The sequence below is a fragment of the Streptomyces sp. NPDC102467 genome, from assembly GCF_044765445.1.
Taxonomy (GTDB): Bacteria; Actinomycetota; Actinomycetes; order Streptomycetales; family Streptomycetaceae; genus Streptomyces.
In genome coordinates, this window is the sequence record NZ_JBIWKA010000031.1 from 1 (window position 1) to 54,385 (window position 54,385).

General features: G+C 72.1%; 28 protein-coding genes and 3 pseudogenes. 19 read left to right on the forward strand and 12 right to left on the reverse strand.

The annotated features are described in order from the left end of the window. From ACIREE_RS39850 to ACIREE_RS39880, 7 genes are all read left to right on the forward strand, one after another. The coding region (locus tag ACIREE_RS39850) for an SDR family NAD(P)-dependent oxidoreductase (RefSeq protein WP_404164039.1) at positions 1-3,651 on the forward strand (3,651 nt) is incomplete at its 5' end. Then, positions 3,648-4,730, forward strand: a complete 1,083-nt coding sequence (locus ACIREE_RS39855; RefSeq protein WP_404164041.1) for a 3-oxoacyl-ACP synthase III family protein — start codon at positions 3,648-3,650, stop codon at positions 4,728-4,730. The genes ACIREE_RS39850 and ACIREE_RS39855, both read left to right, overlap by 4 nt. Positions 4,731-4,732: 2 nt before the next feature. Further along, entirely contained in the window at positions 4,733-4,969 is a 237-nt protein-coding gene (locus tag ACIREE_RS39860; RefSeq protein WP_404164043.1) for a phosphopantetheine-binding protein, read from the forward strand. Further along, complete coding sequence (locus ACIREE_RS39865) at positions 4,966-5,892, forward strand: thiamine pyrophosphate-dependent dehydrogenase E1 component subunit alpha (protein ID WP_404164045.1); 927 nt, start codon at positions 4,966-4,968, stop codon at positions 5,890-5,892. The genes ACIREE_RS39860 and ACIREE_RS39865 overlap by 4 nt, the downstream gene beginning before the upstream one ends. Next, a complete protein-coding gene (locus tag ACIREE_RS39870; RefSeq protein ID WP_404164048.1) occupies positions 5,892-6,902 on the forward strand; it encodes an alpha-ketoacid dehydrogenase subunit beta in 1,011 nt (336 codons plus the stop codon). Before ACIREE_RS39865 ends, ACIREE_RS39870 begins: the two co-directional genes overlap by 1 nt. Beyond that, on the forward strand, positions 6,895-8,016 hold the full coding sequence (locus tag ACIREE_RS39875; protein WP_404164051.1) for a 2-oxo acid dehydrogenase subunit E2: 1,122 nt from the start codon (positions 6,895-6,897) through the stop codon (positions 8,014-8,016). The genes ACIREE_RS39870 and ACIREE_RS39875 overlap by 8 nt, the downstream gene beginning before the upstream one ends. Continuing rightward, on the forward strand, positions 8,013-9,431 hold the full coding sequence (locus ACIREE_RS39880) for an FAD-dependent monooxygenase (RefSeq protein WP_404164054.1): 1,419 nt from the start codon (positions 8,013-8,015) through the stop codon (positions 9,429-9,431). Before ACIREE_RS39875 ends, ACIREE_RS39880 begins: the two co-directional genes overlap by 4 nt. A 159-nt stretch (positions 9,432-9,590) precedes the next feature. Here ACIREE_RS39880 and ACIREE_RS39885 read toward each other — a convergent pair whose 3' ends face one another. The 3 genes from ACIREE_RS39885 to ACIREE_RS39895 form a co-directional block, all read right to left on the reverse strand. Next, complete coding sequence (locus ACIREE_RS39885) at positions 9,591-10,997, reverse strand: MFS transporter (protein ID WP_404164057.1); 1,407 nt, start codon at positions 10,995-10,997, stop codon at positions 9,591-9,593. A gap of 66 nt (positions 10,998-11,063) precedes the next feature. After that, entirely contained in the window at positions 11,064-11,915 is an 852-nt protein-coding gene (gene mpaM / locus ACIREE_RS39890) for a daptide-type RiPP biosynthesis methyltransferase (RefSeq protein WP_404164061.1), read from the reverse strand. Between the two features lie 211 nt (positions 11,916-12,126). Beyond that, positions 12,127-13,632 (reverse strand): MDR family MFS transporter, encoded by a 1,506-nt coding sequence (locus ACIREE_RS39895; RefSeq protein WP_404164064.1) that lies wholly within the window; start codon positions 13,630-13,632, stop codon positions 12,127-12,129. Between the two features lie 108 nt (positions 13,633-13,740). Between ACIREE_RS39895 and ACIREE_RS39900 the strand changes: the two genes are divergently transcribed. Beyond that, on the forward strand, positions 13,741-14,316 hold the full coding sequence (locus ACIREE_RS39900) for a TetR/AcrR family transcriptional regulator (protein WP_404164067.1): 576 nt from the start codon (positions 13,741-13,743) through the stop codon (positions 14,314-14,316). 10 nt (positions 14,317-14,326) lie between these two features. On the opposite strand, the gene ACIREE_RS39905 is transcribed toward ACIREE_RS39900, so the two are convergent. Both ACIREE_RS39905 and ACIREE_RS39910 read right to left on the reverse strand, forming a co-directional pair. Beyond that, positions 14,327-14,545, reverse strand: coding sequence for a ferredoxin (locus tag ACIREE_RS39905; RefSeq protein ID WP_404164070.1), 219 nt, complete (start codon positions 14,543-14,545; stop codon positions 14,327-14,329). Next, positions 14,542-15,765, reverse strand: a complete 1,224-nt coding sequence (locus tag ACIREE_RS39910) for a cytochrome P450 (RefSeq protein ID WP_404164073.1) — start codon at positions 15,763-15,765, stop codon at positions 14,542-14,544. Before ACIREE_RS39910 ends, ACIREE_RS39905 begins: the two co-directional genes overlap by 4 nt. Positions 15,766-15,935: 170 nt before the next feature. Here ACIREE_RS39910 and ACIREE_RS39915 point away from each other — a divergent pair. The 3 genes and pseudogenes from ACIREE_RS39915 to ACIREE_RS39925 form a co-directional block, all read left to right on the forward strand. Further along, positions 15,936-21,989: pseudogene (locus tag ACIREE_RS39915) on the forward strand (SDR family NAD(P)-dependent oxidoreductase); the annotation flags it as partial. Continuing rightward, positions 21,986-32,758 (forward strand): annotated as a pseudogene (locus ACIREE_RS39920) (SDR family NAD(P)-dependent oxidoreductase); the annotation flags it as partial. The pseudogenes ACIREE_RS39915 and ACIREE_RS39920, both read left to right, overlap by 4 nt. A 26-nt stretch (positions 32,759-32,784) precedes the next feature. Further along, entirely contained in the window at positions 32,785-35,967 is a 3,183-nt protein-coding gene (locus ACIREE_RS39925) for a type I polyketide synthase (protein ID WP_404164114.1), read from the forward strand. Between the two features lie 28 nt (positions 35,968-35,995). Here the strand turns inward: ACIREE_RS39925 and ACIREE_RS39930 are convergent, their stop codons facing one another. The 3 genes from ACIREE_RS39930 to ACIREE_RS39940 are packed head-to-tail and all read right to left on the reverse strand — an operon-like array spanning position 35,996 to position 37,993. After that, on the reverse strand, positions 35,996-37,126 hold the full coding sequence (locus ACIREE_RS39930) for an MAB_1171c family putative transporter (RefSeq protein WP_404164076.1): 1,131 nt from the start codon (positions 37,124-37,126) through the stop codon (positions 35,996-35,998). Further along, positions 37,123-37,557 carry a toxin gene (locus tag ACIREE_RS39935; protein ID WP_404164078.1) on the reverse strand — a complete coding sequence of 145 codons (435 nt, stop codon included), beginning with the start codon at positions 37,555-37,557 and terminating at the stop codon, positions 37,123-37,125. The genes ACIREE_RS39930 and ACIREE_RS39935 overlap by 4 nt, the downstream gene beginning before the upstream one ends. Continuing rightward, positions 37,517-37,993, reverse strand: coding sequence for an XRE family transcriptional regulator (locus ACIREE_RS39940; RefSeq protein WP_404164081.1), 477 nt, complete (start codon positions 37,991-37,993; stop codon positions 37,517-37,519). Before ACIREE_RS39940 ends, ACIREE_RS39935 begins: the two co-directional genes overlap by 41 nt. A gap of 410 nt (positions 37,994-38,403) precedes the next feature. On the opposite strand from ACIREE_RS39940, the gene ACIREE_RS39945 reads away from it, so the two are divergent. From ACIREE_RS39945 to ACIREE_RS39970, 6 genes and pseudogenes are all read left to right on the forward strand, one after another. Next, positions 38,404-39,246, forward strand: a complete 843-nt coding sequence (locus ACIREE_RS39945; RefSeq protein WP_404164084.1) for a BTAD domain-containing putative transcriptional regulator — start codon at positions 38,404-38,406, stop codon at positions 39,244-39,246. A 34-nt stretch (positions 39,247-39,280) separates the two neighbouring features. Continuing rightward, positions 39,281-40,105, forward strand: coding sequence for a thioesterase II family protein (locus tag ACIREE_RS39950; protein WP_404164086.1), 825 nt, complete (start codon positions 39,281-39,283; stop codon positions 40,103-40,105). A 3-nt stretch (positions 40,106-40,108) separates the two neighbouring features. Then, on the forward strand, positions 40,109-40,951 hold the full coding sequence (locus tag ACIREE_RS39955) for a metallophosphoesterase family protein (protein ID WP_404164089.1): 843 nt from the start codon (positions 40,109-40,111) through the stop codon (positions 40,949-40,951). Next, on the forward strand, positions 40,948-41,676 hold the full coding sequence (locus ACIREE_RS39960) for a 4'-phosphopantetheinyl transferase (RefSeq protein ID WP_404164092.1): 729 nt from the start codon (positions 40,948-40,950) through the stop codon (positions 41,674-41,676). The genes ACIREE_RS39955 and ACIREE_RS39960 overlap by 4 nt, the downstream gene beginning before the upstream one ends. Before the next feature lie 291 nt (positions 41,677-41,967). Next, positions 41,968-42,273 (forward strand): annotated as a pseudogene (locus ACIREE_RS39965) (IS110 family transposase); the annotation flags it as partial. A gap of 952 nt (positions 42,274-43,225) precedes the next feature. Further along, positions 43,226-44,320, forward strand: coding sequence for an integrase core domain-containing protein (locus ACIREE_RS39970; RefSeq protein ID WP_404164094.1), 1,095 nt, complete (start codon positions 43,226-43,228; stop codon positions 44,318-44,320). Positions 44,321-44,470: 150 nt separating this feature from the next. Here ACIREE_RS39970 and ACIREE_RS39975 read toward each other — a convergent pair whose 3' ends face one another. Next, complete coding sequence (locus tag ACIREE_RS39975) at positions 44,471-48,595, reverse strand: NB-ARC domain-containing protein (protein ID WP_404164097.1); 4,125 nt, start codon at positions 48,593-48,595, stop codon at positions 44,471-44,473. 138 nt (positions 48,596-48,733) lie between these two features. Continuing rightward, a complete protein-coding gene (locus ACIREE_RS39980; protein WP_404164100.1) occupies positions 48,734-49,153 on the reverse strand; it encodes a hypothetical protein in 420 nt (139 codons plus the stop codon). Between the two features lie 249 nt (positions 49,154-49,402). Here ACIREE_RS39980 and ACIREE_RS39985 point away from each other — a divergent pair, with 249 nt between their 5' ends. Together ACIREE_RS39985 and ACIREE_RS39990 are read left to right on the forward strand one after the other, a co-directional pair. Beyond that, positions 49,403-50,467 carry an integrase core domain-containing protein gene (locus ACIREE_RS39985; RefSeq protein ID WP_404164102.1) on the forward strand — a complete coding sequence of 355 codons (1,065 nt, stop codon included), beginning with the start codon at positions 49,403-49,405 and terminating at the stop codon, positions 50,465-50,467. A gap of 860 nt (positions 50,468-51,327) precedes the next feature. Continuing rightward, positions 51,328-52,188: a helix-turn-helix domain-containing protein gene (locus tag ACIREE_RS39990; protein ID WP_404164105.1), complete on the forward strand. Its 861-nt coding sequence runs from the start codon at positions 51,328-51,330 to the stop codon at positions 52,186-52,188. A gap of 28 nt (positions 52,189-52,216) precedes the next feature. Here the strand turns inward: ACIREE_RS39990 and ACIREE_RS39995 are convergent, their stop codons facing one another. After that, positions 52,217-53,044, reverse strand: coding sequence for an SAM-dependent methyltransferase (locus ACIREE_RS39995; RefSeq protein WP_404164108.1), 828 nt, complete (start codon positions 53,042-53,044; stop codon positions 52,217-52,219). Positions 53,045-53,296: 252 nt separating this feature from the next. Continuing rightward, the gene (locus ACIREE_RS40000; protein ID WP_404164111.1) at positions 53,297-53,530 is read right to left on the reverse strand and encodes a DUF397 domain-containing protein; all 234 of its coding nucleotides are present in this window, start codon (positions 53,528-53,530) and stop codon (positions 53,297-53,299) included. Positions 53,531-54,385 lie beyond the last annotated feature (855 nt).

Consider the following 54,385-nt stretch of genomic DNA (forward strand, 5'->3'; position numbering starts at 1 on the left):
CTCACCCAAGCCCAACCCTGGACCAGCCCCACCCGCCGAGCCGGCATCTCCTCCTTCGGCATCAGCGGCACCAACGCCCACGTCATCCTCGAACACGTCCCGGCGGACGAGGACACGGAGCGGGCCGCCGAGCCGACGCGGGCGACCCCCGCCCCGTGGCTCTTCTCGGCCCGCGACGAGGAGTCCGTCGAGACCTACGCCACGCGGCTGCGGGAGGTGCGCGACGACCCGGCCGACGTCGCCGCCGCCCTGTTGTCAAGGCCCGTGTTCGCTCAGCGCGCGGCGCTGGTGCGCGGCGAGCTCGTCCGGGCGACGGGCCCCACGCGCGGGCTGGCGTTCGTCTTCACCGGCCAGGGCTCGCAGTACGCCGGCATGGGCCGCGCCCTCTACGAGGCCGAGCCGGTCTTCGCCGCCGCCGTGGACGCCGTCCATGCCCGCATGGGCGAGGCCCTGTTCACCGACGCCGTCGACGACACCGGGAACGCCCAGCCGGCCCTGTTCACCCTCCAGGTCGCGCTGACCCGGCTCCTCGCCCACTGGGGGCTCGCGCCCGACACCGTCGCCGGGCATTCCGTCGGCGAGATCGCCGCCGCCCACACCGCGGGCATCCTCTCCCTCGACGACGCCTGCACCCTGGTGACCACCCGGGCCCGGCTCATGGCCGCGCTTCCCCGAACGGGGGCCATGGCGGCGCTGCACACCACCCCGGACCACGTCCGGCCCCTGCTCACCCCCGGCGTCGGCATCGCCGCCGTCAACTCACCGCACGATCTCGTCGTCTCCGGTGACCAGAACGCGGTCCGCGCCCTCGCCGCCCGCTTCCCCAACAGCAAGGAACTCCACACCAGTCACGCCTTCCACTCCCCCCACATGGACCCCGTCCTCGGCCCGTTCCGCGACACGGCCCGCACGCTCCGGTACCGCAGGCCGGCCCTCTCCGTCATCAGCACCGCACCCGGCGACCCGGCCACACCCGACTACTGGACGGACCACATCCGGGCCACCGTCGACTTCGCCACCGCGGCCGCCCGCCTGGCCGACCACACCGTCATCGAGATCGGGCCGCACCCGACGCTGTCCAGGATCACCGGCGGACGGGCGGCACTGCACCGCGAGAAGCCGTTCGAGGAGACTCTCGCGCAGATGCTGGCACACGCCCACGTCCACGGCCACTCGCCGGACCCGGCAGCCCTCTGGCCGGGGGCTCGCCCCGTGTCCGTGCCGACCCATCCGTTCCGGCGGGAGCGCCTGTGGCTCGACCCCGTACGGGTGGAGCGACGCGACGCGCACCCCGTCGTGGGTCCGGCGGTGCGACTGTCCGACGGCCGGACCGTGCACAGCGGACGCTCCGACGCGGCGGCCCGGCCGTGGCAGCGCGAACACGTCGTCAACGGAACGCCGTTGCTGCCCGCGACCGCCCTGGTCGACCTGGCGCTGCTGGCCGGGCGGACCGTGGAGGAGCTGACGCACGAGGCACCGCTGGTGCTGGACGAGGAGGTCGACCTCGAGGTCGCCTTCGACGGTGACGACGTGACGGTGTACGGCGCGGTGGACGGCGAGTGGGTCCGGTACGCGTCCGGCGTCCTTTCGGACCGCGAGATTCCCGCTCCGGCCCTGGCGTGGCCGCCGGACGCCGACGAGCTCGACCTGACCGACGCCTACACCGAACTGGCGCTGCGCGGCTACGCGTACGGGCCCGCCTTCCAGGGTCTGCACCGGGCCTGGCGGCGGGACGGGCACCTGTTCGCCGAAGTGCGGCTGCCCGTCGCCGAGGACGGTCACGCCGTGCACCCGGCGCTGCTCGACGCGGCGCTGCACGTACGGGCGATGGCCGCGGACGACGTGGTCGTGCCCTTCGCGTGGAGCGGCGTCCGGCTCTTCGCCCGAGGTGCGACGCAGCTGCATGTGCACCTGTCACCGGACGGCGGGTTGACGGCGACCGACCCTGACGGCGCCCCGGTGCTGGTCGCCGAGCGGCTCGCGACCCGGCCCGCGCCCGCCGCCGCACACGGCAGGTGGCTGCGGCGCGTCGCGTGGTCGCCCGTCGAGGTGCCCGCCGCGGCCACCGCCTCCGACGAGGTGCTGGAGGTCACCGACGAGGGACGCGGCACCGCCGTGGAGGTGCTGCGCCGCGTCCGGGAGTGGCTCGCGGACGACAAGCCCGGCAAGCTCACCGTGCTGACCCGGCGCGCGGTCCCCGTCACCGAGGGCGAGGACGTGGCGCACCTGTGGCAGTCGCCGGTGTGGGGCCTGGTCCGGGCCGCCGCCACCGAGCATCCCGGTCGCTTCCGCCTCGTCGACACGGACGCGGGCCCCGCCTCCGTGGCGGCGCTCGACACCGCCCTCGCGGGCGAGGAACCCGAACTCGCCGTCCGTGGCGGGGTCGTGTACGCGCCGGGACTCGCGGCGGCGGCCACGCGCGCCGAGCCGGCCGGCTTCGGCACCGGGCCCGTGCTGGTCACCGGCGCCGGCGGGGCGCTGGGCCGGCAGCTCGCCCACCACCTGGTCGCCGAGCACGGCGTGCGGGACCTGCTGCTGGTGGGCCGCGGCGCCATGCCCGCCGAACTGCTCGCCGGCCTCACCGGGGCCGGGGCGCGGGTCCGTACCGCCGCCTGCGACATCGCCGACCGCGCCACGGTGGCCGGTCTGCTCGCCGAGCACGCCCCGACGGCGGTCGTCCACGCCGCGGGGGTGATCGCCGACGCGACCGTCGCGGAGCTGACGCCGGAGGCAGTGGACACCGTCTGGCGAGCCAAGGTGGACGGCGCGCGGCACCTGCACGAGCTGGCCGGCGAGGTGACGGCGTTCGTGCTGTTCTCCTCTGTCGCGGGCGTCGTCGGAAACGCGGGCCAGGCCAACTACGCGGCGGCCAACGCCTACCTCGACGCGCTCGCCGCACACCGCAGGGCAGCCGGGCAGCCCGCCGTCTCCATCGCCTGGGGCCTGTGGGACGGCGACGGGCTCGGCGACACGCTCGGTGAGGCCGACCGGAAGCGGATGGCGAGGCGGGGCATCACACCGATGCCCGCCGCGACCGGACTCGCGCTGTTCGACCTGGCCATGACCGCCGATGCCCCGGCCGTCGTCGCCGCCACGTTCGCCCCGTCCGCGGCCGAGCCGCCGTGGCTGCTGCGCGACACCGTACGCAGGGCGGCCCGGCCCGCCCCGTCGGTGTCGTGGCGGCAGTCGCTGGCGGGCCGCGACGAGCAGGAACGGTACGCGCTGGCACTGGCCTTGGTGCGCGACACCGTCGGCGAGGTGCTCGACCTGCGCGGCCCGGTCGACCCCGAGCGCGGCCTGATGGACCAGGGCTTCGACTCGCTGACCGCGCTCGAGCTGCGCGAGCGGCTCGCCGCCACGACCGGCGAACGGCTCGCCCCCACGCTCGTGTTCGACCACCCCACGCCCGCGGCACTCGCCCGCCACCTCGGCGGCGAGGCCCCGGCGCCCGATCCGACGGCGGGCCACGACGAGGTGTTCGGCGCCCTGGCGCGACTGGTGGCGGACGCGTCCGCGGAGAGCCGCGAACTCGTCCGCCGCCGGCTGCGCGGTCTGCTCGACGGCTTGCGCCCCGCCACCACGGACGACGCCCTCGACGGCGCCGACGACGAGGAGATCTTCGACCTGCTCGACCAGGAACTGGGCCGATGAACACCGACAGGACGCACCACAGCGGGAGGACCGAAATGGACATCCACATGGTCGGGGTGGGGACGGCGCTGCCCGGCCCCCCGGTCGACAACGACACATTGGTGGCACGCTTCCGCATGCCGTCGGTATGGACACAGTGGATCGACGTGTTCGTCGGCACCGACACCCGGCACTTCGCCCGGGACCTGGCCACCGGCGGGGTGCGGCAGTCGCTGAGCGACCTGTGCGAGACCGCGGGCCGCCGGGCGCTCGCCGGGGCGGACATGACGGGCGCGGAGATCGACATGATCGTTCTCGGCACCGCCACCCCCGATCTGCTCATGCCCTCGACCGCCTGCCTCGTCGCCGACCGGCTCGGCATCGACGGCGTCCCGGCCTATCAGTTGCAGTCCGGCTGTACGGGCGCGTTGCAGGCGCTCGACGTCGCGGCGCTGGCGCTGCGCGGGGGCCGGGCCACGACCGCCCTGGTGCTCGGGGCCGATACCAGCGCCCACCATCTCGACCTGGACACCGACCTCGCGGGGGCACCGCCGGAGGTGCAGGTCAACGCGATGCTCTTCGGCGACGGGGCCGGCGCCGCGGTGCTCGACACCCGGCCGCGGCCGGGGGCCGCGGTGCTGCGCGAGGTGTCCTGCGAACTCGTCGGCGCCGGGCGCGCCCCGGGGCAGGTCGTGCCCTGGTACGGGCCCGCGGACGAGATTCCGGACGCGCCGCCGGTCAGCGAGGACTTCAAGGGCGTGGAGCACGCCGCGCTGCCGATGGCCGAGAGCGCGCTGGCCTCGCTGTTGGACGGGCTGGGCTGGAAACGGACCGAGCTGGACTACCTGCTGCCGCCCCAGCTGTCGGGGCGGATGACCTCGAAGGTCGTCGCGGGCCTGGACATCCCGGGGGCGCGGGTGATCAGCCGGGTGACCGACATCGGCAACACGGCGAACGCGCTGCCGTTCTTCCAGCTGGAGCAGTTGCTCCCGCTGCTGGAGCCGGGGGACCGGGCGGTCGGGCTCAGCGTCGAGGCCAGTAAGTGGATCACAGCCTCCTACGCCGTCGAGGCGCCGGGAGCGGACTGGGAGGAGTTCTAGACATGGGGCAGTCCACCGTGGCCGAGCTGGCCGTGATCTGGCAGGAGGTGTTCGGCGAAGAGCCCGATCTCGACCGGGAGTTGACCGAGCTCGGCATCCAGTCGGTCAAGCTGATCGAGATCATCCTGCGCGTGCAGGAGCGGCTGTCCGTCACCCTGTCATTGGACGCGGTGCTGCTCGCCACGTCCCTGCGCACCCTCGCCGACGAGGTCGACCAGGTCAGGGACGAGGCCGCGTGAGCGCCCCCGTCGCCGTACCGGCGCACCCTCCGCTGAGCCTGCTCGACGATGCGGACCTGTTGCTGATGCTCACCATCCGGCACTTCGAGCTGACGCTCCTCGACCTGTTCGCCCGCGGCGAGCTGAACGGCACCACCCACACCTGCCTCGGCCAGGAGTACATCCCGGTCGCCATGGAGGGCCTGCTCACCGACGCCGACCACGTCTTCAGCAACCACCGCGGGCACGGCCACTACCTGGCCAGGCACCGCGACCCGCGCGGCCTGCTCGCCGAGATCATGGGCCGCGAGGGTGCGGTCTGCTCGGGGGTGGGCGGCAGCCAGCACATCCTGCGCGACCGCTATCTGTCGACCGGGGTGCAGGGCCAGAGCCTGCCGGTCGCCGCCGGCGTCGCCCTTCAGCTCAAGCGCGCCCAGCCCGGCGCCCTGGCCTGCGCCTACATCGGCGACGGCACCTGGGGCGAGGGCGCAGTCTACGAGGCGCTGAACATGGCCCGGCTGTGGCGGCTGCCCCTGCTGGTGGTGGTCGAGCACAACGGCATCGCCCAGACCACGCCGACGGCCGTACAGCTGTCGGGGACGATCGCGGGCCGGGCAGCGGCGTTCGACGTCGCGCACCTGCGCAGTGACTCCGCCGACGTCGCCGAACTGCGCGCGCTGCTCGGACCCGCCGTGCGCCGGGTCCGTCGCGACTGCCTGCCGCTGGTGGTCGAACTCGCCACACACCGCATCGGCCCGCACAGCAAGGGGGACGACACCCGCCCGGAACCGGAGCGGTCCGCGGCGGCGGCGCGGGACTGGTACCGGCGCTACGCCCTGGACCACGAGGAGCAGTTCACCCGCCTCGACGCGCAGGCGCGGGCCGAAGTGGCCGACGTCGCGAACGCGGTTCGCCGGCTCGGCCCGAGCAGGTGGGACAGCTGATGCGGGTCGTGGAGAACCTCAACGCGGCGCTGCACGGTGCCTTCGCCGACTATCCCGGCCTGACCCTGCTCGGCGAGGACGTGAGCGACCCCTACGGCGGCGCGTTCAAGGCCACCAAAGGCCTGTCGAGCCGCTGGCCCGACCGCGTCCTGTCGACACCGCTGAGCGAGGGCGGCATCGTCGGTGTCGGGGCCGGGCTCGCGCTGGCCGGCGCGCCCGCGATCGTCGAAATCATGTTCGCCGACTTCATCGCACTGGCCTTCGACCAGATCGTCAACTTCGCGGCGAAATCGGTGTCGATGTACGGCAGGCACCTGCCGATGCCGTTGACCGTGCGGTGCCCGACGGGCGGCGGCCGCGGCTACGGGCCCACCCACAGCCAGAGCCCGCAGAAGCACTTCATCGGGGTGCCGGGCCTTTCGCTGTACGAGCTGTCGCCGCTGCACGACAGCGCCGCGCTGCTGCGGCGCGTGCTCGGCTCGGCGGAGCCCGCGATCGTGTTCGAGGACAAGGTCCTCTACACCCAGCGGATGCTGGACGACGGCACGGGCTCGGGCGAGGTCGACGACCTGTTCTCCTTCGACCGGCTCTCCCCCGATGTCGCCCGGGTCTACGCCGAGGACCCCTCGACCGCGGACTGCGTGCTGATCGCCCCGGGCGGCGTCGCTCAGCGGGCGATCGCCGCGGCGAGGTCGCTGCTGCTGGAGGAGGAGGTGACCTGCCAGGTGCTGGTGCCGGCCACGCTGTACCCCTTCGACGTCGCTCCCCTGCTGCCCACGCTGCGCCGCGCGCCCGCCGTGGTGATCGCCGAGGAGAGCACGGCGGGCGGCACCTGGGGGGCCGAGGTCGCACACCGGCTGCACCGCGAGCTGTGGCCGACCCTGCACGGGCCGGTGGCCCTCGCGCACTCCGCGGACAGCATCATCCCGACCGCCCCGCACCTGGAGGCCGACATGCTGCTCAGCGCGGCGGACATCCACCGCACCGCCCTGGAGGCCGTCCGTGGCTGACATCCGGATGCCGAAGCTCAACAACAACGACGACAGCTACGTCCTGCTCGACTGGCTCGTCGCGGACGGGCAGCCGGTGTGCGCGCACGACGACGTCGCGACGGTCGAGACGTCCAAGGCGACCGAGGACCTCGTCAGTGAGGACGAAGGCGTGCTGCGGCACCTGCTGCCCGCGGGGGCGCAGTGCAAGCCGGGTGACGTGATCGCCCGTGTCGTCCTGCCCGGCGCGGAGCCGGCCGGGGCCGCTCCCGCCGCAGCTGCCGACGCCCCGGCCCGGCCGGGCCCGGTGCTCACCGCCCCGGCCCGTGCCCTGCTCGACGAGCTCGGCATCGACCCCGCGGCGACGGCCTCGCTCGACGTGCGCGTGGTCCGCCGCGACGACGTCGAGCGGCTGGCGGCCACCCTCGCCGCGAAGCCCGCGCCGGGAGCCGCGGACCCGCGGCTCCAAACGCTCCCCGCGGGCCAGCAGGCGGTGGCGCGTACGGTGGCCCGCGCACACTCCACGATCCCGGCGGCCTATACGGTGATCCGGCTCGATGTCGGCGAAGTCGTCGCCCGCGCGCGGGAGTTGACCGCACAGTGGCGACGGCTGGTCGGCGTGCCCGAGTTCCTCGTCGCCGCGACCGCACAGCTGTGGGAGCGGTTCGCGCCGTGCTTCGCCTCTCCGGTCGACGACCGCACCATACGGCTGGCCGACGGTGCGCACATCGGCGTGACCATCGACATCGGCAACGGCCTTTTCGTGCCCGTCGTCCACGCCGCGCACGAACTCGGCCTCGAAGAAGTCGCGGCGGCGATGGGCGGGCTGCGGGACAAGGCGGTACGCGGCGGCTTCCGGGAACAGGACCTGTCCGGCGGGGCCCTCACCCTCACCCTGCACACCGACCCCGACGTGACCGTCGCCGTCCCGGTCGTCTTCCCCGGCCAGGTGTGCTCGCTCGCCCTGGGCGGCACCCGGGCCGAGCTGGTCCCGGACGGCGACGGCTTCCGGGTGGCCGAGGTCGCGCACCTCGGGCTGGCCTACGACCACCGGGTCATCAACGGCCGCGACGCGGTGCAGTTCCTGCGCGCGGTGAAGGAGAACGTCGAGCGGATGGGGACAGAATCACAGTGAATTCGACACACAAGGACCCGGCTGTCGCCATCGCGGGCGGCGGGCCGACAGGACTCATGCTCGCCTGCGAGCTGGCGCTTGCGGGCGTCGCCGTCACGGTGCTGGAGCGCCGGACCGAACCCCAGTCGTTCGCCCGTTGCATGGTGCTGCATCCCCGGTCGGTGGAGGCGCTGCGCGCTCGCGGCGTCGCCGACCGGTTCGTCGCCGAGGGCGGCCCGAAGTGGCCGCGCACCCACTTCGGCCTGTTCTACCTGGACCTCGCCGACCTGCCGGAGGACCACTACCACGTCGTTCCGCAGTCGGTCACCGAGCAGAAGCTCGCCGAGTGGGCCGTCGAGCTGGGCGTGGACGTCCGCGGCGGGGCCGAAGTGGTCGGCGTGGACCAGGACGCCGACGGTGTGACCGTCACGGTCGCCGGCGGGCCGGACGTGCGATGCGGGTACCTGGTGGCCTGCGACGGGCCGACGAGCCGTGTCGCGGAGCTGGCCGGGTTCGAGTTCGAGGTGCTCGCCCCGCCGTATTACGGGGCGATCGCCGACGTGCCGGTCTTCGCGGGCAACACCGACCGCTTCGACGTCGGCTTGTATCAGAACGGGCAGTTCGCCGTGTTGCCGCTCCAGGACGACCTCGTACGCGTCATGACGGTGGAGTTCACCGGTGAGCCCGCGGACGAGGAGACGCCGGTGACCTCCCAGGAGGTGCGCGACAGCGTCCGGCGCATCACCGGCCGCGCCCCGGAGATCGAGGACCCCGTGTGGATGACCCGGTACGGCTACTCGACCCGGGTGGCCACCACGTACCGCAGGGACCGGGTCCTGGTGGCGGGTGACGCCGCGCACGCGCATCCGCCGTCCTCCGGTGACGGGCTCAACACCGGCATCCAGGACGCCGTGAACCTCGGCTGGAAACTGGCGGCCGTCGTCGCCGGCCGCGGCGATGCGGGGCTGCTCGACAGCTACGAGGCAGAGCGGCTCCCGGTGGGCCGGAAAGCGTGCAGGCGGGCCCAGGCCCAAGTGGCGCTGATGCACCCGCTGGACCAGGTCGAGCCGCTGCGGGAGATCATGGACGAGATCGTGCGTATCCCCGCGGTGACCACCTATTTGGTCCGGATGCTCACCGACGTCCGGTACCCCCTCCCCGGTGATCACCGGCTCATCGGGACCCGTGTCCCGGACGTGACGGTCGAGACCCCGGACGGCGCGCGGACCGTTTCGAAGCTGATGGCGTCCGGCCGGGGCGTGCTGCTGGACCTGTCCGGCGTCGTCGACGTCGCCACGGACCGGGTCGACGTGGTCCGCGCCGAGCCGCACGCGGAGTTGGACGCGGAGACCGTGCTGATCCGGCCCGACGGATGCGTGGCCTGGGCGGGTCCTGCCGAGGGACTGTACGTCGCGCTCAAGACCTGGTTCGGCTGACCCCGGCTCGCCGGGTGGCCGGTTCGTCCGGGCGCAGCACTGCGGCCCACCGTCCTCGGGCGGTGGGCCGCAGTGCTGCGAAGGGAGGTCCGGGGGTCTGCTCGCGCGGTGCCGGCGATCCAGCGGCCGATGGCCGGTCCCCACGCACCCCCGGCCCGGTCAGGGCTTGTTGTCGCGCAGCAGGAACACCGAGACGAGCAGGCCGACCCCGATGATGCCGCTGGAGAACGCGAACGCGTCGCCGAAGCCCTCCGCTCCGCCGTCGGAGGCGCCGTACACGGTGACGGCCGCGGCGAGGCCGAGCGCGGCGCCCAGCCGCATCGTGCTCTGCTGGAGCCCGGAGGCCGCGCCCGCGTCGCCCGGCTGAACCCTCGCCAGGATCAGCGAGTTCAGCGCGGTGATGCTCGATCCCTGGCCCGCGCCGATCAGCAGCAGCGGACCGGCTATGCCGGGGAAGTAGGCGGTGTCCTGCGACAACGCCGAGAGCCAGCCGGTGCCCAGGGTGAGGAGGAGCGCGCCGAGCACCACGACGGCCTTGGCGCCGCGTCTGGCGATGAGCGCGGGGGTCGCGGCCGCCGCGCCGAACAGTGTGCAGGCCATGGGCAGGAACCCGAGGCCGGTGCGGACCGGGCTGAACCCGGCGACGTCCTCCAGGAACTGGGCCAGACAGAACAGCAGCGCCGCCCCGACCGTTCCGACGAAGATGGTCTGCAGATAGGCGAGGGCCCGGCGGCGGTCGCGCAGCAGCCGCGGCGGCACCAGCGGATGTGCTGCCCGGGTCTCGGCCGCGATGGCAGCGGCGAGCAGTACGGCGGCCGCGGCGAACGACCATAGGACCAGGCCGTCGCCCCAGCCGTCCGTCCCGGCCCGGCTGATGGCGTAGACGAGAGCGATCACGCCGCCGGTCGCGGTCAGCGCGCCCGCGAGATCGAAGCGGCCGCGGTGGCGGGTGGACTCGTGCAGCACGAACGGTGTACCGATCAGGATGATCAGGCCGATCGGGACGTTGACGAACAGTGCGGCGCGCCAGGAGATCTCGCTGAGCAGACCGCCCACGAGCATGCCCGCGGCGAGGCCGAGCCCGGCCGCGGTGGCGAAGACGGCGAGCGCGCGGTTGCGGCGCGGGCCCTCCGCGAAGTTTACGGCGATCAGCGACAGCGACGCGGGTTCGGCGAACGCGGCGCCGATGCCCTGTCCGACGAGCGCCGTCAGGAGCACGGGCGCGGAGTGGGCGACCGCGCCGAGCAGCGAGGACGCGGTGAAGAGCCCGATGCCGCCAAGGAAGGCGCGGCGTCTGCCGAGCAGGTCGCCCACCCGGCCGCCCAGCAGCAGCAATCCCGCGAACGAGAGCATGTAGAGGTTGGTGACCCAGGACAGTTCGGTGACCGTGAGCCCCAGCCCGGCCCGGATGCCGGGCAGGGAGACGTTGACCGAGGAGAAGCCGATCGCGACCATCAGCTGGCAGCCGACGATCAGGATGAGGGAGACGGTCTGGGAGCGGTCGGATCCCTCCGGCGCGGCGGCCGCAAGGGGTGGAGCAGAGACAGGACGAGTGGTGTCTGACACGGGCTGATCCTCCGCGGACGGGCCGCGGCCGCCGGAAGGGCCCCGGCGGCCGCCGTGAACGGGTCGTCAGCGGGAGACCTCGATGAGGATGCGCCGCCTGCCGATGTTGGTGTTGCGCTTCATGAGCTGGTTGCGCTGTGAGACCTCGTGGGTGGCGCGTACGCGCAGCCCGGCGCCCTCGATCTCCGCCACCAGTTCGGCTGGGGTGATCAGGTGTGTCCAGGCGGTATAGATGGTGCTGTCCGCGACCGCGTCGTCGACGACCCGGTGGCTGATGAAGCTGGTGAGCCGGCGCTTCTCGGCCGGGTCGACGTGCTCGATGAAGGTGACCGCCACGGGGGAGACGCCGTCGTGGGCGTCGGTGACCGCGACCGTCTCGAAGGGCGCGGTGCCCTCCTCCAGGCCGGGGAACTCCAGCAGGGTCAGCAGAAAGCGGCCGTCCTCGGCGAGGTGTTCGCTTACACCGGCGAAGAGTCCGGCGCGCTGCTCCTTGTCGAGGTTCCACACGGTCGTCATGCCGAGCAGGATGATCCCGAACCGCCGGCCCAGTGCGAAGGCGCTCATGTCGCCCTCGACGGTCTCGAGCGCGTCGGCCAGTTCCGGCTTGTCCAGCTCGGCGAGCCGGTCGCGCATCCTGGCCAGCATGTCCGGCGAGGAGTCGAGCCCGACGACGGAGTACCCGGCTTCGAGGAAGGGGATGGTCGTGCGACCGTTGCCGCAGGCCAGTTCGAGCACGGGGCCGGAGTGCTCCGCGGCCACGCGGAGCATGTCGTCGATCTCGGCGCGGTCGTTGCGGGTGAAGTGGTCGTATATCTGCGATCCGGCGGGCCCGTAGATGTTCGCCTGCTTGATCCCAGTTCCGAACAGCGCCTCGATCCGGCCCGCGGAGCCCGGCAGCGCTACTGCAGTTTCAGTCATGTCGTGCCTTCCTGGTGTCGCGGTGTCCACCAGGCTCGGGCTCGACGCTAACGGCCCTCTAGCCCGCCTCTAAAGGTCGTCTGTCGTCACCGTCCCCGCCGTCCCCGTCGTCCCCGTCGTCCGGCGGCGCGGGGTGCCCGCACGCGCAGTGGTCCGGGTCCGCCCCACGGGGGGGGAGGGCCGGACCCGGACCACGTCTCGAACGGCCGCGCTACTCCGTGGGCTTGCCCGCCCGGACGAGGAAGGCGACCAGGAACGCGAGCACGCCGAAGGGCGCGGCCCAGACGAACAGGCTGTGCGTCGCGTCGGCGACCGCGGCCACGTAGCCCTGGCGGACGGGTTCGGCCAGCGCACGCATGCTGTCGGGGTCGAGCTTGCCGGCCGACCCCCGCAGCGCGGCGTAGTCCCGCGCGGGGAGCCGCTCGGCGAGGCCGTCGAGCAGCCTGCCGGTGAACACCGAGCCGAACAGTGCGACGCCGAACGAGCCGCCGATGGACCGGGAGAAGGTGACGGTGCTGCTCGCGACGCCCATGTTGGCCCGCTCGACGCTGTTCTGCGCGGTGACCACGGTGACCTGGAACAGCACGCCGAGGCCGAGGCCGAACACGATCATGTAGAGGGTGAACATCAGTGAGCTGGTCTGCTGGTCCACGAGCAGCATCAGCAACAGGCCGCCGCCGAACAGCGCGCCGCCGCCGACCAGGATCGCCCGGTGGTTGTCCGTCTTGGTCAGCAGCTTGCCGGAGTACATCGTGGTCACCAGGGACGCACCGAGCATCGGCAGCAGGAGCAGTCCACTGCTGGTGGCCGAGTAGCCGTGCGCGGCCTGCTGGTACAGCGGCAGGAACGCGATCAGGCTGTACATCGCGAACCCGACCAGGAACGTCAGGATCTGCGCGACGGTGAAGTTGCGGACCTTGAACAGGCCCAGCGGCAGGACGGGTTCGGCCGCTTTGCGCTCCACGGTGGCCATCGCCGCCAGCAGCGCCACACCGGCGATCGCCAGGCCGATGATCTGCGGGGAGCCCCAGGAGTAGTCGACCCCGCCCCAGCTGGTGATCAGGACGATCACCACGGCCAGCAGGGCGATGACGAGGGCACCCAGGTAGTCGATCTTGTGCTCGACCTTGGCACCCGCGTGGCTGAGCCGGGTGACGACGATGAACAGTGCCACCGCGCCGATCGGGATGTTGATCAGAAACGCCCAGCGCCAGGAAGCGGCGTCCGTGAGGAAGCCGCCCAGCAGGGGGCCGCCGATCATCGCGACCGCTCCGAGTGCGGCGATGAAGCTCTGGAACTTGCCGCGCTCGCGCGGGGTGGCCAGCTGGCCGATGAGCGAGATAACGCCGACGAGCAGCCCGCCCGCGCCGAGGCCCTGCAGCGCGCGGAACGCGATCAGCTGGCCGATCGACTGGGCGAGCCCGCACAGGACCGAGCCCAGCAGGAACACGCCGATCGCGAAGACCAGGACCCATTTGCGGCCGTAGAGGTCGCCCCATTTTCCGTACAGCGGGGTGGAGGCCAGCGTCGCCAGCGTGTAGGCGGTCACCACCCACGAGAGCTGGTCGACCCCTCCCAGGTCGGCCACGATCGTCGGCAGTGCGGTGCTCACGATCATCGCATCGAGCTGGGCCAGCAGCATTGCCAGCAACAGGCCGGGCAGGACGCGCATCAGCTCGGTCCGCTCGGCGGTTGACGTGGTGGTGGTCGTTGCCACGCTCGGCTCCGTTCGCTAAGCATTTCACTCAACAGGCGATGAGTGACTGTACGGGGATCGCCTCCCTCGGTCAACAGGCGTAGAGCGAACGCGAGTACAGTGGATCCCGTGACGCGAACTCCACAGACCGTGCCCCGCGCCCAGCGGCGTGCGCAGACCGCCGAGCGGATCCTCGCCGCGGCCCGCGCGCTGTTCACCGAATCGGGTTTCGACCGCACGACGATCCGGGCAGTGGCGGCGCGGGCCGAGGTCGACCCGGCCCTCGTCATGCAGCACTTCGGCAGCAAGGACGAGCTGTTCCGCCGGGCCATCACCGTCTCCTCGCAGGAGGCCAGGGAGGGCGGCCAGGAGAGGCTGGTCGAACTGCTGCTGGGCATCCTGGGCGTGAAGATGGGCGAGGTCTCCGGCACCTCGCTGGCCCTGCTGCGCTCGATGCTGACCTACCCGGAGGCGGCCGAGCAGGTCAAGGCGGCCAACGCGCGACAGCTCGACCAGATCAGCGGCGTCATCTCGGGGGACGACGCCGAGCTGCGGGCCGCGCTGACGGTGAGCACGCTGCTCGGGGTCACCATCGGACGCCACCTGCTGGAGCTGGATGTGCTGCGCGAGGCGGACACGGAGCGGATCGCCGAACTGATGAAGCCCTGCCTGGAGGCGCTGACCGGGCAGCCCGCCCAGAGCTGAACAGCACCGCTCACCCGCGGCGAGGCTCCCCGGAAGGGTCGTCCAGCACACTGATCGCCCGTTCCGGGCACGCCTGCGCGCCCCGCAGCGCCGCCTCTTCCAGCCCCGGCGCCACCTCCACCTCGCCCATCTCGTTGTAGCCGCTGTCCGCCACGTGGAACAGCTCGGGGGAGCGGGCCTCGCACTGGGCGTGGCCCATGCACACCGTCGCGTCGATCCGCAGTTTCACGCCGCCGCCCCCAGGGTGATGTCGAGGTCGAAATAGCCCAGCGCCGGCGAGTAGTGGTGGCGCGGCGTGGTCCCCGGCGTCCGGTGGTACTCCGGGATGTGCTCGTGCCACACCGCCACCGCCAGCTGCATCACCCGCCGCGCCAGGTGCATCCCGAGGCAGCGGTGCGGACCGGCTCCGAAGGCGAGATGGCGGCTGGCCTCGCGGTCCGGGTCGACCTCGTCCGCGGCGTCGAACATCTGCGGATCCCGCCCGGACATCCCCCACGACATCAGTACGCGGTCGCCCGCCCGCATGGTGATCCCGTGCCGCTCGACGTCGCGGGTCAGCACACGGCCCGTCGTCGAGACGGGCTCGTGGCGGATCAGCTCCTCGACCGCCCGGGGCACCCGTTCCGGCTCGGCGACCAGGCGTGCCTGCAGCGCCGGATCCGAGGCGAGGTGTCCGAAGATCAGGCCGAGCTGCGAGGTCGTCGTGTCCAGACTGGCGAGCATGGCGACGAACAGGGCGTTGATCATTTCGTCCCGGGTCGGCTTGCGGCCGTCGTAGGTGGCGTGCTGGAGCCGGCTGATGACGTCCCAGCGGCCCTCGGTGCCCTCGGCGACCCGGCGGTCTATGGCCTCGCCGAAGAAGTCCCACAACGGCTGGTTGGCCGCCCGCAGTTCCTCGTCGGTGTTCGCACTGGGGATACCGACCCGGCGGAGCCAGTCCTTGTGGTCCACGAAAGCCTTCAGGTGCTCGCGGCCGATGCCGAAGGCGATGAGGAACGCCTCCGAGGGCAGCACCGAGGCGAACTCCGAGATCAGCTCGCACCGCCCCTTGCCGGCGATCCGCACGACGGCGTCGGTGACGGCCTCGCGCAGCTGCGGGGTGAAGTGGTTGACCGCGGCGGGGTTGAACAGCTCGGCGAGCGTCTGCCGCCACTTGCGGTGCACCTCGCCGTCGAGCTGGATGGGGATCAGCTTCTCGTGGAAGATCCGCCGGTGCGGCACGGTCAGCTCGGCGCTGGAGAACACGTCCGGATTCTTCGCCGCCCACTCGATGTCGGCGTAACGGGTCAGGATCCAGAAGCCGTCGTCGGCCTCCGAGCGCAGGATCGGGGCGGTCTCGCGCAGCTCCGCCCAGTGCTGCACCGGACATTGCTGCAACCACGGCGCGTAGATGCTCCAGCCGCGGATACGCTCGTCGAGCGTGGGTGGTGCCTCGGGTACTTCGGCCATCGTGTCCCTCCCGGGCGCGGGTCGATTGCTGGCGCCGCCAGCCTCCCCGGCCCCCCTTGCCTCGACCTTCCCGCGCTCTAAAGGCCGCCGGGTTTTAGACTCCGGCAAGGGGCTCGTTAGCCCTCGTCGTGAGCCTCGAGCGGGTGCAGAGCGAAGCGAGCAACCAGGACAGGCTCCGGGACTACCTGCGCCGGGCGACGGCGGAACTGCGCGAAACCCGCAGAGAGCTCGACGAGGTGCGGGCCGGCAGCAGCGAACCGATCGCGATCGTGGCCGCAGGCTGCAGATACCCGGGCGGAGTGCGTACGCCGGAGGATCTGTGGCGGCTGGTGGCCGAGGGAACCGACGCGGTCGGCCCGTTCCCCACCGGCCGCAGCTGGCCGGTGGACTCCCTCTACGATCCGGACCCCGCCCACCCCGGCACGGCGACCACCCGCCAGGGCGGCTTCCTCCACGACGCCGACGACTTCGACGCGGAGTTCTTCGGTCTCAGCCCGCGCGAGGCGGCGGCGACCGATCCGCAGCAGCGGCTGCTGCTGGAGATCACCTGGGAGGCCCTGGAGCGGGCGGGCCTGTCCCCCGCCGCCGTACGCGGCAGCCGGACCGGCGTGTGGGTCGGCGTGATGTACGACGACTACGCGAGCAGGCTGCGCCCCATGCCACCGGAGTACGAGGGCTACCTCGGCAACGGCAGCGCGGGCAGCATCGCCTCCGGCCGTATCGCCTACACCTTCGGCTTCGAGGGCCCCGCGCTCACCGTCGACACCGCCTGCTCGTCGTCGCTGGTCGCCCTGCACCTCGCCGCGCAGTCGCTGCGCAGGGGTGAGTGCGACCGCGCCGTCGCGGGCGGCGTCACCGTGATGGCGACCCCGGACACCTTCGTCGAGTTCAGCAGGCAGCGCGGGCTGGCCCCGGACGGCCGGTGCAAACCGTTCGCCGCCGCGGCGGACGGAACCGGCTGGGCCGAAGGCGCCGGCGTACTGGTGCTGCGCAGGCTCTCCGACGCCCGCCGCGACAACGACCCGGTCCTGGCCGTGCTGCGGGGCAGCGCGGTCAACTCCGACGGCGCCAGCAGCCGGCTGACCGCGCCGAACGGCCCCTCCCAGGAACGCGTCATCCACGCCGCACTCACCGACGCCCGGCTCACCCCCGCCGACATCGACGCCGTCGAAGCCCACGGCACCGGCACCACCCTCGGCGACCCCATCGAAGCCACCGCCCTCATCGCCACCTACGGACAAGCCCGCACCCACCCCCTCTGGCTCGGCTCCCTCAAATCAAACATCGGCCACACCCAAGCCGCCGCCGGAGTCGCCGGCATCATCAAAATGATCCAGGCCATGCACCACGCCACCCTCCCCCCCACCCTCCACGCCGACCACCCCACCCCCCACGTCGACTGGACCGCGGGCGAGGTCCGCCTCCTGACTGAGTCCACGCCGTGGCCGCAGACGGGCCGGGTCCGACGGGCCGCGGTCTCGTCGTTCGGCATCAGCGGCACCAACGCCCACGTCATCCTCGAACAACCGGAACCCGCGGAGCCGGCACTCGCAGAGTCGGAGCCCGCAGCGGCCGATCCCGTCGACGCCCCTCAGCCGGCGGGCGGCCTGCCGTGGGTGCTCTCCGCACGGACGGCCACGGCGCTGCGCCGGCGCGCCGCCGACCTCGTCGACGCCGCCCCCTCGGCGCCCCCGGCCGCCGTCGCGCACACCCTGGCCACGAGGCGCTCGCACTTCGCGCACCGCGCGGTGCTCCTGGGCGACAAGGACGCCGGCCTGCGCGCACTGTGCGACGGCGTCCCGGCCCGGGACGTCATGAGCGGCGAAGCGGGCTCGGGCGGGCTGGTGTTCCTCTTCCCCGGGCAGGGGACGCAGTGGTCCGGAATGGCCCGTGAACTACTGGCGGACTCACCGGTGTTCGCGGAGTCCGTCGAGCGGTGCGCGCGCTCGCTGCGCCGGTTCGTCGACTGGGACCTGGTCGAGGAGCTGTCGGGGCCGCTGGACCAGGTGGAGATCGTCCAGCCGGCGCTGTTCTCGGTGATGGTGTCGCTGGCGCGGCTGTGGCAGTCGGTCGGCGTGCGGCCGGACGCCGTGGTCGGACACTCCCAGGGCGAGATCGCCGCCGCCCATGTGGCGGGCGCGCTCGACCTCGACGACGCGGTCCAGGTGGTCGCGCTGCGCGCACGGGCGCTGCGCGCGATCGCCGGGCTGGGCGGGATGGTCTCGATCGCCCTGCCCGAGGCCGAGGTCGAGGCATCACTGCCCCCTGGGGTGGTGGTCGCGGCGGCGAACGGACCGCGTACGACCGTGGTCGCCGGCGACGACACGGCGCTGGACGCGCTGCTGGCCGACTGCGCCGCGCGCAAGGTCCGCGCCCGCCGGGTCCCGGTGGACTACCCCTCGCACTCCCCACAGGTCGAGCTGATCCGCGGCGAGCTGGCCGACACCCTGGCCGGCATCCGCCCCCGCTCGTCGACCGTGCCGTTCTACTCGACGCTGACCGGCGGCCTGCTCGACACCGCCGCCCTCGACGCCGGCTACTGGTACAGCAACCTGCGCGAGAAGGTGCGCTTCACCGAGGCCACGGACGCGCTCGCCGCCGCGGGCAACCGTTTCTTCCTCGAGGTCAGCCCGCACCCGGTGCTGGCCGTCGGTCTCGATCATCCGGCCTCGGGCACGCTGCGCCGCGACCAGGGCGGCCTGGAGCGGTTCCGGACGGCGGCCGCCGAAGCCTACGTACTGGGCGCCCCGGTCGACTGGGGACAGCTGATCCCTGAGGCGCCGCCGGTGGCCCTGCCCACCTATCCCTTCGAACGCCGACGGCACCGCGTCGACCCGGTCGCCACCCCCGCGACCGGGCTCGGCCTCGGGCTCGACGACGCCGACCACCCGCTGCTCGCCGCCGCCGTCCCCGTAGCGGGCACGACCGGCCTGATCCTCGCCGGCACCGTCGACCCGGTGGAGCACGCGTGGATCGCCGACCACGCGGTCGGCGACACCGCGATTCTGCCCGGGACCGCCTTCGTCGAACTGGCCGCCCACGCGGGGCGTCAGGTGGGCCGCGGCCGGGTCGCCGAGCTGACGCTCCTCGCGCCGCTGCCGGTCGCGCGGAAGGCCACGCTCCAGGTCGTGCTCGGACAGGAGCGCGAAGGGGCCCAGGAGATCAGCATCCACAGCCGGACCGGCGCATCGGCGTGGACCACGCACGCCACCGGCTTCGTCGAGGAGGAGTCGGCCGTCGCGGGCCTGCCGTCCTGGCCGCCGGAGGGCGAGCCGGTCGACCTGTCCGACGCCTACGAGCGGCTGGCGGACGCGGGCGCCCGGTACGGCCCCGCCTTCCAGGGGCTGCGCGCGATGTGGCGGTCAGCGGGCGCCGTCCACGCCGAGGTCGAACTTCCCGTGGAGCCGGGCGCCTTCGACGTGCACCCGGCCCTGCTGGACGCCGCGTTGCACGCGGCGGCCCTGGACGCGCCGTTGCGGCTGCCGTTCTCGTGCCGCGGCGCGACCGTGCACGCGGTCGGCGCGCGGAGCATCCGGGTGGAGATCCGCGACCTCGGCAACGACACCATTTCGGTGACGGCCACCGACGAGCACGGCCGGCCGGTGGTGACCGTCGAGGAGCTGACGACCCGTCCCGTCGACGCCGACGCGCTCGCCCCGCGTCCGCCGCTGTACGAGCTGGGCTGGGTCGACGTGGACCAGGCGGAGTCGGGCGACGAGAACGTCCTCGACCTCACCGGCGAGACGGACGTGCGCCGCGCCCTCACCACGGCCCTCGACGCGGTCCGGCGCGGCCCGGAGCTGACCGTTGTGACCCGCCGGGCCGCCGGCCCTGACGCACAGGACCCGGTCGGCGCCGCCGTGTGGGGTCTGGCCCGCACGGCGCAGGCCGAGCACCCGGGCCGGGTCACGCTCGTCGACAGCGACGGCAGTGCGCCGGTGCGGGCCACGGCCGACGAGCCGCAGCAACTGGTGCGTGACGGCCGGGTACTGGCGGCCAGGCTCACGCAGGCCGACGGCGGCCTGCCGGTGCCCGCCGGACCGTGGCGGCTCGCGCGCGGCGATCGGGGCAGCATCGACGCGCTGGAGCTGGAGCCCTGCCCCGCCCTGAAGGATCCGCTGCCCGCCGGACACGTGCGTATCTCCGTCCGCGCGGTAGGCGTGAACTTCCGCGACGTGCTGATCACCCTCGGCATGGTCGCCGACGACGACCGGATGGCCTCCACCGAGGGCGCCGGCGTGGTGACCGAGGTGGCCGACGACGTCCACGACCTGCGCCCGGGCGACCGGGTGATGGGGCTCTTCGCGGGCGGTGCGGGACCGGTGACGCACTCCGACCGCAGGCTCGTCACCAAGATCCCCGAGGGGGTGGGTCTCGCGGACGCGGCCGGGCTGCCGATCGTGTTCCTGACCGCCTGCTTCGGGCTCGTCGATCTGGCGCGGGCGCGCGCGGGCGAGCGGGTCCTCGTGCACGCGGCCGCGGGCGGGGTCGGCATGGTGGCGACGCAACTGGCCCGCCACCTCGGCCTGGAGGTGCTGGGGACGGCGCACCCCGACAAGTGGTCCGCACTCGACCTGCCGCCGGAGAACGTGGCCTCGTCACGGACCCTGGAATTCGCCGACCGGTTCACCGAGGTCGACATCGTCCTCAACTCCCTAGCGGGCGAGTTCGTCGACGCGTCGCTGCGCACGCTGCGCCCCGGCGGCCGGTTCCTGGAGCTGGGCAAGACGGACATCCGTACGGGCATCGCCGGTTACCGGGCCTTCGACCTCGCGGAGGCGGGGCCGGACCGGATCCGCGAGATGCTCGACGAACTGGCGGCGCTGCTGGCCTCGGGCGCACTGCGGCCGCTGCCGGTGACCGCGTGGGACATCCGGCACGCCCGCGACGCCTACCGGCACCTCGCCCAGGCCCGCAACATCGGCAAGGTGGTGCTGCGGGTGCCGCAGCCGTTCGACCCGGACGGCACCGTGCTGATCACCGGCGGCACCGGCACCCTGGGCAGGCTGGTGGCCCGCAGGATGGTCGAGCGCGGTGCCAGACACCTGGTGCTGCTGAGCCGTTCGGGCGGCGAGGTGGACCTGTCCGGCCTCGGCGCGACCGCGACCGTCGTCGCGGCGGACGCCGCCGACCGGGAGCAGCTCGCGGCCGTCCTGGCGGCGATCCCGGACGCACACCCGCTGACGGCGGTGGTCCACGCGGCGGGCGTCCTCGCGGACACCACCGTGGACGCGCTGACCCCGGCGCAGCTGGAAGCCGTACTGCGTCCGAAGGCCGACGCGGCGAACCACCTGCACGAGCTGACCGCGGACACCGACCTCGCGGCGTTCGTGCTGTTCTCCTCGCTGACCGGCACGCTGGGCGGGCCCGGCCAGGCGAACTACGCCGCCGCCAACGGCTACCTGGACGGCCTGGCACGGGCGCGGGCGGCCCGCGGCCTGCCCGCGACCTCCATCGCCTGGGGCCTGTGGGACACCGCCAGCGGCATGACCGGACACCTCGACGACGCCGCGCGCGCCCGCCTCACCCGGGACGGGCTGCCCGCGATGTCCGACGCCGACGGGCTGGCGCTGTTCGACGCCGCGCTCGACGGGCCGGGCACGACCGTCGTCGCGGCGACCGTCGACACCGCGGCGCTGCGCCGGGCCGAGCGGGTGCCGCCGGCGCTGCGCGCGCTGGCCGGGCCGCGCCGGCCGGTGCTGCGCGAGGCGGGCGCGGCCGGGATGTCGCTGGCCGAACGGCTGGCGGGGCTGTCCGGACGCGGCAGGAGCGAGCTGCTGCTCGATCTGGTGCGCGGCACGGCCGCCGCCGTACTGGGCCACGACAGCACGCACGCGGTGACCGGGACGCGGGCGTTCAAGGAGCTGGGCTTCGACTCGCTGACCGGGGTCGAGCTGCGCAACCGGCTCGCCGCGGCCAGCGGCCTGACGCTGCCCGCGACCCTCGTGTTCGACCACGCGACCCCCGAGGCGCTCGCCGCCCACCTGGCCGAGCGGCTCGGCGGCGGCACGGCGGCCGAGCCGCCCCGGACCCTGGACGGCGAACTGGACCGGCTCGCGCGGGCGATCGGTGCGGAGCGCGACCCCGACCAGCTGGCCAGGGCCGGTGCACGGCTGCGCGAACTGCTGTCCGGGCTCGGCCCGGACAGCGGGCACGCACGGCTCGACGGGGCCTCCGACGACGAGATGTTCGACTTCATCGACAACGAGCTGGAGGTGTCGTGAGCGAGGCGACCGATGACCGACTGCGGGACTACCTCAAGCGGGTCACCGCTGACCTCAGCCGGACCAGACAGCGCCTGCGCGAGATCACCGAGGCCGAGCGGGAACCCATCGCCGTGACCTCGATGAGCTGCCGCTACCCCGGCGGCGTCCGCGATCCCGAGGGGCTGTGGGCGATGCTGGCCGAGGGCCGGGACGCGTCGGGCCCGTTCCCCGCCGACCGCGGCTGGGACCTCGACGCGCTGCACCACCCCGACCCGGACCGACCGGGCACCACCTACGTCGAGCGTGGCGGGTTCCTCGCCGAGGCCGACCGGTTCGACGCCGGGTTCTTCGGGCTCAGCCCCAAGGAGGCGGCGGCCACCGACCCGCAGCAGCGGCTGCTCCTTGAGACGTCGTGGGAGCTGTTCGAGCGCGCGGGCATCGACGCCGCCGCACTACGCGGCAGCGACACCGGTGTGTTCGTCGGGGTCATCGCCCAGGACTACGCCAACCGCCTGCACCGGCCGGCCGACGGGGTCGGCGGCCACCTGCTGACCGGGACGACGTCCAGCGTCGCCTCCGGCCGCATCGCCTACACCTTCGGTTTCGAGGGGCCCGCGCTCAGCCTGGACACCGCCTGCTCGTCGTCCCTGGTCGCCCTGCATCTGGCGGTGCGGGCGCTGCGCAGGGGCGAGTGCGGGATGGCCCTGGTCGGGGGCGCGACGGTGATGGCCACCCCCGGCGTGTTCACCGAGTTCGCCCGCCAGCGCGGGCTCGCCCCGGACGGGCGGGTCAAGGCGTTCGCGGCGGGCGCGGACGGCACCGCGTTCGCCGAGGGGGCGGGGATGCTCCTGGTCGAGCGGCTGTCCGACGCCGTGGCGCACGGTCACCCCGTCCTGGCGGTCGTCCGGGGCACCGCCGTCAACTCCGACGGCGCCTCCAACGGGCTGACCGCGCCCAGTGGGGCGGCACAGCGTGCGCTGATCCGCGGCGCGCTGGCCGACGCGGGCCTGTCGGCCGCCGACGTGGATCTCGTGGAGGCGCACGGCACCGGCACCACCCTGGGGGACCCGATCGAGGCCGGTGCCGTGCTGGACACCTACGGCCGCGAGCGCGAGACGCCGGTGTGGCTGGGGTCCGTGAAGTCGGCCCTGGGCCACACCCAGGCCGCGGCGGGCGTGGCCGGGGTGATCAAGGCGGTGCAGGCGATCCGGCACGCCACCATGCCGCGGACCCTGCACGTGGACGCGCCGACCCCGCACGCGCCGTGGTCCGACGGCGCGGTCGAGCTGCTGACCGAGGCCCGTCCGTGGACCTCGCAGGGCCCGCGCCGGGCCGCCGTGTCCTCGTTCGGGATCAGCGGAACCAACGCGCACGTCATCCTGGAACAGGCTGCCGGCACCGAGAGCCCCGAGCCGGGCCCGGCGGTCGCAGGGCCGGTACCGCTGCTGCTGTCCGGTCCGGACGACGACGGTGTCCGCGCTCTCGCCGCGACACTGGCCGCCCACGCGGAGAACACCCCGGAGCTACGGCCGGCCGACATGGCGGTGACGCTGGCCCGCCATCGCACCGCGCTGCCCCGCCGCGCGGCTGTGGTCGCCGCCGACCGGGCCGAGGCGCTCGCCGGGCTGGCCGCCGCGCGTGGCCGGGAGAGCGCCGGGGAGCTGGGCGGCACGGCGTACCTGTTCACCGGGCAGGGCAGCCAACGCGCCGGCATGGGCCGCGAACTGGCCGCCCGCTTCCCCGTCTTCGCCGCGGCCTTCGCCGAGTGCGCCGCCCTGCTCGGCGACGAGCTGCCCGATGTCGTCGAGGAGGGCGGCGCACGCCTCGACGACACCCGGTACGCGCAGGCGGCGCTGTTCGCGTTCGAGGTGGCGGCGTGCGCGCTGCTGGCGCACTGGGGCGTACGGCCCGATGTCCTGGTCGGGCACTCGGTCGGCGAGATCGCGGCGGCGCACGTGGCCGGTGTGCTCTCGCTCGCCGACGCCTGCGCGCTGGTGCGGGCGCGCGGCGAGCTGATGAGCGCGCTGCCGCCCGGCGGCGCGATGGTGGCCGTGGAGGCCCCTCCCGACGTGCTGGCCGAACGGGTGGCGCCGGTGGCCGACCGCGTGGCGGTGGCCGCGGTCAACACCGACGACGGCGGTGTCCTGTCCGGTGCCGAGCCCGAGGTGCTCGGGCTGGCCGAGGAGCTGGCGGCGCGGGGGCACCGGACGCGGCGCCTGCGGGTCAGCCACGCCTTCCACTCCCCCGCGATGGATCCGATGCTCGACGACTTCCGTGCCGTCGCCGAGGGGCTGGCCTACCACGAGCCGACGGTCCCGGTGGTGTCCACGGTGACCGGCCGTCCGGTGGGCGACGAGCTGTGCTCCCCGCGGTACTGGGTCGAGCACGCGCGCGCCACCGTGCGGTTCGCCGACGGGGTGCGCGCGGCCCGTGAGCAGGGCGCGGCGACGTTCATCGAGGTCGGGCCGGACGCCGTGCTGTGCGGCATGGCCGCGCGGGTTCTGGACGGGCAGCCGGACGTCGCCCTGCTGCCGGTGGCCCGCCCCGGGCAGGCCGAGGACCGTACGGTCACCGAGACCCTCGCGACGCTGCACGGGCGGGGAGCGGCGGTGGACTGGGCCGCGTACTTCGACGGCAGCGGCGGTGTCCGCGTCGCGCTGCCCACCTACCCCTTCCGCCGGGACCGCTACTGGCTGACTCCGGGCGACGGCGACGTGTCCACCGCCGGGGCGGCGGGCGGGGGTCATCCGTTGCTCGGCACCGTGGTGCGGCTGGCCGACCGGGACGAGCTGGTGCTCACCGGCAGGTTCTCGACCCGCTCGCACCCGTGGCTCGCCGATCACACGGTCGGTGGCTCGGCGCTCCTGCCCGGGACCGCGTTCGCCGACATGGCCTGTCACGCCGCGGACCTGGCCGGCCTCGACGGGGTGGCGGAACTGACCCTGCACGCGCCGTTGGTGCTGCCCGAGCGGGCCCCGCTCACCGTGCAGCTCGTCGTCGGCCCCTACGAGGACGGCCGGCGCTCCGTCACGATCCACTCCGAGCGTCGGGACAACTGGACCATGCACGCCGAGGGCGTCCTCGGCGGGCAGCCGGCTCCCGGGCCCGACCAGACCGACCGGACCGACCGGACCCGACAGACCGCGTGGCCGCCCTCCGATGCCGAGCCGGTCGACGTGTCCGGGTTCTACGCGCGGCTGGCCGCCTCCGGCTACTCCTACGGCCCGGTCTTCCAGGGGCTCCGCTCGGCGTGGCGAGCCGCGGGCGCGGTCTACGCCGACGTGCGGCTGCCCGCACAGACCGAGCAGGGCGGGTACGGTCTGCACCCCGCGCTGCTCGACGCCGCACTGCACACGATCGGCCTCGTCGCGGACGCCGGCCCGTCGGGCCCGGTGCGGCTGCCGTTCAGCTTCTCCGGGGTGCGCCGGTACGCCGACGGAGCCGTCGAGGCGAGAGTCGAGCTGCGCCCGACCGGCCCGCAGACGTACCGCCTGGAACTGACGGACGGCTCGGGCGCGCCGCTGCTGACGGTGCAGGAGCTGGTGATGCGGGCCGTGGACCCGCGCGCCGCCCGGCCGGACCATCTCCTCGGGCTCGTTTGGTCACCCGCCCCGGTCGAGGCCGTCGATGAGCCGCTGCCGGTCGTGCGGTGCGCGACGGCCGCCGAGGCGCTGGCCGCCGTACGGGAGCACCTGGCCGGCGAGGACGGCCCGATCGCCGTCGTCACCAGGGACGCCGTCGCGGCCGCGCCGGGCGACCGGGTTCCCGTCCCCGAACGGGCCGGTGTGTGGGGCATGGTGCGCTCCGCGCAGACCGAGCATCCCGGCCGGTTCGTCCTCGTGGACACGGACTGCGACGACGACCCCGTGGTGGGCGCGGACGAGCCGCAGCTGGCGCTGCGCGACGGCACGGCCCTGGTCCCCCGGCTGGCCCGCGGCGGCGACCGGCTGCGTCCACCGGCGGACGGTCCCTGGCGGCTGACCGGAGCGGAGCGGAGCGGCACGACCGACAGTGTCCTGCTCGCGCCCGCCCCCGAGGCGGAGCGCCCGCTGGCCGACGGCGAGGTCCGGGTCGCGGTGCGGGCGGCCGGCCTGAACTTCCGCGACGTGCTCATCGCCCTCGGCACCTACCCCGGCGCGGCGGAGATCGGCAGCGAGGCCGCCGGCGTGGTGGTGGAGGTCGGCGCGGGCGTCGACGACCTCGAACCCGGCGTCCGCGTCATGGGGCTGTTCGGCCGGGCCGCCGGGCCGCTGGCCGTCACCGACCGGCGGATGCTGGCCCGGGTGCCCGCCGGCCTGTCGTTCGCGCAGGCCGCCGCGATCCCCGTCGTCTACCTGACGGCCTACCGGGGGCTGCGCGATCTGGCGGGCCTCGCGGCGGGCGAGTCGGTCCTGGTGCACGCGGCGGCGGGAGGCGTCGGCATGGCCGCGGTCGCGCTGGCCCGGCACTGGGGCGCGGAAGTGTACGGCACCGCGAGCCCGGCGAAGTGGGCGGCCACCGGGGTGCCCGCGCGGCGCCTCGGCTCCTCGCGCGACGCCGGGTTCGCCGACCGGCTGCGCACGGCGACCGGCGGCGCCGGTTTCGACGTGATACTCAACTCGCTCACCGGCCCGCTACTCGACGCGTCGCTCGGGCTGATGCCGCGCGGCGGCCGGTTCCTGGAGATCGGCAAGGCCGACGTGCGCGACCCCGACGAGGTCGCGCGGGCCCACCCGGGCGTCCGGTACACCGCCTACGACCTCGACCAGGCGGGGCCGGACCGCATCCAGGAGATGCTCACCGACATCGTCGCGCTGTTCGAGCGCGGCGTGCTGCTCCCGCCGCCCGTCCAGGCATGGGACGTGCGGCAGGCCCCGGCGGCGCTGCGGCACCTGGCGCAGGCCAAGCACATCGGCAAGGTCGTGCTCACCGTCCCGCGCCCGTTGGACCCCGACGGCACCGTCCTGATCACCGGCGGCACCGGCGGGCTCGGCCGCGCCGTGGCCGAGCACCTGGCCACCGCGCACGGCGTACGCCACCTGGTGCTGCTCAGCCGTTCCGGCGGCAGCGCCGAACTGTCCGGGGTCGACGCCCGGGTCTCGGTGGTCGCCTGCGACGCCGCCGACCGCGACGCGCTCGCGCGGGCGCTGGCCGCGATCCCCGCCGAGCACCCTCTCACCGCCGTCGTGCACGCGGCCGGTGTCGTCGACGACGGGCCGGTCACCGAGCTCACCCCGGAGCGTCTGCGGCGCACCGAACGGCCCAAGCTCGACGCCGCGCTCGCCCTGCACGAGCTGACCGCCGACGCCGACCTGGCCGCGTTCGTGCTGTTCTCCTCCGCCGCGGGGCTGCTGGGCAGTGCGGGGCAGGCCAACTACGCCGCGGCCAATGCCGCTCTCGACGGCCTCGCCGCGCGCCGTGCCGCGCTGGGCCTGCCCGCGACCTCGGTCGCCTGGGGCCTGTGGGACCGGCCGACCGGCATCACCGGCCGCCTCACCGCCACCGACCGGGCCCGGATGGCCCGCGCCGGTCTGCCCGCGCTCCCGGACGGCGAGGCGCTGGAGCTGTTCGACGCGGCGCTGGCCACCGACCGCGCGGAGGTCGCCGGCGTGCACGTGGACCCGCGCGCGCTCCGTTCCCCGGTGCCGCCGCTCCTGCGCGCTCTGGCGGCCACCCGGACCCGGCGCGAGGCCGTCGCGGGCACGGACCGCGCCGGGAGCATCGCCGGGCTTCCGGCCGAGCAGCGGGAGGCCGCGCTCGTGGATCTCGTCCGCGCCGAGGCGGCGGCAACGCTCGGCTATCCGGACGCGGATCCGGTCGGCCCGGCCCGTACCTTCCGCGATCTCGGGTTCGACTCGCTGACCTCGGTCGAGCTGCGCAACCGCATCGCCATGGCCCTGGACCTGCGGCTGCCCACCACACTCGTCTTCGACCACCCCACCCCGGCGGCGCTGGCCCGCCATCTCACGGGTGAGCTGGTCGGCACGGGCGACGACGCCCCCGACGAGACCCCTGTACGCCGCGGCGCGGAGACCTCCGCGTCCCGCGGCGAGGACCCGATCGCGATCGTCGGCATGTCCTGCCGGTTCCCCGCGGGGGCCGACTCCCCCGCGGCGTTGTGGCGGCTGGTGGACGCCGGGGTGGACGCCGTCGGCCCGCTGCCGTCGAACCGGGGCTGGGACCTGGACGCGCTCTACAGCGAGGACCCCGCCGCACCCGGCCGCTCCTACGTCCGCGAGGGCGCGTTCCTGCACGAGGCCGACCTGTTCGACGCGGACTTCTTCGGCATCAGCCGGCGCGAGGCCACGGCGACCGACCCACAGCAGCGGCTGCTGCTCGAAGTCACCTGGGAGGCGTTCGAGAACGCCGGGGTCGATCCCTCCTCGGCGGCGGGGCAGCGCGTCGGCGTGTTCGCCGGGGTCATCGCGGGCGAGTACGCGACGGGCGCCCCGCACGACTACGAGGGCCATCTGGCCACCGGCAACACCACCAGCCTCGCCTCCGGCCGGATCGCCTACCAGTACGGGTTCGAGGGCCCCGCTCTCACGGTCGACACCGCGTGCTCCTCCTCACTGGTCGCCGTCCATCTGGCCGCGCGCTCGCTGCGCGACGGCGAGTGCGACCTGGCGCTGGCCGGCGGGGTCAACGTGCTCGCGACGCCGACCACGTTCGTCGAGTTCAGCAAGCAGCGCGCGCTGTCCCCCGGCGGCCGATGCCGGGCGTTCGCCGCGGGTGCCGACGGCACCGCCTGGGGCGAGGGCGCGGGGATGCTGCTCCTGGAGCGGCTGTCCGACGCTCGCCGCAACGGCCATCGTGTGCTGGCGCTGGTGCGCGGCTCGGCGGTCAACTCCGACGGTGCGTCCAACGGGCTCACCGCTCCCAACGGACCGGCCCAGCGGCGGGTCATCCGCGCCGCCCTCGCCGACGCCGGGCTGACCGGGTCCGACGTGGACGTGGTGGAGGCGCACGGCACCGGTACCGAGCTGGGCGATCCCATCGAGGCGGAGGCGGTGCTGGCCACCTACGGCCGCGAGCGCACGGCCCCGCTCCTGCTCGGCTCCCTGAAGTCGAACATCGGGCACACCCAGGCCGCGGCGGGCGTCGGCGGCATCATCAAGATGGTCGAGGCGATGCGGCACCGCCGCGCCCCCCGGACGCTGCACATCGGCGAGCCGACCCCGCACGTGGACTGGTCCGGCGGCGCGGTGTCGCTGCTGACCGAGGCCGTCGCATGGCCCGAGCACGACCGGCCGCGCCGGGCGGCGGTCTCCTCCTTCGGCATCAGCGGCACCAACGCCCACCTGGTGCTCGAACACGTCCCCGAACCGGACCCGGCCGACGCCCCGGAAGCACCGCGCCCGCTGCTGTTCTCGGCCCGGTCCGAGGACGCGCTGCACGCGTACGCGGACCGTCTCCGCGACGTGGACGCCACGGCCGACGCTGCGGCCACACTGCTGCGCCGGGCCCGCCTGCCGCACCGGGCCGCCCTGGTCGCCGGTGAACTGCGCACGGGGGCGCCCGGGGCGGGACCGGCGTTCGTCTTCACCGGGCAGGGTGCGCAGTACGCGGGCATGGGCCGCGCCCTGTACGACAGCGAGCCTTTCTTCGCCTCCGTGGTGGACGACATCCACGCCCGTGTCGGCGAGGCCCTGTTCGCCGAGGACATGGACGACACGGGCCATGCCCAGCCCGCGCTGTTCACCCTTCAGGTCGCGCTCGCCAGGCTGCTGGAGCACTGGGGCATCACCCCCGCCACGACGGCGGGGCACTCCGTCGGCGAACTGGCGGCCGCTCACGTCTCCGGCATCCTCGGCCTCGACGACGCCTGCACGCTCGTCGCCGCCCGCGCCCGCCTCATGGCCGCGCTCCCGCGAACCGGCGCCATGGCCGCGCTGCGGGCGACCGCCGACGAGATACGCCCCCTGCTGCCGCACGGCGTCGACATCGCCGCGAAGAACTCACCGCATGACGTGGTGATCTCCGGCGACGCCGACGGGGTCCGCGAGCTCGCGGCGCGTTTCCCCGGCAGCAGGGAGCTGCGCACCAGCCACGCCTTCCACTCCCCGCACATGGACCCGGTCCTGGACGCCTTCCGCGAGACCGCCCGCCGCGTCCGGTACCGCGCACCGGAGATTCCCATGGTGCCGACGGCGCCGGGCGATCCGTCCACACCGGAGTACTGGACCGACCAGATCCGCGCCACCGTCGACTTCGCCGCCGCCGCGGCCCGGCTGGCCGGCCACACGACCGTCGAACTCGGGCCGCACGCCGTGCTGTCACGGCTCACGGACGGAACCGCCTGCCTGCGCCGGGACCGGCCGCCCCGGGAGACCCTGGCCGAGGTGATCGCCGCGGCCTGGCTGGAGGGCGCCGAACCCGCCCCGGAGGCGTTGTGGCCGGGCGCGCGGCCGACGGCCCTGCCGACGTACCCGTTCCAGGGCACGCGGCACTGGCTGCCGCGTGCCGCCTCCACCGCCGCGGGCCGGCACCCCCTGCTGCCGGTGGCGGTCGAGCTGGTGGACGGCGGCCGCGTGCACTCCGGGCACCTCTCCGCCCATCTCCATCCCTGGACGGCCGAGCACGTGATCCACGGGCAGGCGCTGCTGCCCGGCACCGCCCTGCTCGATCTCGCGCTGCACACGGGCCGCACCGTCGAGGAACTCACGCTGGAGACACCGCTCGTACTGGGTGACGGACCGACCGAGGTGCAGCTCGCGGTGTGCGGCGACGAGGTGGAGGTGCATGCCCGCCGGGACGGCACGTGGCACCGCTGCGCCCGAGGAACCCTGAGCGACCGGGCCGTGCCCGCCGCCCCCTCGTCCTGGCCGCCGAGCGGCGAGCCGATCGAGATCGCGGGCCTCTACGAGGACCTGGCGGCGCACGGCTACGCGTACGGCCCGTCGTTCCGCGGGCTGCGCGCGGCCTGGCGGGACGGGGACGACCTGTACGCGGAGGCGGCGAGGGGCGACGACCCCGGTTACGGGGTGCACCCCGCCCTGCTGGACGCGGCCCTGCACGTGCTCGTCGCCACGGCGGACCGCGGCCGGGTGCCGTTCGTCTGGAGCGGCGTGCGGCTCCACCGCGCCGACGCCGACGCCGTCCGCGTCGCCCTCTCCCCCACCGGCCCGGACACCGTCTCGCTGACCGCCTGGGACCGCGCGGGCCGCCCGGTGCTGACGGTGGAATCGCTCGCATTGCGCGAACCGGCCGGTGCCGCGGCCGAACCGATGTACCGGCTGAACTGGCAGGGCTGGCAGCCCCCGCCCGCGACGCCCGCCGGCGACTGGGTCGTGCTGGGCCCGCGGTGGGCCGCCGAAGCGGTGCGGTCCTCCGCGCACCACGCACCGGCCGACGCCGCCGCTGCCCTCGCCGCCCTGCAAAGCGCCCTCGCGAGCGACGCGGACGTGCTGCTGGTGACCTCCGGTGGCACCGCCACCGAGGACGGCACGGACGTCGACCCGGCGCAGGCGGCGCTGTGGGGCCTGGCCGGCGCGGTACAGGCGGAGCATCCCGGCCGCTTGCTGGTGATCGACGCCGACGCGCCTGACGTCCCCCTGCTGCGACGGGTCGTGGCGTCCGGGCAGCCCCAGACCGCTCTGCGCGGCGGCGCGGCGCTCGTCCCCCGGCTGGCCAGGCTGTCACCCCCCGCGCCCGGTCCAACACCACGCCTGGGCACCGTCCTGGTCACCGGCGCGACCGGCGCCCTGGGCACCGCCCTGGCCAGGCACCTCGCCACCGGGCACGAGGTCGACCGGCTCGTGCTGATCAGTCGCGGCGGCCCGGACTCCGACCGCGGCCGGGCGCTGGCGGCCGAGTTGGGACCGGTCGCCGAACTGCTCGCGTGCGACGTCGGCGACCGCGACGCGCTGGCCGCGGTGGTCGCCGCCGTCGAGCCGGACACGGTCGTGCACGCCGCGGGCGTACTGGCCGACGCGACCGTCGAGAACCTCGGCCCGGAGGCGTTCGAGGAGGTCTGGTCGGCCAAGGCGCGCGGCGCCCTGCACCTGCACGAGCTGACCCGCGACCGCCCGCTGACGGCGTTCGTGCTGTTCTCCTCGATCGCAGGCGTGATCGGCAGCGTCGGCCAGGCGAACTACGCGGCGGCCAACGCCTACCTCGACGGCCTGGCCCGGCACCGGCGCGCCCAGGGCCTGCCGGGCGTCGCCCTGGCCTGGGGGCTGTGGGACACCGCGGGCGGCATGAACGAGTCCGCCCGCACCGACACGGTGATCGCGCCGATGCCGACCGCGAACGCGCTGGCCGCCTTCGACGCCGCCCTGCGCCACGAGGAACCCGTGCCGATCCCCGCCCGGGTCAGCCTCTCGGCGTTGCGCGGCCGGTCCGCGGACGACGTGCCCGCCGCCCTGCGCGGGCTGGTGCCCGCGGACACCGGTCACGACCGTGCGGGCGCGGAGCTGCGCGAGCGCACCCCCGCAGCCCTCGCCGAACTGGTCGGGGCGACCGTCGCCGAGGTGCTCGGCCAGCCGGCGGGCCACCCGGTGAACAGGGACGCCGCCTTCCGGGACCTGGGCTTCGACTCACTGACCGCGGTCGAGCTGCGCAACCGGCTCGGCAGGGCGACCGGGCTGCGGCTGCCCGCGACCGCGGTGTTCGACCACCCGACGCCCGCCGCTCTCACCGAGCACCTCGCCGCCGGGATGGGGCTGGGCGGACGAGCCGAGCCGGTCCCCGCCGACGCGGCCGCCGACGCGGTCACCGACCGGATCAGGACGGCCGGGATCGCCGAACTCCTGGACTTCATCGACCGCGATCTGGGCCGGGTCGCCACCGGAGGGAACCGCGCATGACCGACCACGAGACCCTCGCCGACTACCTGCGGTGGACCACCACCGAACTGCACAAGGCCAGGAGCGAGGCGGCCAGGGCGGCCGAACCCGTCGCGATCGTCGGCATGGGCTGCAGGTACCCCGGCGGCGTACGCTCGCCCGAGGACCTGTGGCGGCTCCTGGAGTCCGGCGGGGACGGCATCAGCGGGTTCCCCGAGGACCGGGGCTGGCCCTTGGAGTCGCTGTTCCACCCCGATCCGGACCACCCCGGCACCTCGTACACCCGGCACGGCGGCTTCCTGCACGACGCCACCGCGTTCGACGCGGAGTTCTTCGGCATGGCCCCGCGCGAGGCGCTCGCCACCGATCCGCAGCAACGCGTCCTGCTGGAGACGGTCTGGGAGGCGCTGGAGGACGCCAGGCTCGTCCCCGCCGAGCTGCGCGGCAGCCGTACGGGCGTCTTCGCCGGGCTGATGTACAGCGAGCACGCGACGAGGCTGGGCGTGGTGCCGCCGGAGCTGGAGGGATTCGTCGGCAACGGCGCGGCGGCCAGTGTCGCTTCCGGCAGGGTCGCCTACACCTTCGGCTTCGAAGGCCCCGCGGTCACCGTGGACACCGCGTGCTCGTCCTCGCTGGTCGCCGTGCACCTGGCGGTCCGCGCCCTGCGCGCCGGTGAGTGCGACCTGGCGGTGACAGGCGGCGTCACCGTGCTGTCGACGCCCGGCGTGTTCACCGAGTTCAGCAGGCAGCGGGGGCTGTCCCCGGACGGCCGCTGCCGCTCGTTCGCCGCCGCGGCGGACGGCGTCGGCTTCGGCGAGGGCGCCGGTGCGCTGGCGCTGGAACGGCTCTCCGACGCCCAGCGCAACGGGCACCGCGTCCTGGCCGTCGTCCGCGGCAGCGCGGTCAACTCCGACGGGGCGTCCAACGGTCTGACCGCCCCCAACGGTCCGGCGCAACAGCGCGTGATCCGTGCCGCGCTGGCCGACGCGCGCCTGACCCCCGCCGATGTGGACGTCGTCGAGGCGCACGGCACCGGAACCCCACTGGGCGACCCGGTGGAGGCTCAGGCCGTGCTCGCCACGTACGGAAAGGAGGCGAAGGATCCGGTACGGCTCGGCTCGGTGAAGTCGAACATCGGTCACACGCAGGCCGCGGCCGGCGCGGCCGGGATCATGAAGATGGTGCTGGCGCTGCGGCACGCCGTACTGCCGAAGACGCTGCACGTGGACGAACCGACGCCGATGGTGGACTGGTCCTCGGGCCCGGTCGAGCTGCTCGTCGAGCCCGCGCCGTGGCCGGCGGGTCCGGTGCCGCGCCGGGCGGCGGTGTCGTCGTTCGGCATCAGCGGCACCAACGCGCACGTGATCCTCGAAGAGGCCCCGGCGACCTCCGCGGCCCGGGCGGCCGCACCGCAACCGGGCGCGCTCGCCTGGCCGTTGTCCGCCTCGGCCCCCGAAACGCTCCGGCACCAGGCGGCGCGGCTGCGCGAGCACGTGCTGGTCGACGACACGCTCGCTCCGGCGGACGTGGCCTGGTCCCTGTCCCGTACCCGGCCCGCGTTCGACCACCGGGCCGTCGTCGTGGGCCGCGACCGCGCCGAACTGCTCGACGGCCTCCAGACGCTCGCCGAGGGCGGGAGCGCCGCCGGAGTCGTCACCGGGCCCCGCACGCCCGGCCGGCTCGCGTTCGTCTTCTCCGGCCAGGGCGCCCAGCACGCGGGCATGGGCGTGGAGTTGGCCGCCCGCTTCCCCGTCTTCGACGAGGCACTGGCCGAGGTCTGCGGACATCTGGACCCGCTCCTGGAGCGGCCGTTGCGCGCGGCGATGGCCACCGATGACGTACACCGGACCGAGCTGGCCCAGCCCGCCCTGTTCGCCGTGGAGCTGGCGCTGGTCCGGCTGCTGGCGTCCTTCGGCGTCCACCCCGATCTGGTGCTCGGCCACTCGATCGGTGAGATCACGGCCGCTCAGGTGGCCGGCGTCCTCGACCTGCCCGGGGCCTGCGCCGCGGTCGTGGCCCGCGGACGTGCGATGGCGGGCGCCCGGGAGGGCGGCGCCATGGCCGCCGTCCGTGCGAGCGAGGACGAGATCGCCGCCTCGCTGTCCGACGTGGCGCCCGGGTCGGTGTCGATCGCCGCGGTCAACAGCCCCCGCTCCACGGTGATTTCGGGGGACTCGGAGGCCGTACGGGCGCTGGCGGCCCAGTGGCGGTCGGCGGGCAGGAAGGTGAACCGGCTGCGGGTCAGCCACGCCTTCCACTCCGCGCACATGGACGGAGTCCTCGACGGTTTCCGCGAGGCGCTGGCGGAGATCGCCTTCCGGCCGCCGGAGCTGCCGGTGATCTCGTCGGTCACCGGCAAGCCCGCCACGGAGATGGACTCGGCCACGTACTGGGTACGCCAGGTCCGGGCGCCGGTCAGGTTCGCCGACGCCCTCGCCGGGCTCCAGGACGCCGGGGCCACGCGCTTCCTGGAGGTCGGTCCGAGTGCCGCCTTGACGCCGATGGTGCGGGAGTGCCTGCCGGACTCCGGGACCGTCACGGCGTCCCAGCGTCCGGACCGCCCGTCGACGACCTCGTTGATCACCGCGCTGTCCGAACTGCACGTCTCGGGAACCACCGTGGACTTCGCGGCGGCACACCCGGCGGCGGGAGCGGTCGACCTGCCCACCTATGCCTTCCGCCGTGACCGCTACTGGCTCGACGCGGTGGCCGCGACCTCGCCCGCCGAGGACCGGTTCTGGTCGGCGGTGCAAGCACAGGATGTCGACGCCCTCCTGGCCGAGCTCGACGACCCCGAGGCCGCCGGGCTGGATCCCGCGACCGCCGCCGTCGTCCTGCGGTCGCTGAGCCGGTGGCGCGACCGGGTCCGCCCCGCGCCGCCCGTCGTACCGGGGCCCGCCGGGCCCGACCCGGACCGGGCGGCGAGGCTCCGCGCCGAACTGGCCGACGCCCCGGCCGAAGCGGCTCAGCGGATGGTCCTCGACCTGGTTCTCGAACACGCCGCGGCCGTCCTCGGCCACGGCACACCGTCGGCGCTGGACCCGGCCGCGCCGTTCCTCGAGATCGGTTTCTCGTCGCTGACCGCGCTGGAGCTGCGCAACCGGCTCTGCGTGGCGACGGGGCTCACCGTTCCGCTGGAGGCGCTGATGGACCTTCCGTCGCCCGCGGCGCTCGCGCCCTATCTGCACGACGCGTTGACCGGGGCCGACCGGACGCACCTCGAGGAGTGAGGTGCGGCGGCCCCCGGCCGACGCGCTCTCAGCTGTCTTTCAGCCGGACGTGCTGGCGGGTGAAGGCCCTGGAAACCTCGGTGAGCCAGACGCGTTCGCCCGCCAGATCCCTTTCGGCCCCGCAGGAGTGGTAACCATTCTGCTCGGATCGCGCATAGGAATGACTCAGCCGGTTGCGCAGCCCGGCCGCTATCCGGTCGGCGGCCAGTACCGGGTCGTCGACCTCGGTCGGCTCGTCGAGATACGGAGTCAGGGCCACGAGACCGTCACGTATTTCGATCACACGGCGGTGGACGCTGTAGTCGGCGTCGTGGAGTGAGAGGGCCTCGTGGAAGAGAGTGCGTGGGGCGTCGAGGGCGATGTCCGGATTTGCTCGGTAGAGGGAGATCCACAGGGGCCGCAGCCGCAGGTGGTCCCGGTGGCTGCGGACCAGGGACGCCGCCGCTTCGACGGAGGGGGCCCAGCTGGGAATGGTCCAGCCGATGAGCTTGACCATGACACCGGCGCTGCCCAGCCACAGGCCGATGGCGCCGAGGGGGCCGAGCGGGACGCCCAGGACCATGGCGACCCGGACCGTGGCGAACACCAGGGTGAGATAGGCCCCCCGCGACACGAGGCGCAGGCCGCGCCGCAGCCACAGCCTGCCGACCCTGCGGGCGTAGGTGCTGCCCAGGGTGCCGATCTGCAGTTCGCCGCCGATGCAGGCGACGATGTAGACCATCATGTAGGCGGACTTGTAGCCGTCGGTCGGGGTGCCGTAGAGCGCGTTCGTCGAACCCTGGGTGTAGTGGCGGTCCAGGAAGAACAGCACCAGCAGCGTCAGTACGGCCACGGATTCGGCGGCGATGGCGATTCTCGCGGCCACGCGCATACGAGTTGTGGTGCTCACCCACGCGGTCAGCAGGAACTGTTCGCTGATCAGCAGGATGATGCTGCCGACGGTACGGCCGATGAACGCGCAGCCGGGTACGCCGATGATGTCGTCCACCCGCGCGGCGACGGCGGGGGCGGTGAGGGCGAACACCACGATCGACGAGGCGAACAGCAGACAGAGCGTGGCCAGCGCGGGGGTCCGCGGCCCGCGCAACAGATGGCCGAGCTTGTACGCCAGGCTCAGCCCCGCGATCGCCGCGGCGACCGGGAACAGAACCGTGATCACGGGCGCTTGAGGAACCGGTCGAGGTCGGTGGTGAGCCGGCTGTGCGCGTGCCAGGTGCGCTCACGCGGGCGGTTGAGCCGGTCGAGCAGGACGGTGGCCATGACCTCGGCCTCCTGCTCCTGATCGCAGTCGTACGCGGACCGCATCAGGGCGGTGCGCACATAGGCCGGGTCGAGGTCGGGGAAGAGCAGACCGGCGACCTGCTCGCTGCGCAACGAGTCGACGCTCACGTGCGTGCAGATCATGTGGGCCACCTCGTGCAGGACGATGTGCTCCTGATGCGGTTTGCTCGTCTCCGCCTCGTGGACGATGACGTCCACGTGCCGGGTGGCGACGCACACGCCGCACGGCCCCGGCTTGGGCAGCACCATCGGGATGACCTCTATGGGCCTATCTCTCGCGCGGGCCAGTACGTCGAGAATCTCTGCCACCGAGCGCGGGTGCTCCAGACCCAGCGTGTGCAGCATCGCCTTGCTGCGCACGCGCAGCTCCTTGCGCCGCTTCCTGGTTCCCCGCCCCCCGTGTCCCAGCATCCGGAGCTTTCCCCTCCTGCTCATCGTCGAGAACCCGTTCGATCACGTCCGCGATGGCTTTCTGGCCGGCCTGCGAGAGCTCGCCGAGTCTGGCGGCCACCCCGAGCAACTTCCCGTCGCGCACGGCACCGAGCAGCCTCAGCTGCCGGGAGACGGTGTCGGCGTACTCTTCGTCGAAGAAATACTTCGCCGACACACCGAAGTGCTCGGCCAGCAGCCCCAGGGTGTCGACCCGGGGGTTGGTCTCCAGCCCGGTGCGCAGCTTCCAGATCGTCGTGTGCGAGATGTTGCCGCCCTTCGCACGGATGGCAGCCGCCACCTCCTGCGAACTCATGTCCTGCCTGCCGTCGGCTCGTGCGTGCATCCGGATGAGGGAGTCGAGCGCGTCGGCAAGGGAGCGTGAGTCGTCACGGGAGGGCGGCATCGACACTCCTTCGTGGTGAGCCCCTGGGTCACCATCCACCATAGCGTGGGCATCCCCCTTCGTGCGTAACTTTTTCTTTACACCTGCATCATCGACCACAGAAACAGTCCCACCTCGGAAAGCATCGATCAATACCCCCCGCTCAGCACCAATTCGCCACTTCACCGCAGCAAATGACCCCGGGAGGACTGGAGATCAACTCGGGGAAGGTATGAGACTCCCCGCATATTTGCATCAAGTTTTCTTGACGGATTAGGTGCGCCACGCATACAGTCCGAGATCGTCGAGCCATCAACCACACCTATGCTTATGGGGGATCGTTGAGGTACGAAATTCTGGGACCCCTGCGCGTCAAGACCGACGATGGCACCACCGCGATCGCAGCCCGCAAGTCCGAGATGATCCTGACGACCCTGCTGGCCCGATACGACCAGGTCGTTTCCGTGGGCCAACTCGTGGACGAGATCTGGGGCGAGGACATTCCGCGTCGCGCCACCGCTGGATTGCACGTTCACATATCCCAGCTGCGCAAGCTGCTCAAAAGGGGTGGCCGCGCCGCCGCCCCGATCCTCACCCAGTCGCCCGGCTACCTGCTCGAACTGGGAAACGACGAGTTCGACCTGCTCGACTTCCAGCGCCTCTCCCAGGAGGGCCGGGAACACCATCGCGCCGGCGATCACCACCAAGCCGTGGAACAACTGCAGGCGGCGCTTGCGCTGTGGCGGGGGAAGGTCCCGGACTTCGCCGATCCGGGCCCGATCATCGGCGGCTTCCTCTCCTGGCTCTCGGAATGCCGGATGGAATCCATCGACGCTTTCGTGTCGTCCACGATGAATCTGAACGGCCACGCGGAAATGATCGGCTTCCTCTACGCCATGATCGCCGAATACCCGCTGCACGAGTCGTTCTACCAGCAACTCATGGTCGCGCTCTACCGGTCGGACAGGCGCGCGGACGCCCTGCGCGTCTACAACGAGGCCCGCGCCACCCTGCGCGGCGAGCTCGGACTCGACCCGAATCCGGCACTGCGCATGCTCCAGGCCCGCATTCTCAACGGGGACACGGAGGCCACGGATCCGACGGCCGCGCCGTCCCTCCATGCGCGACGCGTCCGCACCCACACCTTCTCGCGGCACGGAATGACGGTCCGACGCGTGGTGTAGCCGGCCGCGAGACACGAAGGGACGCTCAACAACCATGACAGGCACAAGTACAGGTACAAATACAGATACAAGTCCACGTACAAGCACTGCCGGGGACGGCCGTACGTGGCTGCGCCGGTACCACCCGGCGCCGGAGGCCGGCGTCCGACTCGTCTGCTTCCCGCACGCCGGAGGCTCGGCCACCTTCTACTTCCCCGTCTCCCGCACGCTCTCGGGGCCGGTCGAGGTGCTGCCGGTCCAGTACCCGGGCAGACAGGACCGGCACACCGAACCGTGCGTCGGCGACATCGGCGAACTGGCCGACCACGTGGCCTCGGAGCTGCTGCCGCTGGCCGCAAGGCCGTTGGCGCTGTTCGGCCACAGCATGGGCGCGCTGGTGGCGTACGAGGTGGCCCGGCGTCTCGAGGACAGCGGCATCGAGCCCGCGTGCCTCTTCGTCTCCGGACGGCGCGCCCCCACCTGCTCGCGCGACGAGAACGTGCACCGGCTGAACGACGACGGCCTGATCGAGCAACTCAGGAGGCTCAGCGGGACCGAAGCCCAGATCCTGGGGGACCCGGAGGTCCTGCGGCTGATCCTCCCCGCCGTCAGGAGCGACTACGAGGCGGTGGAGTCGTACCGCCACGAGCCGGGACCTCCGCTGCGCTGTCCCGTCGTCGCCCTGACCGGCGACGACGACCCCCAAGTGACATTCGACGAGGCGGCGGCCTGGAGCGAGCGCACGGTCGGCGGCTTCGAGCTCAACGTGTACGAGGGAGGCCACTTCTACCTCAACTCGCAGGCGGCGGCGGTGATGGAGACGATCGCCCAACGGTTGAGGACGCCCTCCCCCGTCGGCCCGGCCGGCCCTGGCCGGTGACCGATGGCCTCCGCAAGCCTGCTCGGCGTCAGCGATCTGCACGTGGGCCATCCGGAGAACCGGGCGATCGTGGAGAACCTGCGGCCGTCGGCGGACGGCGACTGGCTGCTGGTCGCCGGTGATGTGGGGGAACTGGTCGAGGACATCGAATGGGCCCTGAAGACGCTGAGCGGCCGATTCGACCGGGTCATCTGGGCCCCGGGCAACCACGAACTGTGGACGCCGCGCGAGGATCCGGTCCAGCTGCGCGGCGAGGAGAGATACCGGCACCTGGTTGATCTGTGCGGGACTCTCGGCATCCTCACTCCGCAGGACTCGTACGCGGTGTGGGAAGGACCGGGCGGGCCGGTGACGGTGGCTCCACTGTTCGTGCTCTACGACTACAGTTTCCGTACACCGACCGCCGCCACCAAGGAGGCGGCGCTGGCCCAGGCTTACGAGAAGGGCGTGGTGTGCACGGACGAGTTCTTCCTCCACCCGGACCCCTACCCCAGCCGTGAAGCCTGGTGCGACGCGCGGGTGGCCGAGAGCGAGCGGCGCCTCGCGGAACGGGACCCCGAGCTGCCGACCGTGCTGGTCAACCACTATCCCCTGGTCCGGGATCCGACCCGGATCCTCCACTACCCCGAGTTCGCGCAGTGGTGCGGAACCGTAAGGACAGCGGACTGGCACCGCCGGTTCCGCGCCCGTTCGGTGGTGTACGGGCATCTGCACATTCCCCGGACGACCTGGCACGACGGCGTGCGCTTCGAGGAGGTGTCCGTCGGCTATCCCCGCGAGTGGCGGCGCCCCGGCCACCCGCGTAACGTCCCACGCCCGGTGCTGCCCGAGGCAGGGACGTCATGATCGAGGAGGTCCTCCCGTCCGACGTCGCGGCGAGCGAGGCTTTCGACGACCTCGCGCCGGCCGAGCTCTATCCGGAGGAAGCCGAAGTGGTCGCGAGAGCCGTGGCAGAACGGCGCAACGAGTTCGCCACGGTACGGCTGTGCGCCCGCCGCTGCCTCGCCGAACTCGGCCTCCCCCCGGCCCCCGTCCTCCCCGGCCGGCACGGAGCCCCGCGGTGGCCGGACACCGTGACGGGCAGCATGGCGCACTGCACCGGATACCGCGTCGCGGCGTTGGCCCGGACCTCCGACATCGCCATGCTGGGAGTCGACGCCGAGCCGGACCGGCCGTTGCCCGCGGGCATCCTGGAGGCCATCGCCCTGCCCGGGGAGATCGCCCGCCTGCGCACGCTCGGCGACACCGAGCCCGGTGTGTGCTGGGACCGCCTGCTCTTCAGCATGAAGGAGGCCGTCTACAAGGCTTGGTATCCCGCGACGGGACAGCGCCTGGACTTCGAGGACGCCGACATCGAAGTGGACGTGGCCGACAACTCGTTCACGGCGCGGATCGTCCCCTCTCAGCGTCCGGGTGGTTCGGACGCTCGGGGCGGCGAGGGCGAGGCGGATCGCCTGAGAGGCCGCTGGCTGGCTCGGCGAAACCTCGTGGTCGCGGCCATCGCGATCCCCACGGCGCCGACCGGACCGCGGGGTGAACGGACCACGGGGGTGAGCGGACCTCCGGGGTGATCCTGCGCGGGACGGCGCCCCCTGCGGGGCGCCCCGTTATGTTTTTCGTGGTCCTGCAACGGGACCGCTGGCCTCCGGGTCCGGCATGACTGTTGCCCCCTGTCGAAGGAATGACGTGGCGGGTGTCACCGGGCCCGGGGGTGTTCGTCGGAGACGCTGAGCAGAGGTCCGGCCACCGTCCCATCCGGCGCAATGCCGCACAGTTTGCGGGCGGTAGGTCTGCATAACGTGGATGCGCGAGCACGACACCCGAGCCGAGGCCGGCACCGTCAACACCCCGGAAAGAGCACGATGTTCGAGATCGATGACGTGGGCGTGTTCCTCGGCATGGACGTCGGCAAAACCGCTCACCACGGCCACGGGCTGACCCCAGCAGGGAAGAAGGTCTTCGACAAGCCGCTACCCAACAGCGAACCGAAACTGCGGGCCGTCTTCGACAAGCTGACCGCCAAGTTCGGCACCGTCCTGGTCATCGTGGACCAGCCCGCCTCCTTCGGCGCCCTGCCACTGACCGTCGCCCGCGACGCCGGCTGTCAAGTTGCCTACCTGCCCGGCCTGGCCATGCGCCGGATCGCCGACCTCTACCCCGGCCAGGCCTCCGGGTGCGTGTTCGCCGTGGATCGAGGTGCCCGACGACTTTGTCCGCCACCCAGCCGGCGATCTTTCCTTCGGGATCGGCCATCACGAGCGCCGGCACGGCCAACTTGACGTGCTCGGCGACGACGGACCGGAGGAACTCCCCCACCACGTCGGCGAAGAACACCTGGTAGAGATCACACAAACGTCCCAGGCGAAGCCACCGCCTGGGGCTCTTGTGCCCGTCGCATCGTCCGGTTCAATATGCGTGCGCCACACGTTCTGCGCGGCCGCAGCCGATGCCCTGCGCACGGCGGCATCAGCCAGCATCGCCCCGTCTCGACCGACCTCTGAAACCAGACGGGCCACCAGCGCGTGCTCGGACGGCGCTCCCTCCTCGGCCAACGAGCCCAGCACTCCGGCGAGTCGCCCGCCGACAACGCATGCGGTGGCGTAGAGGCCGAACGCCGATGGATCGGCACGGACGGTCTCCTGTAACGCGCGCAGATAGTCCGCCGCGATTTCGTCCAGCTGCTGACGCGGATCCCGCGCCCCGTGATCCGGCCAGCGCGCCAGCACCCGCTGGCAGCTGCCCACCGCCCTCCCTTAGGCCCTTCCAGCGCGTGGATGTGCCCACCCCAGCCCCTCTTGCTTCGTGGTGTCCGCCCCGCCACCGCTGAGCGACTCTGTCGGGGGTCTTGACGGGCGGGTCATTTTCCTTACCGCCACCACAGCGTGCGAGGCAGGCCGTGGGACTCGAGGTACTGCTGAAACGCTGTCGGTCGGCGAGGGCGGTAGGTGGTGCCCCAGGGGTCTTGCTCGGTGAGACGTTCGATGTTCACGGCGCTGGCGGTCAGGACGTGCTGGATGTGGGTCTTGGACAGTCCGTGGTAGCGGCAGCGGCGTTGCGCCTGCCGAGAATGTCATCCACCCAGCTCAGGGGCCTACTCGGTGTGCGGCAGGATCAGCACTCGTGCTGCTTCGTCTCGCCTACCTGACCGTCACCAACCTGTTCGCCGCCCTGCGAATGCTGCCGTTGAGCGACCGCGACAAGGACGCAGAGATCCTCGCCCCGCGCCACCAGCTCACCGTCCTTGAGCGCCAACTCAGTGCGGAGCGGATCAAGTTCTTCCCCGCGGACCGGGCGTTGCTTGCCGCTCTGCTGGCGCCCTTGCCCCGCCAGGTCCTGTGCCGACTCCGATTGCTGATCCGGCCCGACACCGTGCTGCGCCGGCACCGCGACCTGATGAAGCGACGCCACGCCCGCACCTGCCGGCCGAAGAGGCCAGGCCGACCACCCACAGTCCGCTCGATCCGCATGCTGATCCTGCGCCTGGCCCGCGAGAACCCCTCATGGGGCTACCGCAGGGTGCACGGCGAACTCACCACCCTCGGCATCCAGATCGCCGCCTCCACCGTCTGGGAGATTCTCACGGCCGAAGGCATCGATCCGGCGCCCGACCGGGCCGCCACCACCTGGACCGACTTCCTGCGCTCGCAAGCCGATGCCCTGCTGGCCTGCGACTTCGTCGAGACCGTCACTCTGACCGGACAGCGCCAGTACATCTTTGCGGTGATCGAGCACGCCACCCGCCGCACCCGAATCCTTGGCACCACCGCACACCCCACCGCAGCATGGGGCACCCAGGCGGCCCGCAACCTGGCCATGGACCTCACAGACACCAAAACCACCGTCACGTACCTGATCCGGGACCGGGACACGAAGTACCCCGCCCCCTGCGACGAGATCCTGAGCGACGTCGGCATTCAGGTCGTCCTCACCGGCATCCGTATCCCGCGCATGAACGCCCTCATGGAGTGTTGGGTGCAGACCTGCCGTCACGAACTGCTGGACCGCACCCTCATTTGGAACGAACGCCATCTGCGCTCCGCGCTGCGCCAGTTCGAGCTGCACTACAACCTCCATCGCTCCCACCAAGCGATGAATCAGGCAGCACCTCTGCGTGCCGTCCCCGAACCGCTCACCCGGGCACAGGTCACCCATCTCGACGTCCACCGAAGAGACCGCCTCGGCGGAGTCCTGCACGAATACCGGTATACCGCCTGAACTGCACGGATGAGGTTTTCGGCAGGCGCAGACTCATTCGATTCCGCTCCCTGCGTCGGGCCTTACTGGAGGCCCAGGCCGGCCTTGGCTCGCCCCAATCCCCCAGGTCCCATCAGGCGGCCCCAGTTCCACATCGCCCCTCAGTCCTGCTCAGGCACCTGTAGAGCGCCCGCAGCAATGCTTGAATTTCCGCCCACCGCGCATCATGCACGGGCATCGGCCGTTCCTGGGGGGCCGCACCACTCTCAGAGGCACCCTGCCACCGACCGTCTTACCCAAGGCCATGGCACGCACCAGGTAGGAGGGGTCGTCGGTGGCCATGCCCTGCAGGTTCCTGCCAATGACAACGGTCAATGATCCCTCGTCCACCCTGTGATACCAACTCGCAAAGAAATTAAGCGGCACCGGGGGCATGAGCCGGCCATCCGATGCACTGATGGACAGTCGGTTGTCCTCGAGGTGCGCCTGGACGCCCCCGTCGACGCGGGGCACGTCACACAGATCCAACGGCCGACCGCCCTCGGAATCGAGCATGCCACGCAGGTCCATGAGGCCCGCGGCACGGTAGTGCTCCAGCACGAGGTCACGGAACTCGCCGTCCCCGTGCGAGCCAAGGCCCCCGTAGCAGTCAACGATCACACCGATCCGATCACTGCCGAGCAGAATGCACTCGGCCTCGAAAACGATCTGAGGTTCCTTGGGTGCCTTTCCGGTCAGCTCGGCGACGCAGGAGGTGAGGCAGTACGGATGGGCGAGCCGCACCATAAGCCGGTTCATGCGCGGGTGTCGTAGCAGGATCAGCTCAGCCGCTGCGGTCTCGCCGATCAGGAGGCGGCAGGCCAGACACGACTGTCGGGAATCGGCGAGGTGGGCAGCGACGGCTTCGATGTCGCTGCCCACCATGGCCGCGCGCACGGCTGCCGAGACATTGATCCTCCTAGCCCCGTTGGTCACCAGCACTGTGCGGTCCCCGACAAACCCGGGTCGCCCGCCATGCACGGCGTCCGCACGCAACGCCTCGATGACGCGCTGGTCCACCGGCTGCCCGGCCTTCACGAGCTCGTCCGGGGGCACGTACCCCGCATCAGGGACCGCATCGCGGTGGAGACGGCCGAGCAGCACCAGTGCGTCGCCCGCGGCGCCCCAGTCGCCGTTGCCCTGAAACAGGGCGAAGGCCAGGTGTGCGTGCTCGCGAGACGCCTCGAAATTGCCGAGCTCGCGGTGGCAGCGGGCAAGGTTGAGCAGGCCGGTGGCATGCAGAGGGCCGTCCTGGAGCTGCGCGAAGAGGTCCGCAGCCGCGCCGAAAGCGGTGATCGCCTGTACGTGGTCACCGCTGCGCGCATGGTGCGTGCCCGCATTGTGGCAGAGCGCCGCCTCCAGAGAGGCCATGCCGAGCTTTCGCGTCATGGGAAGCAGGCTGGCGATGTCCTCGGCAGCCTGCTCGCTCGCTTGTTCGCGCAGGCGGCAGACCGCGGCCATGCCGCGAGCGGTGAGAAGGACGTGCACGTCCTTACGCTCCTCGGCGAGTTCGACGGCCTTGTCGTATTCCTCCAGGGCCGCGTCCCAGTCCTCGTTCCGTGCGTGTACACCCGCCAGCGCCATGTGGCAATGAAGGAGCGATCCCCGGCCCCCGGCCCGTTCACTGTGGTCGAACGCCTTGGTGATGGCGGACATGGCTTCGGTGTGCAGTCCGCGGCGCGAGTACAGGATCGCGAGTGCCCTCCAGGCGCGCGCCTGGGTGGCGGGTACGGCGTCGTCCGACAGCGCGGAGACAACAGGCTGCAGCAGGTTCGCGCCCTCCTCCCATCGCCCCGCAGAGACGAGTGCCTCCCCCAGTGCGGCCTTGAGCTGTGCCAGGGCATGGCGCTCCTGGGTGCCCTCCAGCAGCCGGACGGCCTCCCCGAAATGGGACACCGCCTCGGTCAGCCGCCCCAGGTGCCAAAGGAAGTCGCCCTGCTTGTGCAGCGTCTGCGCGATGACGACGGGGTTGCCCACATAACGCGCCATGCGTAGAGCCTCGGTGAAGCACTCGGACGCCTTATCGAGGTCTCCGACGCCCCCGTGATACGTGGCCAGATATGTCAGCGCGCGAGCGGCATGCTCGAAGTCGTCAGTGGATAGGGCAAGTTGGAGACACTCGGTCATGAGCGTTGCCGCCTGATCGAGATCCGCGCGGTCGGCGGCCTCGTCAGCCAGCAGGTACAGGGCCCGCACCTGTCCGTGTCGGTCCCCCGTCTCGCGATAGACGCCCAGTGCCGCTTCGAGGGGCCGGGCCGGGGCCGTATCCGGGCGCTCGTGCACGGGTGTCCGGGCCAGTTCGAGCAGCGCCTTCGCCTCCCATTCCCGGCTGCCGACGGCGCGTGCCCGTTCGACGTCGAGGGCCGCTTCCTGAGCGGCCTCCGCCCAGCGCCCCGTACTTCGCAACAAAGAGACGAACGCGGTCCGGCTCCACAGGTCGACGGCGTTGATCTGTGCGCCGCCGAAGAGGCTGCGGCTGTTGTGGAGATACTGCTCGGCCCGGCGGAGCTGGCCCAGGGCCAGATGGGCCTGGCCGAGCAACCACAGGGCGTGTGCCAACGTCCGCTCGTCCTCGATCAGCCGCCAGAACCGCAGTCCATTACGCAAAGGCGGGATGGCGTCGCCGGCCCGGCCCACGTTCAGCAGGAGCGTGCCGGCGGAGAGCTCGGCAAAGTGCATTCGGTACGGGTCGTCGCTCTGGTACGCGGCCTCTGCGCACTGCTCGAACAACTCGACGGCCCGTACACTGTCACCCAGTTGGCCCGCCGCAAGCGCCAGATTGTGCAGGGCGGTCATCGTCCAGTCGGCGGTCTCGGATCGTGTACCGGCATCATGCACGCACTGGTGGATCCGGCTCAGGTCAGCCCAGTGACCGCCGTTCCACAGCGGCCCGGTCAGCTGGCCGACCAGATGTACGAGCGGTTCCCACACCTCGTGGTCGCGGGCCAGTTCGGTCAGGGCCACGGCTCCGGGCCGGTCCGCCTCCAGTTCGCGCAGGACTTCGGTGTTGGCCTGTGCAGGCACGGTCGCCGCCTCGTCCATGAACCCGATCGACTCGGTCGCCGCCTTCGTCCGCACCGACACCATGAGGCAGGCGCTGCGGATGACAATCGCCCGCCGCTCCGCTGTGACCTCGGTCGACTTGCGCCGCGCGAAGCGGTACAGGACCTCGTGGAATACGTAACGGTCCTCCCCGATCTGCTCGATGAGGCAGAACTCGAAGAGCGCGTCCAGGAGTTCCGCGACCGTCTCGACGTGAGAAACCCCGAGATCGCCGCGTTCAACATGTTCATCGTCCAGAAGTACGGCGGCCACCACGTCCTGGGTGACGGACATGTACGGCAAGATGCCCAGCGTGGTGAACAGCTCAGCTTGCGCGGGGGCGAGGGCCGCGAAGCTACGCTCCAGGACCGGTTCGAGCGCCCGTTGCCCTGCACGCAAAGCATGCACGCCACGGTCGGGGTCAGTGATGTCTTCGAGATACCGGTCGACGTCCGCCTTAGGCCGACGGGCCAGGTGGGCGGACGCGATGTGCAGGGCAAGGGGGTGCCCGGCGCAGGCCTCGGCCAGAGCGCTCACCTGTGGGTCGGTGAGACGGCCCGGTCCGGTCACCGCCCTGACCAGATCCTCGCCGTGCCGGTCGGGCAGCGGGCCGAGCTCGATCAGGTGCACAAGGCCGGTCAGTCCGCTCAGCCGGGCCCGGCTGGTGCACACCACGGCGAATGGACCGTCTAGCTGCACCACGTCGATGAGCGCGTCCTCATCGACGACATCGTCAATGAGAAGAAGCACGCGTTGCCCGGCCAACTCAGCGCGCAATTGGGCAAGTCGGTTCGCATGGTCGTCGCGCGGCGTCCCGCCCCCGGGACGCAGGACATCAAGGAGAGCCTGTACGAGATCAGCAGAACGCTCGCCCTCCGCCGCCAAGGAGAGGTCGACATGGAACTGCCCATCCGGATAGATGGGCGCCACGAGCCGGGCCAGATGGAGGGCGACCGCACTCTTGCCGATACCCGGTGGCCCGGTCACGACGACTGCCGCTGCGCCCTCCGCGTCCCCCTCCTCCAGCCGTCCGCGCCCTTCGGCCACCTCGGCCGCGCGCCCGAACAGACGGCGCAACTCCCGAGGGAGCCCCGGTACCGGCCTGGCCTGCTGCTCGGCCGGAGGGGAGGACATGTGGAAGTTGACATCACCATGAATGGCGTGCGCCTGGACGAGATTGCGCACCTGCGCATTCCCACTAACCTCGTTGGACATGGCGCCACCCCGTAGCTCTTAGCGCACACCCTGCTCTTCCGCCCCGCCCCGGCCTGAGCCGGCGAGAAGGGGCACACTATAGGATGGGCGTTTCCTCTGCGTCGCCAACCCGGCAGCAGATCACAACTCGCCAGAGCGCTATCCGAAGTGGAGCGGGCCGACGTCGCCCGCTTGGATCACTGGGCCAAGCTGGACGCCTCCACTGATCGAGTTCTTGACTTTTATAACCTGCCCTGCCTGATGCACCGGCGCCAAGTTATCGAGAACGACTCGAAGTTGGGCCGCTTCGGCGGGGTTGTCGCGCAGGATGCGCCTGAGCTGCGTACGCCACTCGGCCTCTACGTCCGCGACAGTCGTCTCATCGCCGGCCTCGACCGCCATCGCCAGTTCCCGGCGTGATGTCTCCAGCTGCCCTTCGATGTCGGCTTCCTCACCGCGGCGGTTGCGCGCGAAAAACGCGACGATGCGGCTACGCGCACCAGTCCAGGAGTCCGCTGCCATCTGCTGCACAAGCGTCGTCGCTCCCGACGCCGCGAGCGCCATCAACTCTGCTTCCACCGTGCCCCCTCCGCAGAACTCGAGGAAGCAACCGTACCCGCCTGCGCATCAGCGTGACGCCCGGCCGGTGAGTACTCACCAACGAACGACCCGTGTGCTCTACCTGTACGCCGCACACGCCCCAGCCATTCGCGCCGTTCCTTGCAGCCGCTGAGACAACACCTCAGCGAACCTGTGGGTTCCTGAAACTCGGCTGCCCCTTCTGACGGGGCCTTGCAGTCGAGGACGAGCAGGGCGAGATCCTGAGGCATGGCTCTGCGACTGCTGTACCTGACCTTCCTAAAGATCTTGGGATGGATGGCGTTACTTGCACGATCGAAGGCTTCCAAGAACGCGGAGATACTCGTCCTCCGGCATCAACTCGCCGTCCTCCGCCGCCAGGTTGGCCGCCCACAATCCTCCTGGGCGGACCGGGCAATGATCGCGGCACTGGCCCAGCTGTTACCCAAGGCCTTGCGAGGGCACCGGTTCGTCACCCCGGGCACGCTGCTGCGCTGGCACACCGACCTGATCAAGCGCCGCTGGACCTACAAACGCCAAGGACCCGGCCGTCCGCCGACCCGGCCCAGCGTGCGGGAGCTGGTGCTGCGGATGGCCGCGGACAACCCGCACTGGGGATACCGCAGAATCGCCGGCGAGCTCGCCGGCCTGGGTCGCTCGGTCGGCGCTTCGACGGTCTGGGCGATCTTGAACAGGGCCGGGATCGACCCGGCACCACGACGCTCGGGCCCGACCTGGGCCCAGTTCCTGCGCAACCAAGCTTCCGGGATCCTCACGGTGGACTTCGTCCATGTCGACACCGTGCTACTGCGGCGCGTGTACCGCATGGTGGCCATGGAAAGCTCCACCCGCCGAGTACATCTTCTCGGCGTCACCGCCCACCCAACCAGCAGTTGGGCAGTCCAGCAGGCACGTATCCTCCTCATGGCCATGGACGATCGCGTGGGCCACGCGAGGTTCCTGATCCGGGACAGAGACTCCAAGTTCACCGACGCCTTCGACGCCGTCTTCGCATCCGAGGGCACCCAAGTACTGCTCACTCCGGTCCGCGCCCCACGGGCGAACGCGTACATCGAGCACTGGATCGGCGGATGCCGCAGAGAACTCCTTGACCGCGATCTGATCGTCAACGAGCGGCAACTGCGAAGCATCCTGGCCGCTTACGAGACACACTTCAACACCCATCGCCCACACCGCACTCTCCGCCAAGAAGCACCCCTGCGACCACTCCCCGATCCAGGAGACCCAGACGACAGAGTCGTTCGTCGTGATCTACTCGGTGGCGCGATCCACGAATACGCGCAGGTCGCATAGGGTGGCTCAGTTTCGGGCACCCACAGGCCGCGCTGCGCCACCCGAACCGTCTGGCCCCCTCGCTCATGGCCGGCGCCGCGCCCTCGCCGCTGATGAACCACATGTGTCGGCGCTGCGGGGACGCTCACGACGAGATGCCAGTACATGCCGCAGCACTCGGCGTTCCGCACAGCGTCCGCATCCCAGATCACGGACGCCTACGCGGGGGCATCCCGGCAGGAAAACCGTATTCGAGGGCGGACGTGCAGACGTGACGTGCGGGCGTGCGGACAGCGGGAACTGGCCATCCTCGACCGAGAAGGCACCGGGCGTCGGGTTCGCCCGCTTGCCGTCGGACCGCCCCAGCCGCCACGGAACTTGACGAAACGCTCCCGTCAGCACGCCTCTTGAGCAGCATCAGTCATTTACGCCTCATCCGCCCCACGGGCCGCGCCGGAACCAGCCCCTCCCTTTGAACGGCCGCCTCGGGACGGGGCGGCCCATCCGACGTCGCGAACGCGGCACTGTGCGGCGGCCCCTGGGGGCGAAGGGCAGGCTCATTTCAGTCGCCCTGTCGCGATGCGTCCCGCGAGACGTCCCAGGAACATCGCTCTCACCTAAGCTCCAACTCGCGCCACAACAGGCCGTGTTGATCCGGTATGTGCGCCCGCGCCTGCCTTGGAGAGGCGATCGGCGCCGGTCACACACACAAACGATTTTGAACCATTTCTACGATTCCATCGCCGAGGCCGAGCGGTTCGTGCACGATGAGCGCCGATAGATTCACTCTCTGTTCGTAGTGTCAAGGAGCAATTGTGGTCCAGCAGTTGGCAGGGGCCGGGGACCCGGGCGACAGTGAGAGCCCCAGAGTCGGCCGCAGGGTGCGATACCTGCAGGACGAGCCCGCGCCGTCCGCGCAGCGGATGATGCTGGGCCACGCCCTGCGCAAGCGGCGCGACAGCCTCAACCTGAAGCAGGACGAGGTAGCCCGCTTCCTGGGCGTATCACCCTCGAAGGTCAGCCGGCTCGAAAGCGGGCACCACAAGCTCAAGGAACGCGACCTGCTCGGCCTCCTGCGCCGCTACGGCATCAGCGATCCCACCGAGCAGGAACTGCTGCGGGGGCTGGCCGCGGGGGCCAACGATGCAGCCTGGTGGCAGCCCTGGTCATGGGCGGCACCGAAGTACCTGCAGGCCGTGGTGAGTTTCGAGGCCATGACCCAGCGAATACGGTCCTACGAGCCTCTTCATCTGCACGGTCTCCTACAGACTCCGGCCTACGCCCGGGCCGTGATCGACCGGGGCGACGGCACCCGCCAGGAACGGGACGCCCGCGCCCAACTGCGCGAGGAACGCAAGGCGCGCTTCGCCAACGCGTCCGTGGACAAGCACGGCATCTTCATCATTGATGAGACCACCCTGCTCCGGCCCATCGGATCCACGGAGGTCATGCGCAAGCAGTTGGAGCACCTGCTCGAGCTGTCCCACAACTCGCGCTACCAGTTCCGGCTCGCCGAGCTGTACCGCTGCGACCAGCCCGTCGACCTGGGAGCGACGACCATCTTCGACTTCGCCGGTATGCTGCCCACCCTCGTCTACGCGGAGGGCTACGACGGCGGCCTGATCATCCAGGACGACCAGGCCGTCGACCAGCGGAAGAAGGCGTTCGACGCACTGCTGTACGCCTCGCTGGCGCCCGATCCGACGCGCCGCAGGATCAACGACCTGCTCTCGCGCCACTAACTCCGCTGACCGGCCCGGCTCTCCTGCTTCAGAGCTTGCGGGCCACCCCTGCATAGAGGGACACCTGGGCGTCGCTCACCAGGCTCGGGCCGCTGCCCTGCTCGGCCCGCCAGCGGTGCCCGACGACCAGGCCCGGCTCGATCAGCTCCAGGCCGTCGAAGAATTGTAGGACCTCCGCCCTGGTGCGCACCTGGGCGGGGGTTCCTGCCTGCGTGTAGGCGTCGATGATGGCCTGCCAGATATCCGGTGCGAAGTCTCCGGTGCCGTGCGAGAGACTCAGGTACGAGCCAGGGGGCAGCTCCTGCATGAGACGGCGCACGATCTGGTAGGGCTCGTCATCGCCGGTGATGAAGTGCAGCAGGGCATGCAGGCTCAGCGCGACCGGTTGCCCGAAGTCGATGACGCCCTCGCTCTTGACTGCGTCGAGGACGGCAGCCGGTTCGGTCACATCGGCCTGGACGTAGCAGGTTTCGCCCTCCACAGCGCCGTCGAGCAGAGCGTCGGAGTAGACGAGCACAATCGGGTCGTTGTCCACGTAGGCAACCCGGCACTGCGGCGCAACGCTCTGGGCGACCTCGTGCAGGTTGGGCGGGGTCGGGATTCCGGTCCCCACATCGATGAACTGACGCACCCCCAGCCGGGCCAGGCAGCCCACTGCGCGGTGCATGAAGGCCCGGTTGGCGCGGGCTGCGGTCTCAGCCGCAGCAAAGTGACGTCTGACATGCTCGGCCGCGTCGCGGTCCACGGCATAGTTGGTCTTCCCACCGAGGAAGTAGTCGTACATCCGCGCGCTGTGCGCCTTGTCCTGCCCTAAGGCCGTGCGCCTGCCATGCCCAGGTTCGGACTGTTGCCCCACGATGGTCCTCCCCGACGTCCCGCGACCGTCCACCCACGTCAGTGGCGTAATGAAATTGCATTGTGCTCATGATTACTGGCCGGTCACGGGGAATGTCGAGCACTGAGCACCTTTTTGAGCTAGCTGGCGCCTCTGCCTCCAGACATGCTCACGGAACCACCAGATCCGGCTCCAGTGCCCGACCGACCACCGCCCGGGCCTACCGCCTTTGCCGCGGCGTACGCCACCGCGCGGCGGACCACCGGGGACTGGTTACAGGTCCCCGCGCCCTGCGGCGGAGGTGAAAGCGGACGCCGCACCCCTGGATAAGGCGATCACGGGGCCAGCGGGAGCTTTCGAGTCGCGGAACCAGACCTGCCCGTCGGGTGGCTGCGCCATCTCCACACACGCCCCGTTGGGCGTGCTGTGCGAACTCTTCCGCCAGACGGCCCGGCCCCCTGGGCCGCTGCCTGCCAAACGGCGGTGTACACGCGTCAGTTGCTCCACCGGACCACCTCCTGCGGTATACGAACACCCCGTTGCCCAAATGCAATTGCATTTCGGTTTGACATCAGAAGGATCGCCGCCCTTCCGACATGTATGCCTGCTTGAGGTGACAATGTCTCGAATCAACTACCTGGACGCCTGCAAATGCGCTGCCGCGCAAGGCGCGTTCACCGCACCATCACGACCCGCCCGATCGCCCCCTGACGTTCGGCGCGTCGATCGAACACGCCCCGCTCCCGCGTCGGCACATCCGGACGGACAAGATCCCTCACCAGCACAGAGAAGAAGCACACCCGGCTCACACGGACCGCAATAATCGAACACTCAACACACGGCCGCAGCAGGCCCAGCGCAGTCTCGGGCAGCCCGGCCGGACGCGGCGGCACGCTTGGGCGCGGCGAACAGCCGGACGACCCGCCCGAGTTCTCCTACCGTCGTTCGCGCTCGGCCACCAGGTCGGGCGGCACAGAGCCCCGGCAGCAGCGATGTCGGAATCCTCCGCCGGGGCCTGTGTCCACGTCCCTCCAGTCAGGAGAGCGCCATGGCCCCCTCCCCGCGGCGACGACGCGGCAAACCGCGCCACGCCCGCCCCCGCCACGCACGCATACGACTGTGCGAGCCGTGCCTGAGCGGTTGCCTTGAACTCGCACTAACGCAAGCCGGCCACCTGCTGTTCCTCCAGCCGCACGGGCACTGGCTGACCACCGCCGGATCCCTCGCCCTCCTCGGCCTGCGCCTCACACGCCACCAACACGGCAACTGAACCGTTCCGGGTTCGGTAGAGATCTCAGATGTTGGGTGTGACCTGTGGTTTCGTGGTTGCGAGGTAGTGGTTGTTCTCGTATTCGACCGGCG

What these genes read in the sequence shown, in the direction of transcription:
- ACIREE_RS39855 (WP_404164041.1), top strand. Translation starts at nt 3,648, where the DNA reads ATGAACACCGACAGGACGCACCACAGCGGGAGGACCGAAATGGACATC.
- ACIREE_RS39860 (WP_404164043.1), top strand. Translation starts at nt 4,733, where the DNA reads ATGGGGCAGTCCACCGTGGCCGAGCTGGCCGTGATCTGGCAGGAGGTG.
- ACIREE_RS39870 (WP_404164048.1), top strand. Translation starts at nt 5,892, where the DNA reads ATGCGGGTCGTGGAGAACCTCAACGCGGCGCTGCACGGTGCCTTCGCC.
- mpaM (WP_404164061.1), bottom strand. Translation starts at nt 11,915, where the DNA reads ATGACTGAAACTGCAGTAGCGCTGCCGGGCTCCGCGGGCCGGATCGAG.
- ACIREE_RS39910 (WP_404164073.1), bottom strand. Translation starts at nt 15,765, where the DNA reads ATGGCCGAAGTACCCGAGGCACCACCCACGCTCGACGAGCGTATCCGC.
- ACIREE_RS39940 (WP_404164081.1), bottom strand. Translation starts at nt 37,993, where the DNA reads ATGAGTTCGCAGGAGGTGGCGGCTGCCATCCGTGCGAAGGGCGGCAAC.
- ACIREE_RS39950 (WP_404164086.1), top strand. Translation starts at nt 39,281, where the DNA reads ATGACAGGCACAAGTACAGGTACAAATACAGATACAAGTCCACGTACA.
- ACIREE_RS39955 (WP_404164089.1), top strand. Translation starts at nt 40,109, where the DNA reads ATGGCCTCCGCAAGCCTGCTCGGCGTCAGCGATCTGCACGTGGGCCAT.
- ACIREE_RS39960 (WP_404164092.1), top strand. Translation starts at nt 40,948, where the DNA reads ATGATCGAGGAGGTCCTCCCGTCCGACGTCGCGGCGAGCGAGGCTTTC.
- ACIREE_RS39975 (WP_404164097.1), bottom strand. Translation starts at nt 48,595, where the DNA reads ATGTCCAACGAGGTTAGTGGGAATGCGCAGGTGCGCAATCTCGTCCAG.
- ACIREE_RS39985 (WP_404164102.1), top strand. Translation starts at nt 49,403, where the DNA reads ATGGCTCTGCGACTGCTGTACCTGACCTTCCTAAAGATCTTGGGATGG.